The sequence below is a fragment of the Escherichia sp. MR genome, assembly GCF_005280595.1.
In the GTDB taxonomy this organism is placed as follows: domain Bacteria; phylum Pseudomonadota; class Gammaproteobacteria; order Enterobacterales; family Enterobacteriaceae; genus Escherichia; species Escherichia ruysiae.
Genome location: NZ_SZVK01000020.1, coordinates 1 through 57,671, shown reverse-complemented (window position 1 = coordinate 57,671; position 57,671 = coordinate 1). Strand labels below are relative to the sequence as shown.

The following is a 57,671-nucleotide window of genomic DNA, read 5'->3' as shown; positions in this document are numbered from 1 at the left end:
TGAATCAGATTGGTGGTTGGGGAATGGGGCTGATTGTGCCGCTGATAAGCGCGGCAATTGCCTATTCCATTGCCGATCGTCCCGGTTTTGCCCCTGGCCTGATTGTTGGTTTTCTCTGTGGGCAAATTCATACTGGATTTATTGGCGGCATGTTGGGTGGTTTCCTGGTGGGTTACACTATTTTGCTGCTTAAACGCTATATCCGCCTGCCGCAGTCGATGCAGGGACTCATGCCCATCATGGTGTTGCCAGTGTTGAGCACCATTATTGGCGGGCTGCTGATGATGACGTTGATTGGCAAGCCCATTGCCTGGCTGCAAGATGCGCTGATTCATTTGCTTGAGTCAATGCAAGGAGGTTCTCGTTTCCTGATGGGAGCCATACTCGGCGCGATGGCTACCTTCGATTTTGGTGGCCCGGTAAATAAAACCATGTCGCTGTTTTCTGACGGTTTGCTGGTGAGCGGCGTCTACGGGCCAGAAGCCGTGAAATTTGTCGGCTCTATCATCCCACCGTTTGGCATCACGCTTTCGTTCTTACTGACACGCCATAAATATACCCGTGCGGAACGTGAGGCACTGAAAGCCGCGTTTCCGATGGGGATCTGCATGATCACTGAAGGGGTTATTCCGATTGCCGCGCGTGACCTGCTGCGGGTAGTGGGATCTTGTGTGGTGGCATCGGCGGTAGTGGGAGGGCTGATCATGGTATGGGGTGTGGAAAGTCCAGTTCCGCATGGCGGCATGTTTGTTGTGCCTCTGTTCACCCATCCTCTGCTGTTTTGCCTGGCGCTGGGTATAGGCACGGTGATTTGTGGCGTGATGCTCTCGCTCTGGAAGAAACCGGTAACGGAACGCGACGAAGAGTTTGACGAACTGAGCGATCAAAAGCTGAAAGATGAAGAGATCACTTTCACCCTCGAATAACCGGAGGCCCTATGTTTGCCGATATGAAAAGTATGGTGATGAAAGCCTGGCATGAACACTACGCACTGCTGGCGATCAACTGTATGAATCTGGAAAGCGCCCGTGCGGCAATCCGCGTGGCGGAGAAGCATCGCGCTCCGATCATTCTCAATCTTTATCAGGGGCATCTGGCGCATTTTCCTGCTCCTGTCGCGGCGGCAGTGGTTAAAACGCTGGCGGAAACGGCTTCGGTGCCCGTAGCACTGGCGCTTGATCATGGCAAAGATCCGGACTGTATTCGTCAGGCGTTTCGCGCCGGTTTCAGCGGGTTAATGATTGATGCTTCCGCATTTCCCCTGGAGGAAAACGTGCGCCAGACCCGGGCGGTGGTGGAACTCGCCGCCAGCGCGCAGCTCTGCGTGGAAGGCGAACTGGGCCATCTGGCAGATGCACCGCGTTACGACCATACAACCAACGCCGACTTAATGACACAACCTGCTGATGTGGAAACATTTATTGCACAAACCGGCATTGATCTGCTGGCTGTCTCGGTGGGTACGGCGCATGGCATGTACGCGCCTGGCGTTATTCCCGCTATTGATTTTCAACGCCTGGCGGAGATTTCCCGCTGTTCAAGCGTACCTTTGGCATTACACGGCGGCAGCGGGACGCCGTTCGATCAGCTCCAGCACTGCACGACGCTGGGCGTCGCGAAAATCAACGTTGGGGCAGCCGTTTTTGAACGGGGAAAATCCGCGCTCCTGCATACCCTCTGTCACGATATTTCCATTGAACTGGTGGATGCGCTGAAAGCCATGGAACTGGCTTTCGAAGAGGTGATTACCCCGTATTTACAGGCGAGCGGCGCTATCGGCAAAGCCTGATTCATTTTCTGTCATGCCTTTGATGCCGTGCAATAACGCACCGGCAGGGCGAACTACACGCTGAAACTGGAGATTTAACATGTTAGTTTCGATGAAAGAATTATTGCAACCTACCCGCCAGCACGGCTTTGCCATTGGCGCATTTAATGTGGCGGATAACTGTTTCCTTCGCGCAGTTGTCGATGAAGCAGAAGCCACTAATACCCCGGCGATTATTGCTATCCATCCCAGCGAACATGATTTTGTGGGCGATGCCTTTTTCGCTCACGTTCGTGAAATCACGCGGCGTAGTCCGGTGCCGTTTGTGCTGCACCTCGATCATGGCGCCTCTGTGGAGCATGTTTTGCGAGCGATTCGCTGCGGATTTACCTCAGTAATGATTGACGGTTCGCTGTTGCCGTATGAAGAAAACGTGGCGCTGACCGCAGAAGTGGTTCGCCTCGCTCATGCGGTTGGCGTATCGGTTGAGGGTGAGTTGGGCACTATTGGGCAAACAGGAACGTCGGTGGAGGGAGGTGTCTCACAAGTCACTTACACCGATCCGGCGCAGGCCGCCGATTTTATTGCTCGCACGGGGGCTGACACATTGGCGGTGGCGATTGGTACTGCGCATGGCATCTATCCAAAAGGGATGCAGCCGAAACTGCAAATGGACATTTTGCGCGACATTGCCGGGCGCGTTGATATTCCATTAGTGTTGCACGGTGGTTCGGCAAACCCGGATGCGGAGATTGCCGAAGCAGTCACGCTTGGCGTTGGCAAAATCAATATCTCCAGCGATATGAAATATGCCTACTTCCAGAAAGTGCGTGAAATTCTCGCTAAAGAGAGCTGGTGGGATCCGAACGTCATCTATCCGGATGCGATGAACGCGGCGCGGGAAGTTATTCGCCATAAAATGAAATTGTTCGGTTCGATCGGTAAAGCGTCACTGTACTAAGCCAGAAGGGCGGGGCGACCCGCCTTTTACGCAACAAGGAACGGTATATGCATTTTCTGGGGTTGGATATTGGTGGAACTAAAATCGCCGCCGTCGTTATGGATGCATATGGCTGGGAGATCCGTCGTTACCGTTGCCCGACGCAAAAGTCGACATATCAACAATTTGTCTCATGCGTGGTGGCGTTTATAGAGCAGATTCGGCGGGATGTTCAACGACCGATGCTGACAGGGATCGCTTTACCCGGCAGCGTCTCGCCGCTCACCGGATTGATTAAAAACGCAAATATTCAGGTCATTAACGGCCATGCGTTACAGGCTGATTTGCAGCAATTGCTTGGTCAGCCGGTGGTGATGGCCAATGATGGTAACTGTTTCGCGCTGTCGGAAGCCTGTGACGGTGCCGGGCAGGAGCATGACGTGGTATTTGGCATTACGCTCGGCACGGGCTGCGGCGGTGGCATTGCCATCAACTAACAACCGTTTATTGGTGCCTGGGGAAATGCTGCCGAATGCGGGCATATAACGTTGCCAGGCTATACGGAGCAGGGCGATGGTCCGCCGGTGAGTTGCTATTGTGGCAAACACAACTGCGTGGAGTCGTTTGTTTCTGGCACTGGATTCAGCGAACGCTATCAACAGATGACCGGCAACGCGCTCACTCCTGCGGCGATTGTCACTCTGGCGCAACGTGGCGATGCCTGTGCCATGCGACAGGTAGCGCGTTTTCGCCAGCAGCTTGCTCGCACACTGGCGACCATTGTTAACGTGCTCGATCCTGGCGTGATTGTGATTGGTGGCGGCCTGTCGAATGCGGAGCCACTCATCACCGATCTTAGCGCAGAGGTTGCCTCGCTGGTATTCACCGATCAATTCACTACCCCCATTGTAAAAGCACAGCACGGCGACAGTAGCGGAATGCGTGGTGCCGCCTGGCTTGCTATGCGCAACGGAGAAGCCAATGAAACGTTCACAAATTAATTATATTATTGATAAAGCACATGCCATCGCGCAGACCTTCCGCGTTTGTTTGCCTGAATTTGCCTATTTTACAGCAGATGACTGGCGGCAGCGGGAGCGGGATAACTGGCAAGAAGTTGTCGACTTACAGCTTGGGTGGGATATCACCGATTTTGGGCGCGGTGATTTCAACCAAACGGGATTAACCCTGCTGACGATGCGCAATGGCGCTCTGAAGTCGGCGGCATATCCCAAACCGTATGCCGAGAAAATGTTGCAGATCCAAGAAGATCAGCAGACACCCTGGCATTTTCATACCCACAAAATGGAAGATATCCTCAATCGGGGCGGCGGTGATTTATGTATGCAGCTTGCCTGGGCTAACGAGGCCGATCTCTGCGATGAGCAACGGGTAATGACGGTGAGTATTGATGGTCAGCGGCGTAACGTGAAGCCAGGTGAAACTCTGGTTCTGAAGCCGGGGCAGGGCATTTGCCTGCCGCCGCGTCTGTATCATCGCTTCTGGGCGGAAAAGGCGTTCGTGCTCGGCTGGGAAATTTCGACGGTTAACGACGACCAGCATGATAACCATTTCCTTGAGCCGGGAGGGCGTTTTCCGGCGATAGAAGAAGATGAACCGGTGAAATGGTTATTGTGCAGTGAGTATGGAATTTTTCGCTAATAACGGGGGACGCTAACGCTGATATACGTTAGCGTCCTTATTTTTACTGCACTGGCTCCGTTGACGTGACTTCGCCACTGGAAACTACGCCAGCATTCATGGTTTGGGTTACCTGTTGCTTTTCAGCGTTCACAGCATGGAGTTGTCCGTTAACCGTGGGTTTTAGCGGTACATCGGTCTGGATATCGCCGCTGGCGGTGAGCTGAATATTGCCATCGCCCGTAATCGGTAACTCTGGCCATCCCCACTGTTGCAAAATGTTCATCGGCACACCGCGTCCGTTCAGGCTGATATGGGTCTGGCGCTGCGGCGTTTGTGAGACACTGGCAGTGGCTTCAAGAATGCCTTTCTCGGTAAACGCGCTAAGTTCGCTGATATTCACCGTGCTGCTATTGGCGGTTAGCGCCAGCGACGGACGACGAACGTCGACACGATTGAACGTTGCGGCGGCGGCATTCAGGTTCGCCGTGCCACTCCACACCCCCCACTTATGCTCGGCAACCAGCGTCAGATTCGCGCCATAACCATCCAGCGCGGTGAGCTGCCACGGAAAGTCAGGGTCGATATCAATGATCAGGTTGCGGCTGGCGCTAAATCTCTTCAGTTGCAGAGTGTTTAACCAGGCGGGAGTTTGCTGCATCCACAACTGTTGCCAGTTTTTCGGCAAGGTAAATTCCAGCCCGACAATCGCTGCGTCGTCGAGGAGCAGCGTTTTTCCATCGCGTTGCCAGTTCCCTGACGTTCGTACCATTCCGCCTTCCCAACGGCTGGTAAACTGGCGCAGCGCGACGCCCTGAGGGGAAAACTCCGCGTTCATAATCGGGTCAAATAAATGCAGCGAACCATAAATAAACTCGCTGGCGTTCATTGACAGCTTGCCTTCCTGCGTCTGCCAGTCATCTTTAATGAAGGTCATGTTGCGCAAGCTGAGATCGAGGTCGGTCACCGCCCAGTCCGGACCTTGCAGGCGAGCGTCGATCACTTCAAGGCGGCCAATCTGCAACGACGGGACAGAGCGCAAAGGTGCAAAGAAATCGGTCAGAGATTTTTCGCTTTGCAGACGGATATCGGCCATGCGCAGATTTTCTACCTGCCAGCTACCATCGGCATTACGCTGCGCATTACCAGTTAATGAACCACGAGCGATATCGGCGCCCAGATTCGTAAGCGTGACGCGATCGTTATCAATAGTGCCTTCAATCAGTACATTGGTAGCAGCAACATCGTTGAGCGACAGAGAGCCGGCACTGAACTGAATTTGAGCCTTCGTGCCCAGGACTTTACCGGCTTCCGGCGACCACGGAACGACGCCGCCATTTACTCGCTGTGCGCTGAGATTCCACTCGCTATTGGGACTGTTAAACGCCATATCACGCAGTTGCAGCCGATCCGCTTTGAACGGTAACGGCGCGGTCTGGTCGGTGAGATTCAACGTCCCGTTTTCCAGCAGGATAGTATCGACATGGCGTGGTTCGCTCAGTTGCCGACTACTTAGCGCAATATCGACACTTTTCGCCACCAGAGTGGCGGGTTGACCATCGCGACCGAATGTGACGTTCTCCAGCACGATATGAGATGGTGCGGAAAACCGGTGATCCATCGCTCCGAAGGTCAAATGATAGTCGCTATTCCTGGAAATCCATGCGCTGATATGCTCTGCTCCCCAGCGGGTTTGCAGCAGGAAATAGAGGCCAGCGATCGCCACGAATAGCGCGATGAAAATGTAGAGAAGCAGCTTCCCAATAAATTTCATGGTCTTCCATCCCGTGAAATGCACATAAGGGAGTTATGCACGATTTACGCGCATTCCTCAAGGCGGGAATGGAGAAAGCGAGTGGCTACGGCGGTAAAGAATTTTACCGCCGTGAGTGGATTACTGTTTTTCTGGCGGGAAAATCAGGTTCAGCACAATGGCAGTGATACCGCCAGCGGCGATCCCGGAGGAGAGCAGGTTTTTCAGCCAGTCAGGGGCAAACTGCAAAATCAGCGGCTGCTGAGAAACGCCCAGACCGACCGCCAGCGACAGCGCGATAATCAGAATGGCCCGACGATTCAGCGGTTCACGAGAAACGATACGCACACCTGATGCGGCGATAGTACCAAACATCACCAGCGTAGCGCCGCCAAGTACCGGTTCTGGAATATGCTGCACAAAACCGCTCACAGCCGGGAACAGGCCGAGCACAATCAGCATCAGTGCGACGACAAAACCGACATAACGGCTGGCAACACCGGTCAACTGGATCACACCGTTGTTCTGCCCGAAGCAGGAGTTCGGGAAGGTGTTAAACACCGCCGATACAAACGAGTTCAGGCCGTTTGCCAGTACGCCGCCTTTCAGGCGTTTCATGTACAGCGGACCGGAAACCGGTTGTTCGGAAACGTCGGAGGTGGCGGTGATATCGCCAATAGTTTCCAGCGAGGTGATCATAAAGACCAGCATCAGCGGCAACAGCAAACTCCATTCAATACCAAGCCCGTAATAGAGCGGTGTTGGCACCATAATCAGTTCTTGCGTCATCGGCTCGTTGCTTTCTGGCAACATGCCCATAAACCACGCCAGCGCATATCCGGCTGCCATCGCAATCACCAGCGAGGCCACGCGTAAGTAAGGGTTACGTTGACGGTTAAGCAGAATGATTAAAGCTAAGACCACGCCCGCCAGCAGCAAATTTTTCGGCGCGCCAAAGGTGTTATCGTTCATGGCCGCATAACCGCCGCCAATGGACGTTAACCCAACCTGTATTAGCGACAGGCCGATAATCATTACAACGACGCCAGAAACCAGAGGCGTAATAATGCGGCGCGCCAGATGCAAAACGCGGGAGATTACCATTTCGGTGCAACTTGCCAGCATCAGTGTGCCGAAGAGCGCCGCCATCATGGTAGGAACATCGGCGCCACCGGTCTTCAGTGCCGTTCCGCCCATAATTAGCGGAGCAACGAAGTTAAAGCTGGTGCCCTGAATAGACAATAACCCGGAACCAACCGGCCCCCAGGCTTTAATCTGAATAATCGACGCCACACCGGAAGCAAACAGCGACATACTAATAATGTGTTGCGTGTCCTGTGCTGGTAAACCCAGCGCCTGGCAAATTAACAGTGCTGGCGTGATTACCGCGACAAACATCGCCAGCAGATGCTGACAGGCGGCAAACAGAGTTTGAGCAAGCGGCGGACGATCTTCAAGACGATAAATCAGTTCGCTGTTTTGAGTCTGCGCAACCGGTTGCGCATTTTCTGACTCTAGGGTGGAAACAGACATCGAAAACAATCCCGTGGTGGCAAAGCGGGCATTTTAGCTGACCGAAAGGTAAAAGCAAACGTTTGCCATGCATTCTTCTAAATATTTAAATGCGATAAATGCACTTTTTTATATAACTTTTGGTTGTTTTCTGCTTAAAATCCATGCCATTTTTTTATTTTCAGCTGAGAATTCGAACCGGGATAGCATGACTCGATACTCGTCATATTTCGCCCTAATGCACATGCGCGATGAAGTATGACGAGTGTGAAAGAGTGGTGCGGACACAAAGGAGTAACTATGTTTCATCTCGATACTTTAGCAACGCTTGTTGCAGCAACCCTGACGTTGCTGCTCGGGCGCAAGTTGGTCCATTCCGTCTCCTTTCTGAAGAAATACACCATACCTGAACCGGTTGCCGGAGGGTTGCTGGTGGCACTGGCGCTGCTGGTGCTGAAAAAAAGTATGGGCTGGGAAGTCAATTTTGATATGTCCCTGCGCGATCCGTTGATGCTGGCATTCTTCGCAACCATTGGTCTGAATGCCAATATTGCCAGCCTGCGTGCCGGTGGGCGTGTGGTGGGGATTTTCCTCATCGTGGTTGTTGGCTTACTGGTGATGCAAAATGCCATCGGCATTGGGATGGCTAGCCTGTTAGGGCTTGATCCGCTGATGGGGCTGCTGGCCGGTTCTATTACGCTTTCCGGCGGCCACGGTACAGGTGCTGCGTGGAGTAAATTGTTCATTGAACGTTATGGCTTCACCAACGCGACGGAAGTGGCGATGGCTTGTGCAACGTTTGGTCTGGTGTTGGGCGGCTTGATTGGGGGGCCGGTGGCGCGGTATCTGGTGAAGCACTCCACCACGCCAAACGGTATTCCGGATGACCAGGAAGTCCCCACCGCATTTGAAAAGCCGGACGTTGGGCGCATGATCACCTCGCTGGTGCTGATTGAAACCATCGCTCTTATCGCGATTTGTCTGACGGTGGGGAAAATTGTTGCGCAACTTTTGGCTGGCACAGCTTTTGAATTGCCGACCTTCGTTTGCGTGCTGTTTGTGGGTGTGATTCTGAGTAACGGTCTGTCAATGATGGGCTTTTACCGCGTCTTTGAGCGTGCGGTATCGGTGTTGGGTAACGTAAGTCTGTCGTTGTTCCTGGCGATGGCGTTGATGGGGCTGAAACTTTGGGAGCTGGCTTCGCTGGCGCTGCCGATGCTGGCGATTCTGGTCGCACAGACCATCTTCATGGCGTTGTACGCCATCTTTGTCACCTGGCGCATGATGGGCAAAAACTACGATGCGGCGGTGCTGGCTGCGGGTCACTGTGGTTTTGGCCTTGGTGCAACGCCCACGGCAATTGCCAACATGCAGGCGATTACCGAACGCTTTGGCCCGTCGCACATGGCCTTCCTGGTGGTGCCGATGGTCGGTGCGTTCTTTATCGATATCGTTAACGCGCTGGTGATTAAGCTGTATTTGATGTTGCCGATTTTTGCGGGGTAACCGATGAAGCGGCGGTATGCGTGCCGCCGCAACAAAGACAAATGCCTGATGTGTTTCGCTTATCTGGCCTGCGTAATGATTCTCAATTTATTGATTTTGTGAGTTTTTTGTAGGCCGGATAAGGCGTTCACGCCGCATCCGGCAGGAAGGTAGATCAATCTGAAACGGCGGTCTTCTCACCGCCGCCTTTTACGCATTCGAGTAACGTTCTGTTTCTGGCATCCAGCGTTCTATCAGGGCTTTTGCCTGTTGTGGGTAACGTTCGTGAATATGCCGTGCCAGGCGCTGAACTTCCGGGATCATGGCCTGATCACGCAGTAAATCTGCCACTTTAAATTCGGCATTACCCGTCTGACGCGTACCTAACAGTTCGCCAGGACCGCGAATCTCTAAATCTTTCTGTGCAATCACAAATCCGTCGCTGCTGTCACGCAGCACTTGCAGGCGAATTTGCGCCGTTTTGGAGAGTGGCGTTTTGTAGAGCAGCACGCAGTGGGAAGCCACCGCGCCACGTCCCACGCGCCCGCGAAGCTGGTGTAACTGCGCCAGACCCAGACGCTCCGGGTTTTCGATAATCATCAGACTGGCGTTAGGCACATCAACACCGACTTCAATAACGGTAGTGGCAACCAGCAGGTGTAGCTCACCTTGTTTAAACGACGCCATCACCGCCTGTTTCTCGGCAGGTTTCATCCGCCCGTGTACCAGGCCAACGTTCAGTTCCGGCAACGCCAGTTTCAACTCTTCCCAGGTAGCTTCCGCCGCCTGCGCTTCCAGTAATTCCGACTCTTCAATCAACGTACAAACCCAGTACGCCTGACGACCTTCAGTCATGCAGGCGTGACGCACGCGGTCAATGATGTCGTTACGACGCGTATCCGGGATTGCCACTGTCGTCACCGGGGTACGCCCTGGCGGCAGTTCATCAATGACCGAGGTATCGAGATCGGCATAGGCGGTCATTGCCAGCGTGCGGGGGATCGGCGTGGCGGTCATGATTAACTGATGCGGATGGAACCCTTGCTGCTGGCCTTTCTCCCATAACGCCAGGCGTTGATGCACACCAAAACGATGCTGTTCGTCGATAATCACCAGCGCCAGACCGTTAAATTGTACCTGTTCCTGGAAGATGGCGTGCGTACCAACAATCATCTGCACCTGACCGCTGGCGATGGCTTCTTGCTGAGCCAGTCGTGCTTTACCTTTCTGTTTACCGGCGAGCCAGCCCACTTCGATACCGAGCGGCTCAAACCAGTTGCGAAAGTTATTGGCGTGCTGTTCGGCGAGCAACTCGGTTGGTGCCATCAGCGCCACCTGTTTCCCGTGAGCAATTGCACGCAGCGCGGCAAGGGCAGCAACCAGCGTTTTACCGGAACCTACATCGCCTTGCACCAGACGCATCATCGGAACATCGAGCGCCATATCGCGCTCGATTTCCGCCACCACACGTGCCTGAGCACCCGTTGGTTTGAACGGTAAGGCGGCAAGGAGTTTATTTTTCAGCGAGTCATTGGCACTAAGCGGTTGGGCATGAAAACGTTGTGCTCCAGCGCGTAACGCCAACATACTGAGGTTGTGCGCCAGTAGTTCTTCCAGAATCAGACGACGTTGTGCCGGATGCTGCCCGCTTTCCAGATCGCTAAGTTGCAGCGTCGGTGGCGGGCGATGCAGAGTTCTCAAGGCTTCCGGCAGCGTCATCATCCCCTGTGACAGTTCCGGCGGCAACAGTTCTTCAATAGCGCAGGTATCCAGCAGATCCAGCGCCTGGTCGGTTAATTTACGTAGCGTTGCCTGTTTAACGCCTTCAGTCGTTGGGTAAACCGGCGTGAGCGTTTCCTGTAGCTCCGGAGTACTGAGATCACCCTGTACGCGATATTCCGGATGGATCATCTCCGCGCCATATTTGCCGCGCTTTGCTTCGCCGTAGGCCAGCACACGTCGTCCCGTCGCCAGGCTATTTTTCATCGCCGCGCTGAAGTTGAAAAAGCGCATGGTGAGAATGCCGGAACCGTCGCTAATCTGGCAGGTCATCATCCGTCGACCGCCGAAGGAGATATTACAGTTCAGCACTTCGCCTTCAACCGTGGCATAAACGCCGGGTAACAGCTCGCCAATGGGATAAAGATGGGTGCGATCTTCGTAGCGCAGGGGAAGGTGTAAGAGTAAATCCTGCACGGTATGCAGGTTGATTTTCGCCAGCTTGTTACTTTGTGCCGCGCCAACGCCCGTTAGGGAACTGAGCGGGACAGCATCTAACAGGCGACCTTTCATCGCACTTACCCTGCAGCCTGCATGGTGGCCCACCAGTCGGCATCAGCTTCGATCTCGCCTTGCTGATTGACGTGGGGGTAAGGCAGGCCTTTGCGTTTTGCGACTTTCGCCAGCACCGGATAGCCGCCTTCAAACAGCAGGCGTTGTTGTTCTGATTCCGGTAACATGCTGTTTTCACGAAGGTACATGCCTGCGTTTTGCCGCTGACGCTGGGCTTCGTAAAGAATGAGTGCCGATGCGACGGAGACGTTCAGCGACTGTACCATGCCGATCATCGGGATAATGATGTCCTGATCCGCCAGTGCTAACGCTTCCTGCGTGATGCCCGTTTTCTCCTGACCCATCAAAATACAGGTCGGGCGGGTGTAATCAATTTCGCGAAAATCGACGGCGTTATCAGAAAGATGTGTAGCCAGAATCTGCATTCCCTGGCCTTTCAGATGGGCGACGGCATCGCCAATGGTGCGGTGCGTTTTCACCTGTACCCAACTGTTGCTGCCAGCCGCAGCCGAAGCCATAGTGCGCATCCGGCTGCCAGGCCAGACGGCATGAACTTCATGTACGCCAACGGCATCTGCGGTACGAATAATCGCAGAAACGTTATGGGGTTTGTGAACCTGTTCCATGCAGACGGTCAGGTCAGGCTGCCGCCTGGCGAGCATTTCACAGATGCGTGCATAACGTGTTGGGTTCATAAAACATTAATTTCTGTTTCGGGTGACTTTAATCACGTCTGGCATCACACGGATTTTGCGCATGATATTTGCCAGATGTACGCGATCCCGGGCGGTCAGGCGAATAAAGGCACTATAGACGCGACCATCTTTCTCTTCCGTATTCAAACTTTGAATATTGGAATTGGTTGTGTTGATCGCCGCAGTCAGGTTTGCCAGCGCACCCTGATGGTTGAACATTTCCACCTTGATTTCAGTAATGAACTCCTGCGCCGTTTCTTTATCCCATTCTACAGCCATAAACTTCTCTGGCTCTTTCTGGTAGCCACGGATGTTACGGCAGGACTCATGGTGGATCACCAGACCTTTACCGGGGCTAACGTGGGCGATGATCGGGTCGCCGGGAATAGGGCGGCAGCATTTCGCAAAAGTGATCAACACGCCATCAGCGCCTTTAATCGGCAGATGCCCGTGGCTTTGGGTTGCTGGTGGAATGGAACCGTCTCCCTGCTGGAGATTCTTCGCTACCACTACGCTCATTGCATTGCCAAGACCGATTTCTGCCAGCAAATCGTCAAGTGTCGCCAGTTTCATGCGATCCAGTTCGCGCTGAATATTTTCCTGCGGGATTTCATTCAGCTTACGGCTGCCACCCAACGCGTGGTTGAGCAGGCGACGCCCCAGGCTAACGGAATCATCACGCTTGAGGTTTTTCAGCAACTGGCGGATTTTGGCGCGTGCTTTCGAGCTGACGACAAAGTTCAGCCAGGCGGCATTCGGGCGAGCGCCCGGCGCGGTAATGATTTCAACGGTTTGTCCGCTGGAGAGTGGCTGCGACAGCGGGTAAGGCTGGCGATCAACTCGCGCACCCACGCAGGCATGACCGATATCGGTATGCACCGCGTACGCGAAATCGACAGGCGTGGCACCGGCAGGCAGTTCGACAATTCGCCCTTCCGGTGTGAAAACGTAAATCTCATCCGGGAAGAGATCGGATTTAACGCTCTCGATAAATTCAAATGAGCTACCGGCGCTCTGTTGAAGCTCCAGCAGGCTCTGCATCCAACGCTGGGCGCGGATTTGCGCAGTGGTGCTGGTCTCGCCGTGCTCTTTATAAGCCCAGTGTGCGGCAACACCCATCTCCGCCATTTGATCCATATCTTCGGTACGGATCTGGACTTCAACCGGCACGCCGTGGGGGCCAATCATCGAGGTGTGCAAAGACTGATAGCCGTTCGCTTTTGGAATGGCGATATAGTCTTTCACGCGACCTGGACGCGGCTTATACAGGCTGTGCATCTGGCCGAGCACGCGATAACAGGTATCGGAATCATTGACGATCACGCGGAAGGCGTAGATATCCATGATTGAGTGAAAACGCTGCTCTTTGAGCACCATTTTGCAGTAAATCGAATAAAGATGTTTCTCGCGACCACTGACGCGGCACGGTATTCCCGCTTCCTGCAAGCGCCCTTCGATTTCTGAGAGGATTTTTTGGATCATCTCTTTACGGTTACCGCGCGCGGCTTTCACCACTTCTTTAATCACGCGGTAACGGTTGGGATACAGCGCCTCAAAACCCAACTCTTCGAGTTCGGTTTTAATGTGGTGGATACCTAAACGGTGTGCCAGCGGGCTGTATATTTCGAGAGTTTCACGGGCGATGCGGCGACGTTTGTCCGGGCGAAGTGAGCCCAGCGTGCGCATGTTGTGGGTACGGTCTGCGAGTTTGATGAGGATGACGCGGATATCCTGCACCATCGCCATAATCATCTTGCGAAAGTTTTCGGCTTGCGCCTCTTTCTTATCGCGGAACTTGAGTTTATCAAGTTTCGACACCCCCTCTACCAGCTCGGCGACGCTTTTGCCAAAAAGCTGTTCCATGTCCTGGTAGGTGGCGGGAGTATCTTCAATCACGTCATGAAGTAGCGCCGCCATTAGCGTTTCATAGTCGAGTTTCATCTCGGCCAGAATGCAGGCAACCGCTACCGGGTGCGTGATATAGGGTTCACCGCTTGAACGTGTTTGCCCCTCGTGAGCATCACGTGCAACGAGATACGCCTGCCGCAGACGCTTAATTTGGTCTTCTGGCAGGTAGTTTTGAATCAGTTGATTCAGGCTTTCAAACAGATACAAGGGCGACCCGCTTTGTGATTAACGACGACCTTCAGCAATAGCGGTAACGGCTTGAATTTCAGCGGCTTCCTGCTCTTGCTGTTCCTGGCGTTCGCGAACGTCGAGGATCTGGTTGTTGATCAGACCTTCTTCGATTTCGCGCAGCGCGATTACTGTGGTTTTATCGTTTTCTTCCGGTACTAGCGGATCCTTTCCGCCTACCTGCATCTGACGAGCGCGACGCGCGGCGACCAGTACCAGGTCAAAACGGTTACCAATTTTCTCTACAGCGTCCTGAACAGTTACGCGTGCCATACTTAAAAAGCTCCACAGGTGAAGAAATGACTGGGCATGATACTGAAAGAAGGTTCAGTCTGCCAACAATTTGCTGATTAAAGCGTCATGACGTTGCTTTTGGCGACTCATGCGCAAGCGTTCGGCGCGAATAATGGTCTTCAGATCACCCAGTGCGGTGTCAAAATCATCATTCACAATCAAATAATCATATTCGGCGTAATGGCTCATTTCTGCAACTGCTTGCGCCATACGCTTTGCAATGACCTCTTCGCTGTCCTGACCGCGACCGCGTAGACGGCGATCCAGCTCGATTTTGGACGGCGGTAAAATAAAGATACTACGCGCATGTGGCATCTTCTGGCGAATTTGTTGCGCGCCCTGCCAGTCGATATCCAGAAAAACATCTACGCCACTTGCCAGTACTTGCTCAATGGCTTCGCGCGAAGTGCCATAGTAATTACCGAACACTTCCGCGTGCTCAAGGAATGCATCTCTGCTAATCATCTCTTTAAATTCATCATGATTAACAAAGAAGTAATGCTCACCGTGTACTTCACCTGGACGCGGTGCGCGCGTGGTGTGTGAAACAGAAACCTGGGTGTCATACAACGGTTGGGTTTTTAATAAAGCCTGAATCAGGCTGGATTTACCCGCGCCACTGGGGGCAGAAACAATATAAAGCGTGCCTTGAGCCATGAGTATCTTTCGTATGTGATTAGCGAAATAAAGCCTACATACGAGCTTATTATACACGGCGCGGTCACGTGACGTAGCCCTCGCTCATACTTTTTGCGCAAAGTTGTTGCGTTTTGCGTAGCTGTTTCCGCAATTCCCTGTCATTTACTGCAATCAGAACGATTCTCTGGAAGCGTTCTCGCACACTTCGTTTTTGCCACTCGGATTTACATTCACCACGTTGTATACCTGCCCGCCTGACTACAGCGGAGGTGATGATGAAAGTATGGATAGCGGTATTAATGGGGATTTTGTGCTGGCAATCATCGGCGCAGGCGGTCTGCCCAGCCTGGTCGCCCGCCAGAGCGCATGAAGAAATTTCCCGCCTGCAACAACAAATAAAACAGTGGGACGATGATTACTGGAGAGTAGGAAAAAGTGATGTGGAAGACAGTGTTTACGATCAGATAAGTGCCCGTCTTACGCAGTGGCAACGTTGTTTTGGTGAAGAGACGCATCGTGACGCCATGATGCCGCTTTTAAACGGCACGGTTATCCATCCGGTTGCGCATACGGGAGTACGTAAAATGGCGGATAAAAATGCGTTAAGCCTGTGGATGCGTGAACGCAGCGATCTTTGGGTGCAACCAAAAGTTGATGGCGTTGCGGTAACTCTGGTCTACCGTGAGGGAAAACTGATTAAAGCGATCAGTCGTGGTAATGGCCTGAAGGGCGAAGACTGGACGCAGAAAGTTCGCTCGATTCCTTCTGTACCACAATCCGTCAGCGGACCTTTAGCCAACAGTACGCTGCAGGGCGAAATATTTCTCCAGCGTGAGGGGCATATCCAACAACAAATGGGGAGAATGAATGCGCGCTCGAAAGTCGCGGGCATGATGATGCGGCAGAACAATACTGACGCGCTAAATTCACTTGGCGTGTTTATCTGGGCGTGGCCGGATGGACCGCAGTTAATGACCGAGCGATTGCAACAGCTTGCAACCGCAGGGTTTAGTCTGACGCAGATGTACACTCGCGCAGTCAAAAATGCTGATGAGGTTGAGCGGATACGTAATGAGTGGTGGAAAACAGCGTTACCCTTTGTTACCGATGGTGTCGTTGTGCGAGCGGCGAAAGAATCCGAATCCATCCATTGGCTACCGGGTCAGGCGAACTGGTTAGTGGCGTGGAAATATCAACCCGTAGCACGGGTTGCCGAAGTGAATGCGATTCAGTTTGCGGTGGGTAAGAGCGGCAAAATATCGGTGGTGGCGTCACTCGCGCCTGTCATGCTGGATGATAAAAAAGTTCAGCGGGTGAATATTGGTTCCGTCAGGCGCTGGCAGGAGTGGGACATTGCGCCTGGCGATCAAATTCTCGTTAGTCTTGCCGGTCAGGGTATTCCACGCATTGACGATGTGGTCTGGCGCGGAACGGAACGTACTAAACCAATGCCGCCAGAAAACCGCTTTAATTCGTTGACCTGCTACTTTGCTTCTGATGTTTGTCAGGAGCAATTCATTTCACGGCTAGTCTGGCTGGGGTCAAAACAGGTTTTGGGGCTGGACGGCATTGGTGAAGCTGGCTGGCGTGCGCTGCATCAGACTCATCACCTTGAGCATATCTTTTCCTGGCTTCAGTTAACGCCAGAGCAATTGCAGAACACGCCGGGGATAGCGAAAAGCAAAAGCGAGCAGTTATGGCATCAGTTTAATCTGGCACGTAAGCAGCCTTTTACCCGCTGGGTGATGGCAATGGGAATACCCTTAACCTAGGCGGCGCTTAACGCCAGCGATTCCAGCACCTGGGAGCAAGTTTTGCAGAGAAGCGAACAGCATTGGCGGCAACTGCCAGAGACAGGACCTCGTCGTGCCAGCCAGGTTATTGAATGGAAAGATAATGGGCAAATCAAGATGCTGGGCAACTGGCTGGCTGCCCAGCAGGTCACAGGTTTTGTGCCTTAGTGACCTTCGTGGCTGTAGTAAAAGACGGGTAAACCCAGCTTAAGACGCAGCGCCAGCAAGCGAGCGAAAAAGCCAAACACCAGAGTGGAAATAATCACCACATCATGGTTAGAGACGTAGTGTTGCAACGCGATATAGAGTACGGCGGAGGCAAATGAAACCCCAGCATACAGCTCTTTCTGAAAGACCAGCGGGATGCGTTTACAGAACATGTCTCGCAAAACGCCGCCAAACACGCCGGTCGTCACCGCTGCGACAACGGCAATGATCGGACCGTGCCCCATATCCAGCGCGACTTGTGCACCAATAATAGAAAAAACTACCAGCCCGAGCGCATCAAGCACCAGAAAGACTTTGCGCAGATAAGGCATCACCGGGGCAACAATAGTGGTCAGTACGGCGGCTGTGGCAACAATAATCACATATTCCGGATGCTTGACCCAACCGAGCGGATAGTGGCCTAAAAGAATATCCCGCACTGAGCCACCACCGATTGCGGTGGCGGTCGCAATGATAATTACGCCAAATGTATCCATTCGGCGTCGCCCAGCCGCCAGCGCCCCCGTCATGGCTTCGGCGGTAATACCAACCAAATACAAAATGTGTAACAGCATGGTTCTCTCCCTAAAAATCTGTCTGGCAGGGTAGCGATTTGTGTGCATCGTCACGATTGAGATTTTTTAAGGTGAGTTTGGATTGATAATTTATAGTTATGTGAAATTGGTGCTTTCTGCAAAGCTAATGCATTTTTCTGATGTTGTGTTAAGAAAAATGCATTAGAAAAAGTATGGGATTTTTGACGTTTTTTAGGTAGATGTATGTAGAGCCGCTGAAATTAACAACGGCCTACAATGCGATGTCGCTTACTCGATATTCTGAATCTGTTCGCGCATCTGCTCAATCAACACCTTCAACTCAATCGCGGAGTTTGTCACTTCGGCATTGATAGATTTCGAAGCAAGAGTGTTCGACTCGCGGTTGAACTCTTGCATCATAAAGTCCAGACGACGACCAACGGCTTCTTTTTTCTTGAGAATGTTGTAGGTCTCTTTGACATGCGCTTCGAGGCGATCCAGTTCTTCGGCAACATCAATTCGTTGCGCCAGCAGCACCAGCTCTTGCTCCAGACGATTGTTCTCCAGCTGAACCTGAGCATCTTCCAGCTTCGCGACCAGACGTTCACGCTGCCATTGCAGGATTTCCGGCATATGGGCGCGCACTTTAGCCACTTCGGCGGTGACACCTTCCAGACGCTGCTCGATCAACGCTTTCAGCGCCTGACCTTCGGTTTTGCGCGCGACGATAAAGTCGTCCAGCGTACCATCAAGAGCAGCAAGAATTTCAGCGGCAATAGCGTCGAGATCCTGTTCCTGGGCTGCCATTACGCCCGGCCAGCGCAGAATATCAACCGGGTTTATTTCCCCTTCGTCGCTCTGCATTTTTACCCAGTTCGCAGCAGTTACCAGCTGTTTAGCCAGTTTTTCGTTGAGAATCAGTTCTCCTTGTGCGCTGACATCTGGCTCATAGCGCAGGGTACATTCCACTTTACCGCGCGTCAGGCGAGAACGAATACGCTCACGAACGACAGGTTCCAGGCTACGGAACTGCTCCGGCAGACGAAAGTAAGTTTCCAGATAACGCTGGTTTACCGAGCGCATTTCCCAGGTTGCGCTCCCCCATTCACCCTTGATTTCACGCCGGGCGTAGGCGGTCATACTGCGGATCATAGACGTTCCTGTTTATAAAAGGAGAGGTGGAAGGATTATAGCCATCGATGCCTTGTCAGGATAGGAATAACCGCCGGAAGTCCGTATAATGCGCAGCCACATTTGTTTCAAGCCGGAGATTTCAATATGCGTCCAGCAGGCCGTAGCAATAATCAGGTGCGTCCCGTTACCCTGACTCGTAACTATACAAAACATGCAGAAGGCTCGGTGCTGGTCGAATTTGGCGATACCAAAGTGTTGTGTACCGCCTCTATTGAAGAAGGTGTGCCTCGTTTCCTGAAAGGTCAGGGGCAAGGCTGGATCACCGCAGAATACGGTATGCTGCCGCGCTCTACCCACACTCGTAACGCTCGTGAAGCGGCGAAAGGTAAGCAGGGCGGACGCACGATGGAAATCCAGCGTCTGATTGCCCGTGCATTGCGTGCGGCGGTTGATTTGAAAGCGTTGGGTGAGTTCACCATTACGCTGGATTGCGACGTACTTCAGGCCGATGGCGGCACGCGCACTGCTTCAATCACTGGTGCCTGCGTGGCGCTGGCAGATGCACTGAATAAGCTGGTTGAGAATGGCAAACTGAAAACCAACCCGATGAAAGGCATGGTGGCAGCGGTTTCGGTGGGTATCGTTAACGGCGAAGCGATTTGCGATCTGGAATACGTCGAAGACTCTGCCGCAGAAACGGATATGAACGTAGTGATGACCGAAGATGGGCGCATCATTGAGGTTCAGGGGACGGCGGAAGGCGAGCCGTTCACTCACGAAGAACTCCTCACCTTGTTGGCGTTGGCCCGAGGGGGAATCGAATCCATTGTAGCGACGCAGAAAGCGGCGCTGGCAAACTGATTTTTAAGGCGACTGATGAGTCGCCTTTTTTTTGTCTGTAGAAAAGTAAGATGAGGAGCGAAGGCATGAAACCATATCAGCGCCAGTTTATTGAATTTGCGCTTAGCAAACAGGTATTAAAGTTTGGCGAGTTTACGCTGAAATCCGGGCGCAAAAGCCCCTATTTCTTCAACGCCGGGCTGTTTAATACCGGGCGCGATCTGGCACTGTTAGGCCGTTTTTACGCTGAAGCATTGGTGGATTCCGGCATTGAGTTCGATCTGCTGTTTGGCCCTGCTTACAAAGGGATCCCGATTGCCACCACAACCGCTGTGGCACTGGCGGAGCATCATGACCTGGACCTGCCGTACTGCTTTAACCGCAAAGAAGCAAAAGACCACGGTGAAGGCGGCAATCTGGTTGGTAGCGCGTTACAAGGACGCGTAATGCTGGTGGATGATGTGATCACCGCCGGAACGGCGATTCGCGAATCGATGGAAATTATTCAGGCCAATGGCGCTACGCTTGCTGGCGTGTTGATTTCGCTCGATCGTCAGGAACGTGGTCGCGGTGAAATTTCCGCGATTCAGGAAGTTGAGCGTGATTACAACTGCAAAGTGATTTCTATCATCACTCTGAAAGACCTGATTGCTTACCTCGAAGAGAAGCCGGAAATGGCGGAGCATCTGGCGGCGGTTAAGGCTTATCGCGAAGAGTACGGGGTTTGATAAGAAACGCCGGATGGTAAGTCATCCGGCGTTATATTACTGCAACTGCGCGGCAATCAGCGGCCAGCGGGCGTCAAAGTCATCCGTCGGGCGATATTTAAACTCGCTACGAACAAAACGAGACAGCATACCTTCGCAAAACGCCAGAAGTTGGCTTGCCAGCAACGTTTCATCGGTGGTGTAACCTTCACCCTCACGCATTCTCTTTTCACGCAATACCTGACGCAGCTGCGCTTCGATACGCTCGAACAGTTGGTTGATGCGCCCTTGCAGGCGATCCTGTTCGAACATTAGCGCATGACCAGTGAGGATGCGGGTCAGGCCTGGATTACGTTCGCCGAAACCGAGAAGCAGCAACACAATCAGGCGCAGGCGCGCAGTAGTGTCCTTTTCATCTTTCAGAATCAGGTTAATACGAGTAATCAGGCTATCTTCGATAAACTCAATCAGGCTATCGAACATGCGGGTTTTACTGGGGAAGTGGCGATACAGAGCCGCTTCGGAAACGCCGACAGAGGCGGCCAGTTTCGCCGTCGTGATACGCTGGCTTCCATCGCTGGATTCTAACATCAACGCCAGAGACTGAAGTATTTCTTCGCGACGGTTCCTTTTCGCAGTTTGTTTTTCTGCCATGTTACAAAATACCCCTGAAAATAAGCACTTGCCAGGCGGCACCCACGCTATGACCGCAAACGAAATGTTTGCGGCGATGTTATGACGTTATTTGGATGCGTATGCGTTACTGACGACCAGAGTGACCAAAGCCGCCTTCACCCCGATCAGTGGCGTCAAAATCTTCCACCAGATTAAATTCGGCCTGTACCACCGGAACAAAAATCATCTGCGCGATACGTTCGCCAGGTTGAATGGTGAAACTGTCCTGACCACGGTTCCACACGGAGATCATCAGCTGACCCTGATAGTCGGAATCGATCAATCCCACCAGGTTACCGAGCACGATACCGTGCTTATGTCCCAACCCGGAGCGCGGCAGCATCATCGCCGCCAGTGAAGGGTCGGCAATATGAATCGCCAGTCCGGTCGGCACTAGTGTAGTGTCGCCCGGTGCCAGTTCTACGGCGTCGTCGAGACAGGCGCGCAGGTCAAGTCCGGCAGAACCAGAAGTGGCATAAGTCGGGAGTGGAAATTCCTTCCCAACGCGCGGGTCCAGAATCTTAACGTCGATTTTCTTCATCATAACGGGTCACAATCTCGTCGAGTAATAATTGGCCAAGGAGCTCTTTTCGCTCAAGCGGTAAGATTTTATCGCCATCCTGCCAGAAAAGGTGTAATGCGTTTTTGTCGCTATTAAATCCCTGATTTTTTCTGGAAACATCGTTAGCGCAGATCAGATCAAGGTTTTTGCGGATACGTTTTTGCCGGGCGTATTCTTCCACATTATTTGTTTCGGCGGCAAATCCAACAACATAAGGCCTATGGTCTTTTAATGCGGCAACACCGGCGACGATATCGGGGTTTTTAACCATTTTTATTGTTAATTCATCACCCGGTGTGGCCTGCTTTTTGATTTTTTCGCTGGCAACGGTGGCTGCACGGTAATCCGCGACGGCGGCACAACCGATAAAGATATTTTGCTGTTGCACGGATGCCTTCACGGCGGCTTCCATCTCCAGTGCGGTTACCACATCAACACGTTTAACAAACGGTGGCGTCGGTAGTGAAACCGGGCCAGAAATCAGCGTGACGTTCGCGCCACGACGTGCAGCGGCTGCGGCAATGGCGAATCCCATCTTGCCGGAGCTGTGATTAGAGATATAACGCACCGGATCGAGCGGTTCACGTGTCGGGCCTGCGGTAATCATAATGTTCAGATGTTTCAGGTCGTTGACGGGCGAAAAATGGGCGACCGCCATATCAACAATGGTTAACGGATCGAGCATTCGCCCAGGGCCGACATCACCACAGGCCTGGCTGCCGCTATCGGGCCCCCAGATCAGCAAACCGCGCGAGGCAAGCACCTCTAAATTATGCTGGGTGGCAGCAGCACGATACATCTGTTGGTTCATCGCTGGCAGCACGGCAACAGGCGCAGGAGTCGCAAGGCAAATCGTCGATACCAAATCATTCGCCATACCGGCAGCAACGCGGGCAATCAAATCCGCCGTGGCTGGGGCAAGAATCACTAAATCAGCCCATTTACCCAGCTCAATGTGGCCCATTGCCGCTTCGGCTGCCGGATCCAGCAGACTGTCGGAAACGGGATAACCAGAAACCGCCTGCAAACTAAGTGGAGTGATAAAGGCTTTTGCCGCTTCGGTCATTACCACACGGACGTCGGCCCCGCGATCGCGCAAACGACGCACCAGTTCAGGGGTTTTATAGGCAGCAATACCGCCGCTGACGCCGAGAACGATTTTTTTACCGGCCAGGCTCATGATGATTTTTCCTGTAGGGTGACACCAGAAGTTGGCGATTTTATCACAATACTTTTGTTGTCGTGCCTTCACCTGAGAATCACTTTGCGAGGCGCTTTCCAGGATTGAAAACTGGCCGTCGATTTAACGGAACGGCTATGACAGGATGCGAGCATCACAAAGGAGGTGAAGGTGAAAAACAATGCACAGCTGTTGATGCCACGCGAAAAAATGTTGAAGTTTGGCATTGGTGCGTTAACGGATGTCGAGCTTCTGGCGTTATTTCTGCGTACAGGAACGCGCGGTAAAGATGTGTTAACCCTGGCAAAAGAGATGCTGGAGAATTTCGGCTCTCTTTACGGCTTGTTAACCTCTGAATATGAACAATTTAGTGGGGTTCATGGAATTGGCGTGGCGAAATTTGCCCAGTTAAAGGGGATTGCCGAACTGGCGCGGCGTTACTACAACGTGCGGATGCGTGAAGAAAGCCCGTTACTCAGCCCGGAGATGACGAGGGAATTTTTACAAAGCCAGCTCACGGGCGAAGAGCGGGAGATCTTTATGGTGATCTTTCTCGACTCACAACACCGGGTTATAACGCATAGCCGTCTTTTTTCCGGCACGCTAAACCATGTTGAAGTCCATCCTCGGGAAATTATCCGCGAAGCGATAAAAATAAACGCCTCGGCGCTGATCCTTGCGCATAATCACCCTTCGGGTTGTGCTGAACCCAGTAAAGCGGATAAACTCATCACCGAACGGATAATAAAAAGTTGTCAGTTCATGGAATTACGCGTGCTCGACCATATCGTGATTGGGCGTGGAGAATATGTTTCTTTTGCCGAACGCGGCTGGATTTAACCCGCTATGCGCGATCCTTCGGGATCTTTGTCTGTTCGGGACTTGAGCACATCGCCGAGTCAGCGTATACTACGCCACCTTTGAGAATCTCGGGTTTGGCATTTGGGCCTGGCAATCGAGAGTTCACATAGAACTGCGATGACCGGGCTGTAAAGCCTGACGAGGCGCCAATACCCCATACGAAGCTCGAGCTAATTTGATTTTTGGAGAATAGACATGTCCCGAGTCTGCCAAGTTACTGGCAAGCGTCCGGTGACCGGTAACAACCGTTCCCACGCACTGAACGCGACTAAACGCCGTTTCCTGCCGAACCTGCACTCTCACCGTTTCTGGGTTGAGAGCGAGAAGCGTTTTGTCACCCTGCGCGTATCTGCTAAAGGTATGCGTGTAATCGATAAAAAAGGCATCGATACAGTTCTGGCTGAACTGCGTGCCCGTGGCGAAAAGTACTAAGTACTTAGAGGAAATAAATCATGGCTAAAGGTATTCGTGAGAAAATCAAGCTGGTTTCTTCTGCTGGTACTGGTCACTTCTATACCACTACGAAGAACAAACGTACTAAGCCGGAAAAACTGGAACTGAAAAAATTCGATCCAGTTGTTCGCCAGCACGTGATCTACAAAGAAGCGAAAATTAAATAATTCTCGCTTTAATGTAACGAAAAACCTCGCTCCGGCGGGGTTTTTTGTTATCTGTTTGCCCCCATATTGACTGCATCTGTTCATTCCTGGAGATGCTATGCCTGAATTACCCGAAGTTGAAACCAGCCGTCGCGGGATAGAACCGCATCTCGTTGGTGCAACTATTCTTCATGCGGTGGTGCGCAATGGACGCTTGCGCTGGCCGGTTTCGGAAGAAATCTACCGTTTAAGCGACCAACCAGTGCTTAGCGTGCAGCGCCGGGCTAAATATCTGCTGCTGGAGTTGCCAGAGGGCTGGATTATCATTCATCTGGGTATGTCTGGCAGCCTGCGCATCCTTCCAGAAGAACTTTCCCCTGAAAAGCATGACCATGTTGATTTGGTGATGAGCAACGGCAAAGTGCTGCGCTATACCGATCCGCGCCGCTTTGGCGCCTGGCTGTGGGCCAAAGAACTGGAAGGGCACAATGTGCTGGCCCATCTTGGGCCGGAGCCGCTTAGCGACGATTTCAATGGCGAATACCTACATCAGAAGTGCGCGAAGAAAAAAACGGCGATTAAACCCTGGCTGATGGATAACAAGCTGGTGGTGGGTGTGGGAAATATCTACGCCAGCGAATCACTGTTTGCTGCGGGGATCCATCCTGATCGGCTGGCATCGTCTCTGTCGCTGGCTGAGTGTGAATTGTTGGCGCGAGTGATTAAGGCAGTGCTACTCCGTTCTATTGAACAGGGCGGCACGACGCTGAAAGATTTTCTACAAAGTGACGGTAAACCGGGTTATTTCGCTCAGGAATTGCAGGTTTACGGGCGTAAAGGCGAGCCGTGTCGGGTGTGCGGTACGCCGATTGTGGCGACTAAACATGCGCAGCGGGCGACGTTTTATTGCAGGCGGTGCCAGAAGTAATTCATGCGCGCCGGATGGCATACCATCCGGCATAAACGCTACGCTAACTTCGCCATCAGCGCCTGATGGACATTCTCCGGCAGGAAATGGGTGACATCTCCCTGATGGCGGGCCACCTCTTTGACCAGCGATGAAGAGATAAACGACCACTCTTTTGAAGGCATCAAAAAGACACTTTCCAGTTCCGGCATTAAGTGGCGATTCATATGCGCCAGCTGCATTTCATATTCAAAATCCGCCACCGCACGCAGACCACGAATCAGCACCGTAGCGTGTTGATTACGCGCGAAGTTTGCCATCAAATCACTAAACCCGACCACTTCCACGTTTCCCAGATGCGCGGTTGCCTGCTGTGCCAGTACCACGCGCTCTTCCAGGGTAAACATCGGTTTTTTACTGGGGCTGGCGGCAATCGCCAGAATAACGTGATCGAACATCTGCGTGGCGCGCGTCACGATATCGATATGACCATTGGTAATGGGATCGAAAGTACCCGGATAAATCGCCCGTTTTTGCATAACAACCTCAATGCGTTTTCGGTGGCAGGTAAGGTTCCAGCAGTTGAAGCAGACGCTGTAGCGCGCCCTGGTTTTGATACAGCACTTCAACGGCATGACGGCCATAAAAACTACGGTAATCGGCGTCGGTGAGTAAAGAGGATATCTCTTTTGCCAGCGACGCGGCATCAGTGACGGTAATCAGCCCGCTTGCCTGCTCCAGCCGTGCGCAAATGTCTTTAAAGTTAAAGGTATGCGGCCCCATCAGTACCGGAATAGCGTGTGCAGCAGCCTCCAGTGGGTTATGCCCACCTCGTTCAACCAGTGAACCGCCAACAAACGCGAGATCGGCAATGCCGTATAGCAACATCAGCTCGCCCATCGTATCGCCAACTACCACTTGTGTACTGGCGGAAGGGATTTCTCCGGAAGAGCGTGTGATATAGCTTAGTCCAGCCTGGCGGACCAGGTTAATCGCATCCGGGAAGCGTTCCGGATGACGTGGAACAAGAATGAGCAATAAATTAGGGAACTGCTTTAACAGCGCCTGATGCGCGGCAATTACCACGCTCTCTTCACCATCATGAGTACTGGTGGCAATCCATACCGGGCGATGTGGCGCCCACTGGCGGCGCAGCGTCACTGCTTTAGCAGCCAGTTGTGGTGTTACAGAAATATCGAATTTCAGGCTACCGGTAACGGTCACCTGATTATTTTTTGCGCCCAGCGCCACAAAACGTGCACCATCTTCTTCATTTTGGGCGGCAATCAGCGTAATACGACGCAGTAAGCGACGAACGAATTTGCCCAGTTTGGCGTAACCTGCCGCAGAGCGCGCAGAAAGTCGCGCGTTGGCGATAACCAGCGGAATTTTACGTTTATGTAGCGCCGCAATCAGGTTTGGCCACAACTCGGTTTCCATAATCAACACCAGTTTAGGGTCTACTTTATTAAGGAAACGGTTGAGCGCATCGGGCAGATCGTAAGGCAGATAAACGTGTTGAACATCCTTCCCAAACGCTGATTGTACGCGCTCCGAACCGGTTGGCGTCATGGTTGTAACGGTAATCGGCAAATCAGGGTAGCGATGACGCAGCGCGCGCACCAACGGGATCGCCGCCAGAGTTTCACCGACGGAGACGGAGTGCAGCATAATGCCGCCTGGTTTCAGCGGATGGCGGTAAAAACCGTAACGTTCACCCCAGCGTTTTCGATAGGCCGGAGCCTTACGTCCGCGCACCCAGAGCCGTATCCAGATCAACGGCTGAATAAGGTAGAGAAGGGCGGTGTAAAGCAATTCGAGCATAATAAATAGCTGACTTATGGATGTGCTGGGGATTCTATGTATTTAGTTGGGGCTTTACCATTACTTTTCCTGTTTTTGACTTAAATAGCTTCTGTTTGGTCTGAACTACCGCGACATCTCCAGTTTTTTTGTATTTTTATGCGATTCATTGAAGCCCGAACCAATTTGCAACTCTATATAGGCATCGTCCGTACCAGAATTATCTGCATGTGGTTTTTTATCTGCATGATTTTTATGATTAAAAACCATTTTGTGTATAAAAAACATTCGGGTCGGATTGCTGCGAAAGAAATGATACACTAGCACGCCAAAGTAAGTGCGTTATCAGTATTCAGGTAGCTGTTGAGCCTGGGGCGGTAGCGTGCTTTTTTCTGCTTAACTTAACCAGACAATCATACAAAAGAGTCGCTAGTGGAAAAGCCATTTCGAAATATCCTGGTCATAAAGATGCGATATCACGGAGATATGTTATTAACTACTCCTGTCATCAGTACGCTCAAGCAGAATTATCCCGATGCAAAAATCGATATGCTGCTTTATCAGGATACAATTCCTATTTTGTCTGAAAACCCGGAAATTAATACGCTCTATGGCATAAGCAATAAAGGTGCGGGAACATTCGATAAAATTAAAAATGTGCTTTCGTTGATAAAAACTCTGCGTGCGAATAATTATGACCTGGTCATTAATCTTACGGATCAATGGATGGTAGCACTGCTGGTGCGTTGTTTACCGGCACGTATGAAAATATCGCAACTTTATGGTCATCGGCAGCATAGTATTTGGAAAAAAAGCTTTACACACTTAGCGCCAATACACGGTACACATATTGTTGAGCGTAATTTATCGGTCCTTGAGCCATTAGGTATTACCGATTTCTACACCGACACAACAATGAGTTACGCCGATGATTGCTGGAAGAAAATGCGGCAGGAATTAGATGCTCTGGGCGTGAAAGATCATTATGTCGTCATCCAACCGACAGCTCGTCAGATATTTAAGTGCTGGGATAATGATAAGTTTTCTATGGTTATCGATGCTTTGCAACGGCGTGGTTATCAGGTTGTGCTGACCTGTGGGCCTTCGGCAGATGATCTCGCCTGTGTAGATGAAATAGCACAAGGCTGCCAAACAAAACCTATCACTGGCCTTGCAGGTAAAACACGGTTTCCTGAACTGGGTGCGTTAATTGATCATGCCGTACTCTTTATTGGTGTGGATTCTGCGCCAGGGCATATTGCGGCGGCGGTGAAGACGCCAGTTATTAGCCTGTTTGGGGCCACTGATCATGTATTCTGGCGTCCATGGACCGATAATATTATTCAGTTCTGGGCGGGTAATTATCAACAAATGCCCACCCGGCATGAACTTGACCGCAACAAAAAATATCTTTCTGTTATTCCAGCGGAAGATGTCATTGCCGCTACGGAAAAGCTGTTGCCAGAAGATGCTCCTTCAGCTAACAGGAATGCATAATTATGATTGTGGCGTTTTGTTTATATAAATATTTTCCATTTGGTGGTCTACAGCGTGACTTTATGCGTATTGCGTCAACAGTTGCCGCACGGGGCCACCATGTTCGGGTATATACACAGTCGTGGGAAGGTGATTGTCCGGAAGCATTTGAGCTTATTCGCGTACCGGTTAAATCCCATACTAACCATGGACGTAATAAAGAATATTATGCCTGGGTACAAAATCATCTCAAAGCGCATCCTGCGGATCGTGTCGTTGGGTTTAATAAGATGCCTGGGCTGGATGTCTATTTTGCCGCCGATGTCTGTTACGCTGAGAAAGTCGCGCAAGAAAAAGGTTTTTTCTATCGTTTAACATCACGCTATCGGCATTATGCCGCATTTGAGCGAGCGACATTTGAGCATGGTAAATCGACGAAACTCATGATGCTGACCGATAAGCAAATCGCCGATTTTCAGAAGCATTACCAGACTGAACCAGAACGTTTTCAAATTCTCCCCCCCGGCATCTATCCGGACAGGAAATACAGCGAGCAAATCCCAAACAGTCGTGAAATATATCGTCAGAAAAATGGCATAACCGAACAACAAAACTTATTGCTACAGGTTGGGTCAGATTTCGGTCGTAAAGGTGTGGATCGCTCAATTAAGGCTTTGGCATCATTACCTGAATCATTACGCCACAATACGCTTTTGTTTGTCGTTGGTCAGGATAAACCACGCAAATTTGAAGTGCTGGCAGAAAAGCTTGGGGTACGTAGCAACGTGCATTTCTTTTCCGGGAGGAATGACGTGTCTGAATTAATGGCAGCGGCAGATATCTTACTGCATCCCGCTTACCAGGAAGCTGCAGGTATTGTTCTCCTTGAGGCGATCACCGCTGGATTACCTGTTTTGACAACCGCAGTATGTGGATACGCGCATTATATTGCGGATGCTAATTGTGGAGCGGTTATCGCGGAACCATTCCGTCAGGAAGAATTAAATGCGATCTTACGCAAAGCATTAACACAGTATTCGCTACGAATGGCCTGGGCGGAGAATGCTCGCCATTATGCAGATACTCAGGATTTATACAGCCTGCCAGAGAAAGCCGCAGATATTATTATAGGTGGTTTAGATGGTTGAATTAAAAGAGCCGCTTGCCACACTTTGGCGTGGTAAAGATGCTTTTACAGAAGTTAAAAAACTGAATGGCGAAGTCTTTCGCGAACTAGAGACACGTCGAACATTACGCTTTGAATTGGCTGGGAAAAGCTATTTCCTTAAATGGCACAAAGGTACGACCTTAAAAGAAATTATAAAAAACCTGCTCTCATTGCGTATGCCCGTTTTAGGCGCAGACAGAGAGTGGCACGCTATTCATCGACTGCATGATGTCGGTGTTGATACGATGCACGGTATAGGGTTTGGTGAAAAAGGGTTAAATCCATTAACCCGTACATCATTTATTATTACCGAAGATCTTACTCCTACGATTAGCCTTGAAGATTATTGTGCAGATTGGACAGTTAATCCGCCTGATATATGTGTTAAGCGTATGCTGATTACACGAGTGGCAACTATGGTGCGTAAAATGCACGCAGCAGGAATAAATCATCGTGATTGTTATATCTGCCACTTTTTGCTTCATTTACCGTTCACTGGCCGGGAAGATGAATTAAAAATTTCGGTAATAGACCTGCATCGCGCGCAGATACGGGAAAAAGTCCCACGTCGTTGGCGGGATAAAGATTTGATTGGTCTATATTTTTCATCGATGAATATTGGCCTGACGCAGAGAGATATATGGCGATTTATGAAGGTTTATTTTGGGATGCCTTTACGAAAAATATTATCTCTTGAACGGAATTTATTGAACATGGCAAGCATTAAGGCCGAGCGTATTAAAGAGCGAACACAACGCAAAGGATTATAAAAATATTTATCAGTATGTACTGGAACTAACTTCATTATGACTATTTATTTTATAAACTGGGTTGCAGATTATGAATTAAAAATGATCCAGTACTTGAAAAAAAAGTATAAGATAAAAAATATAACAACTCCAAAAAAATACAACTGGATTAATAAGAAACTTTCGAAGTTAGGGATGGATAATGCATGGTTGGGACGATTATTCATCAAACATAATCTCAATGCTGTTAAAAAGGATGATATAATTATCTTTAATGACAGTGTGATTAATAAAGGAATTAATAAACAAATATTAAAAAATATTAATTGCCATAAGGTTTTGCTGCTAAGAAATACTGTTAGCGAAGATTTTATTTTTGATAGTGCAAATTATTTCGATATTATCTATGATTTTGAAAATAGATTTATAGGGAATGAGAAGACCAAAGCAATAGAACAATTTTTTCCTATCGGAATGGAAGAAATTACAAGTTATAGTTTGTTTGACAAAAATAACAGCCAGCCAATATGCTTTTTCCTTGGTCGTGATAAAGGGCGTCTTCAAATAATTGATGAATTAGCTGATAGATTAACAACACTAGGATGTAAGCTAGATTTTAATGTTGTTAAAGATAAGACATCCTCTCCTACTTCAAAGTATTTGATTGAAAAACAAATACCTTATGAAGAGAATATTAGAAGAACATTAAATTCTAATATAATTGTTGATATAACTAAAGAAAATCAATCTGGCTGGACTCTTCGGATACTTGAGGCACTATTTTTTAATAAAAAATTAATTACTAACAATATAAATATACTTGATTCAGAAATCTATAGTGAGTCTCGCTTTTTTATAATAGGTCATGATGATTGGGATAAGTTAGAGTATTTTATTAACTCATCTGTTAAACCAATGGATTATGATAGTTTATATAAATTCAGTCCTGATAAAATGATGTCAACAATTATTTCTGATTTTATAGACAAATAAAACCGTTAAAACAGTGAGTTTTACTCAATTAATGAGAGTTCCTATGAAAATAGCGTTTATCGGCGAAGCTGTTTCAGGGTTTGGTGGTATGGAAACAGTCATTCGAGATGTTATTACCACCTTCAGACAACAACATATCCAAAGTGAAATGTTTTTCTTTTGCCGGAATGACAAAATGGATAAGGGATGGCTGGAAGGTATTAAGTACTCGTGTTCATTTTCCAACATTCGCTTAGGTTTTTTACGTCGCGCGAAGCATATTCATGCTTTAAGCAAATGGCTTCAGAATTATCAGCCAGATGTTGTTATTTGTATTGATGTGATCTCATGTTTGTATGCGGAAAAAGCGCGTAAAAAATCTGGAGTTGATGTACCTGTATTTTCATGGCCGCATTTTTCTTTAGATCATAAAAAACATGCTGAATATATCACCTGTGCCGACTATCATTTAGCAATCAGCTCCGGTATTAAACAACAAATGATTAACCGGGGTGTACCAGAACCGACGATAAACGTTATTTTTAACCCTGTCGAAGCGAAAGATTCAGTCATTCCAGCACCCGAAGAAGGCGAAACGGCAACCTTCATTTATGTCGGACGCATGAAATTCGAAGGTCAGAAACGAGTAAAAGATCTGCTTGATGGCTTATCACAAGTGCAAGGTGACTGGAAACTTCATGTATTGGGTGATGGTTCCGATTTCGAAAAATGCCAGGCTTATGGTAGAGAGTTAAATATTGATGATCGAATTGTCTGGTATGGTTGGCAACAACATCCCTGGGAATTAGTTCAGCAGGATATTAAAAAAGTGAGTGCGTTATTACTCACGTCATCTTTTGAAGGTTTCCCGATGACTCTGCTTGAAGCCTTATCGTGGGGGATTCCTTGTATCAGTGCAGATTGTGTCTCCGGGCCTGCTGACATCATCCAGCCTGATGTTAATGGTCATTTATATCAACCGGGTGATATGACCAGTTTTGTTTCTCTTCTCAATAAATACATAGCCGGTGAAATTCTCATCGAACATGAAAAAATTCCTGCGTCGATCGATAAATTTTACCAGCAGAAATATTATGACAGATTACACAAGATAATTATTTCTGTTATTTCCCGGAGGAAATGATGCAGCAGGTTTTTTTCCAGGAGACTGAGTTTCTCAATTCAGTTATTGATTACAATTATAAAGTAGAAACAGAAAGTCTTTGTCTGGATATTGCTTATGGAACTGACAAGAATTTTCTTTTTGGTTGCGGAATTTCGATTGCTTCAATATTAAAATATAATGAAGGAAATCGCTTATGTTTCCATATTTTCACAGACTATTTTTGTGAAGATGATCGAAAATATTTTGATGCTCTGGCTCAGCAATACAAAACCAGGATTAAGGTATATTTAATTAATGGCGATCGGCTCCGTTCATTGCCAAGTACCAAGAACTGGACTCATGCAATCTATTTTCGCTTTATTATTGCAGATTACTTTATTAATAAAACACCTAAAGTTCTATATCTGGATGCAGATATCATTTGTCAGGGAACTATAGAACCACTTATTAATTTTACGTTTCCTGATCATACAGTCGCAATGGTTGTTACCGAAGGACAAAATGACTGGTGGGAAAAACGTGCACATTCGTTAGGTGTTGTGGGGATTGCTAAAGGTTATTTTAACTCTGGTTTTTTATTGATCAATACTCACCAATGGGCAGTTGAGCAGGTTTCTGCACGAGCCATTGCAATGTTAAATGATCCGGAGATAGTAAAAAAAATAACACATCCTGATCAGGATGTATTAAATATGCTACTGGCAGATAAACTTATTTTTTCTGATATAAAATACAATACCCAGTTTAGCTTAAATTACCAACTCAAAGAAAGTTTTAAAAATCCAGTAACCAGCGATACTATTTTTATCCATTATATTGGTCCGACCAAGCCCTGGCATGATTGGGCCTGGGATTATCCTGTATCACAAGCCTTTATGGAGGCAAAAAATGCTTCGCCATGGAAGAATACGGCGTTGCTGAAACCAAACAATAGCAATCAATTAAGGTATAGCGCAAAACATATGCTGAAAAAGCATAGATATATAAAAGGATTTAGCAATTATCTTTTGTATTTTATTGAAAAGATAAAGCATTAAACTGGGAATCTATAAAGTAATGATATAAGGGTAGCCTTGTGGACTCATTTCCTGCCATAGAGATAGATAAAGTTAAAGCCTGGGATTTTAGGCTAACTAATAAAAATACTTCTGAATGTTTAAATGTTGCCTATGGTGTCGATGCTAATTATCTTGATGGTGTAGGTATTTCTATCACATCAATTGTCCTAAATAATCGACATATTAATCTTGATTTTTATATTATTGCTGATGTTTATAATGATGATTTTTTTCAAAAGGTCGAAAAACTTGCAAGGCAATACCAATTAAGAATCACGCTTTATAGAATTAATACTGATAAGCTTCAGTGCTTGCCTTGTACACAGGTCTGGTCAAGAGCAATGTACTTTCGTTTGTTTGCGTTTCAATTATTGGGTCTGACGCTTGATCGTTTACTTTATCTTGATGCGGATGTTGTTTGTAAGGGTGATATTAGCCAATTACTTCATCTGGATTTAAACGGAGCGGTGGCTGCTGTTGTTAAAGATGTTGAGCCAATGCAGGAAAAGGCGGTATCCAGGTTGTCTGATCCTGAACTAAGGGGGCGCTACTTTAATTCAGGAGTGGTTTATTTAGACTTAAAAAAATGGGCCAATGCAAAACTAACAGAAAAAGCGTTATCTATTCTTATGAGTAAAGATAATGTTTATAAATATCCCGATCAAGATGTTATGAATGTTTTATTGAAAGGGATGACAATATTTTTGCCTCGTGAATTCAATACTATTTATACCATTAAAAGCGAATTAAAAGATAAAACACATCAGAACTATAAAAAGTTGATTACAGAAAACACGCTTCTCATCCATTATACAGGGGCAACTAAACCGTGGCATAAATGGGCAATTTATCCATCTGTAAAATACTTTAAAATAGCGTTAGATAACTCGCCATGGAAAAATGATTCCCCCAGAGATGCAAAATCAGTTATCGAATTTAAGAAAAGATATAAGCATTTGTTAGTTCAGCATCATTACGTAACTGGCATTATAGCAGGGGTTCGTTATCTTTACCGAAAATATTACAGTAAATAACTTTTAATTGGCTTATCATGATTCAGAAAAATAAGGTTAAAGATTTTGTTGTTTTTACTGATGACAACAATTCAAAGTACCTCAATGTATTAAATGACTTTTTGTCTTATAATATTAAGATCATCAAAGTGTTTCGTTCTATTGATGATACAAAAGTCATGCTTATTGACACCGATTACGGTAAGTTGGTGCTTAAGGTCTTTTCTCCCAAAATTAAACGCAACGAGCGTTTTTTTAAATCTCTATTAAAAGGAGATTATTACGAACGCCTTTTTGAACAAACCCAAAAAGTGCGAAATGAAGGATTACATACTCTCAATGATTTTTATTTATTAGCAGAGCGAAAAACTTTACGATTTGTCCATACATATATCATGCTGATCGAGTATATTGATGGTGTAGAGTTATGTGATATACCCAATATTGATAACGAGTTAAAAAATAAAATTCAGCAATCAATTCATTCTTTGCATCAACATGGTATGGTCTCTGGTGATCCTCATCGTGGTAACTTCATTATTAAAAATGGTGAAGTTCGAATTATTGATCTCTCTGGGAAACGTGCTTCAGCGCAACGGAAAGCGAAAGACCGTATAGATTTAGAGCGTCATTACGGTATTAAAAATGAGATTAAGGATCTAGGTTATTATCTTTTAGTTTATCGTAAAAAAATGCGCAATATTATGCGGCGTTTGAAAGGAAAACCAGCACGCTAAAGCAGAAATATCCCACCATTACGCGTCTTCGTTAGGCATTTTTATACGGAGTTATTTATTTCACAGGTTTATCATGAAGAATATTCGATACATTGACAAAAAAGATGTTGAAAACCTGATTGAAAATAAAACATCTAATGATGTTATTATTTTTCTATCTGGCCCCACATCGCAAAAGACACCTTTGTCGGTATTACGGACAAGGGATATTATTGCTGTCAATGGTTCAGCACAATATCTGTTAAGTCATAATATTATTCCCTTTATTTATGTACTTACAGATGTTCGCTTTTTACATCAGCGTCGTGATGATTTTTACAATTTTAGCCAAAGAAGCCGTTATACTATCGTAAACGTTGACGTTTATGAACACGCCTCCGAAGAAGATAAACTTTATATCCTCCAGAACTGCCTTATATTACGGTCTTTTTACCGCCGGGAAAAAGGTGGTTTTATAAAGAAGATTAAATTTAATATTTTGAGCCAGATTCACAAAGAACTGCTGATCTCTGTACCGTGGTCTAAAAAAGGTCGTCTGGTTGGATTTTGCAAAGACATTAGTCTTGGTTATTGCTCATGCCATACTATTGCCTTTGCTGCAATTCAAATAGCATATTCACTTAAGTATGCTCGGATTATTTGTTCAGGTCTGGATTTAACGGGTAGCTGTTCGCGTTTCTATGATGAAAATAAGAATCCTATGCCCTCGGAATTGAGTAGGGATTTATTTAAAATCTTGCCATTTTTCCGTTTTATGCATGATAATGTAAAAGATATTAATATTTATAATTTGTCTGATGATACGGCTATTTCTTACGATGTAATTCCATTTATTAAACTTCAAGATATCAGTACAGAAGAATCAAAGGATAGGACAAGAAAAAAAATACAATATAAAGCTCCAACTGATTCTTATGCTAATTAATCACCCTGAAACTAAAATAATATGGTATAAAAATGCGTTTAGGTACTTTTCACAAAAAGAAAAGATTTTATATAAACAAAATCAAGATTAATTTTCTTGCTTTTTTATTTCGTAAGAAAATCAATAATCAAGTTACAGAACCAGCGCAAGTTAAATCATGCCTTATCATTCATGATAATAATAAACTCGGTGATCTAATTGTATTAAGTTCGATTTATCGTGAACTTTACAGTAAAGGAGTTCAAATAACAATCCTCACAAATAGAAAGGGTAGGGAGTTTCTCTCTAATAATAAAAATATATTTGAGTTGTGTGTTAAAGAATCAACTGGTTCCCTTAAAATGCTTAGTTTATGTAAGCATCTGCGGAATTTACAGTTCGATATTGTATTAGACCCCTTTGAGACAATGCCTTCATTTAAGCATAGTTTAATATTATCAAGTTTGAAAGATTCTTACATTCTGGGGTTTGATCAATGGTATAAGCGTTACTATTCATTTTACCATCCCCACGATGAATGTTTAAAAGAACATATGAGTACACGAGCAACAGAAATACTGAAGCATATTTATGGTGAGGGTGAATTTTCCACCGACTACGACTTGCATTTACCTGTAGATGTTGAAAATAAAATAAAAGATTTTATTGGCGACTCTAAAATCGTAATTATAAATCCATTGGGGGCAAAGAAAATATGTAGATTAACATCAGAGCAGATATGTTTTATATATCAACTGATCAAAAGTAAATTACCGAACTACAGAGTTATATTTACCGGTTTACATCAAGATCTAAAAACAATATCTATACCTGATATTGATATTTTGCCATATAAAGATTTTATTTATACAGTGGCACTTACTAAGTTTAGTAATTATGTTATATCAGTTGATACTGCTCTTGTACATATAGCATCAGCGTATAAACGTCCTACACTTGCTCTTTATCCAAATGCGCGTCGTCAAAGTTATCCCTCACACTTAATTTGGGGGCCAAATAATCCTAATGCGATACAAATAATTTCTCCAACTTTTACGGTACAAGATATCGATTCAAAGATATTATTCTTATCCTTGAATAAGTTAATCACCGATAAATAAAAAGTGGGGATTCCCACTTTTTACTTATTCTATTATCTAATGCTGTTGGCTTTTACTTTTCTAATCATAACTAATAGCGTCAATGCTGAAATTATTATAATTGGGATACTTCTAGCCCAAATGATTACATCACTAACACCGACGCCAATAATACCTAATGTTAATGCAAAAAGACCTATATTTCTCTCAGTATAAGCGGTGAAGCACAATGCAATATAAAAGAATAACACAGAGACTATTCCTAAAATCCCTTTTAACGACGCGGCCTCGATTATTTCATTATGTAAATGTATATTAGTAAATTCTAATGCCCCAGCTAAGCGACTTTGCTCAGAAACAAATAAATGCATCTTTTGCGCACGCGCTTCTGCTGATCTCAATGTAAGTGTAGATTCTTTGAAAATGTCTATACCCATTTCATACATTGCTATTCTGGCACCAAGTGATGAATTACTATTATTAGTATACTGTACTAAATCATTCACACCCTCTGCGTATCTATTTTGTAATGTTTGAGAAAATGAATATATCAGGCCTGTTAGAAGTACAATGAATACTATTGCAGATGTTAATATCTTTTTGGGATATTTAATATAAAACAAAACAAATGTTATTACACAAATGAGTGGATAAACTACTAATGTTACTCTTGTCTGCGTTAGCAATAAGGCATAGAAGATAGCTAAGCTATTTAAAATGAACAAATAAGGATTTTTGTTTCTTGTATAGAATACCGCGACTGAACTTAGTATTCCAATAAACATTATAGAATACGATGCACCAGTAGGCGTTCCGATTTCAAAATATATTCTCTCCCAGTTTGTTTTCATTTTTATATAAACTGCATAAGTAGCTATAATAAATGATAAAGTATAAAAAATATATAATACACTGTCTTTTTTTAGTTTTATTCTAGTATTCAGAGCTAAGAAAACTAAAATCGTACCAAATAGAAATATTTTAGCTGTGTTTAAATAATTATGATAAGTTGCTCGAAAAAGTGAATTATCGAATTTAAATAATGAATACCAAACTAAATCAACTAATCCTATAATAAATATAGATAATGGGAGAATAAGGACGTTTCGGTTGATACTTAGTTGTTTACCTCTAAGAATGAGGGCCAATAAACCTACCATAGCTGTAACGTTAAATAATTTTATACTAAGAGTATTATTGACGAGAGCGATAATTAATAAGAAAAAACATAAAACATAAGTCATAATCTCTAAAATCATAGATGATTTTAAAGCGTAAGGTTTCCATGATTGGAGTTTAATGAAGGTTGGCATGTTTTACCTTTATAATGATGATAATTTTTCCAAAACTGCTTGACCGTTGAGATTAATTAAACTTTTCCCCGGCGCCCTACAAACCACCTGATTCTTCCCATACCCGCCAATTAATCCCGGATCGGTTGGTCCATAGACAGTGATATTAGGTTTATCCAGAGCCGCAGTTAAATGGCTTAATCCCGTATCCACCGAAACCACGAATTTCGCCCCAGCCAGCACGCTGGCAACACCTTCCAGACTCATCTTCGGCAATACGTCGACATAATCAAATCCTTCCGCCAGCCTTTTCGCTCGCGCTTCTTCATGTGGTGCGCCCCAGGGAAGTTTAATGCGAATCCCTGAACCTGCCAGTAAGCCAATTAATTCTCGCCAGTGTTCTTCCGGCCAGTGTTTATCATCACGGGTCGTCGCATGAAGAAATACGGCGTATTCGCCAGCATCCGCCGGCGGGTTAGCCAGGAAATGCTGCGCAATGGCATAGTCGCCCTGAGTCTGTGGTTTGCTGTAACCCAGGCTTTTGGCGAACAGCTCGCGGGTGCGCTCTACGGCGTGCTGCTGTTTGGCAATATGATGTTTGCGATTGTAAAACAGGCTTGCCAGTGGTTCGCGAGCGGTTTGCCAGTCCATTCCATGCTTAATGCCATGCGCCAGACGTGTCACCAGTGCTGCGCTTTTTACCAGCCCTTGCGCATCAATAATCGCATCATAGTTTTCTGCCTGTAGCGTTTCACGAAACGCTTTCCGCTCCGCTTTAATAGGTGCAGAAAACCACGCTTTACGCCAGCGGCGTATCGCTACCGGAATAACCCGTTCAACGGCGGCGTGCCAGGAAGGGATCTGCGCAAAACCTTCTTCCACCACCCAATCAAACGTTATTCCAGGGATTGCCTGCTGCGCATCGGTTAGCGCGGGCAGCGTATGGAGGACATCGCCCATCGACGATGTTTTGACGATAAGAACCCGCATCCGTCAGGCTTCCTCTTGTAACAACAGTGCGTTGAGTTCTTCCAGTACGCGCTGGGGAGTAATGTCGATCAGACTCTGGTGATACCCTTCTGCGGCATCGCCTTTACGCACTTTGTGGTAGCCAGTAATCAGACGAATGACTCGCGCTTTATGAGAAAGCGGCGGCGTAAAGTCCGGGCTGCTTGGCCCATACAGTGCGACCAGCGGACGATTCAGTGCCGCTGCGACGTGCATCAGACCAGAATCGTTGGTGACAATGGCTTTACAGGCCGCAATCAGAATAACGGCTTGATCAAGCTGCGTTTCTCCCGCCAGATTACGACACCATGCCTGCTGCTCAGTATTCAGTGCGGCGAGTATCTCATTGCCCGCCTCATGATCTTTCGCCGAACCAAACAGAACCACCTGATAACCTTCATCAATTAGCTGCTTTGCCAGCTCTGCGTAGTGGTAGTGCGGCCAGCGTTTTGCCGGGCCAAACTCCGCTCCTGGGCAAAAGCCAATCATCGGACGTTCTGATGAGAGGGAAAATTGGTTACAGGTATACGATTTTTCACCTTCGCTCACCTGCAATTGCGGCCATAACAACGGTTTTGGTAGATCTTGTGCGGTACGCATTACGCCTTTGTCATAGGCCAGCGCGACATAGCGTTCCACCATTAGCGGCCAGTCTTCTTTATCAAGCACGCGCACATCGTTGAGCAAACCGTAGCGCATTTCACCACGCCAGCCGGTGCGATGTGGAATACCTGCGAAGAAAGGCACTAATGCGGATTTAAAGGAGTTGGGTAAGACGTAGGCGCGGTCGTAACGTTTATCGCGCAGGCTATGTCCCAGCTTGCGGCGTTCGCCGATTTCCAGCGAACCGTGACCGAGAGGCATAGGGATAGCTTCGTTAACTTCCGGCATCCGCGATAATAACGGACGGCACCATGCCGGTGCCATCACGTCGATTATCGCCTGGGGATAGCGCGCCTGGAGCGTGCGATAGAGACTTTGCGACATCATCATGTCGCCAACCCAAGACGGGCCTATCACCAAAATCTTCATAGTTACGCGTCGCGATTCAGCCAGGCCATATATTCCGTTACACCTTCAGCAACGGTTTTGAACGGTTTGTCGTAACCCGCCGCGCGCAGATTAGTCAGATCCGCCTGAGTAAACGCTTGATAGCGGCCTTTCAGTTTATCCGGGAACGGAATGTATTCGATCTGACCCTTCTTGTGATAAGCCAGTGTTGCATCTGCTACTGCCTGGAAGGATTCAGCACGACCAGTGCCGAGGTTGAAGATGCCGGAAACGCCATTTTCCAGGAACCACAGATTCACATCTGCCACGTCGCCCACGTAGACGAAGTCGCGTTTGAAGTTCTCGCTACCTTCGAACAGCTTCGGTGATTCACCGTTGTTAAGTTGAGTGTTGAGATGGAAAGCGACGCTCGCCATGCTGCCTTTATGACCTTCACGCGGCCCATAAACGTTGAAATAACGGAAACCAACAATCTGCGAGTTCGCTTCTGGCAGAATCTGACGAACATATTCATCAAACAGGAATTTTGAGTAACCGTAGACGTTAAGTGGTTTTTCGTATTCGCGGGATTCAATAAAGTCGGAGGTGCGTCCGCCATAGGTCGCTGCGGAAGATGCATACAGGAACGGAATTTCGCGCTCCAGGCAGTAGTGCAGCAGCTCTTTGGAGTATTGATAGTTGTTATCCATCATATACTTGCCATCCCACTCGGTGGTGGATGAGCACGCACCTTCGTGGAAAATCGCTTCGACATCGCCGAACTCTTCGCCAGCCATAATCTGGATCAGGAAGTCTTCCTTATCCATATAGTCCGCGATATTCAGATCCACCAGGTTCACAAACTTGGTGCCGTCTTTCAGGTTGTCCACCACCAGAATATCGGTGATGCCTTTATCATTCAGGGCCTTAACGATGTTGCTGCCGATAAAGCCCGCGCCGCCGGTAACGATGATCATAACTGTAACCTTCGAATTATGGAGTCAGAGACAATCTCAGACACGAATACTTCTATCATATCACTACACGACGTTGGCTTCAGCCATTCGCCGAAAGTGAGAGTAATGGGCGTTATTTATTCTAAATTTTGCAGAAGTGTTAACGCGTCATCTCGTCGCGACCTATAAGTTTGGGTAATATGTGCTGGAATTTGCCCTGTCTGGAGAATCGCAATGCGTGGAGAATTTTATCAGCAGTTAACCAACGACCTGGAAACCGCACGGGCGGAAGGGTTGTTTAAAGAAGAGCGCATTATCACGTCTGTGCAGCAAGCAGACATCACTGTGGCTGATGGAAGCCACGTCATCAACTTTTGTGCCAACAACTATCTTGGGCTGGCGAACCATCCAGAGCTGATTGCGGCGGCAAAAGCGGGAATGGATTCTCATGGTTTCGGCATGGCTTCAGTACGTTTTATCTGCGGCACTCAGGATAGCCATAAAGAGCTTGAGCAGAAACTGGCGGCATTCCTGGGTATGGAAGATGCGATTCTCTACTCTTCCTGTTTTGATGCCAACGGCGGCCTGTTTGAAACGCTGCTGGGCGCGGAAGACGCCATTATCTCCGACGCACTGAACCACGCGTCTATTATTGATGGTGTGCGTCTGTGCAAAGCCAAACGTTATCGCTATGCCAACAACAATATGCAGGAGCTGGAAGCGCGTTTAAAAGAAGCGCGTGAAGCCGGAGCGCGACATGTGCTGATTGCCACCGACGGCGTGTTCTCGATGGACGGCGTGATTGCCAACCTGAAAGGCGTTTGCGATTTGGCAGATATTTACGATGCGCTGGTGATGGTGGATGACTCCCACGCGGTTGGTTTTGTCGGTGAAAACGGTCGTGGTTCCCATGAATACTGCGATGTGATGGGTCGTGTCGATATTATCACCGGCACGTTGGGTAAAGCCTTAGGCGGTGCTTCTGGTGGTTACACTGCTGCGCGCAAAGAAGTGGTTGAGTGGCTGCGCCAGCGTTCTCGTCCGTACCTGTTCTCCAACTCGCTGGCACCAGCGATTGTCGCCGCTTCCATTAAAGTGCTGGAGATGGTCGAAGCGGGCAGCGAACTGCGTGACCGCCTGTGGGCTAACGCGCGTCAGTTCCGTGAGCAAATGTCGGCGGCGGGCTTTACCCTGGCGGGTGCCGATCACGCCATTATTCCGGTCATGCTTGGTGATGCAGTAGTGGCGCAGAAATTTGCCCGCGAGCTGCAAAAAGAGGGTATTTACGTCACCGGGTTCTTCTATCCGGTCGTTCCGAAAGGTCAGGCGCGTATTCGTACCCAGATGTCTGCGGCGCATACTCCTGAGCAAATTACGCGTGCGGTAGAAGCGTTCACGCGTATTGGTAAACAACTGGGCGTAATTGCCTGAGTGAGGATGTGAGATGAAAGCGTTATCCAAACTGAAAGCGGAAGAGGGCATCTGGATGACTGACGTTCCTGTACCGGAACTCGGGCATAACGATCTGCTGATTAAAATCCGTAAAACAGCCATCTGCGGGACTGACGTTCACATCTATAACTGGGATGAGTGGTCGCAAAAAACCATCCCGGTGCCGATGGTCGTGGGCCATGAGTATGTTGGTGAAGTGGTGGGCATTGGTCAGGAAGTGAAAGGCTTCCAGATTGGCGATCGCGTGTCTGGCGAAGGTCATATCACCTGCGGTCATTGCCGTAACTGCCGTGGTGGTCGTACCCATCTGTGCCGCAACACGATCGGCGTCGGCGTTAACCGTCCGGGCTGCTTCGCCGAATATCTGGTGATTCCGGCGTTCAACGCCTTCAAAATCCCCGACAATATCTCCGACGACTTAGCCGCAATTTTCGATCCGTTCGGAAATGCTGTACACACGGCACTGTCGTTTGATTTAGTGGGCGAAGATGTTCTGGTTTCTGGTGCAGGCCCGATTGGTATTATGGCGGCGGCGGTGGCGAAACATGTCGGCGCGCGTAATGTGGTTATCACCGACGTTAATGAATATCGTCTCGAGCTGGCGCGCAAAATGGGTATTACGCGTGCAGTTAACGTCGCGAAAGAAAATCTCAATGACGTGATGGCGGAGCTAGGCATGACCGAAGGTTTTGATGTCGGTCTGGAAATGTCCGGTGCGCCGCCAGCGTTTCGTACCATGCTCGACACCATGAACCACGGTGGCCGTATTGCGATGCTAGGTATTCCACCTTCTGACATGTCGATCGACTGGACAAAAGTGATCTTTAAAGGCTTGTTCATTAAAGGCATTTACGGTCGTGAGATGTTTGAAACTTGGTACAAGATGGCGGCGCTGATTCAGTCTGGCCTCGATCTCTCGCCAATCATTACCCATCGTTTCTCCATCGATGATTTCCAGAAGGGCTTCGACGCTATGCGTTCAGGCCAGTCCGGGAAAGTTATCCTGAGCTGGGATTAACACGAATAAGGGCTGGTATTCCAGCCCTTTTATCTGAGGATAATCTGTTAAATATGTAAAATCCTGTCAGTGTAATAAAGATATCGTAATTGCGCTGATCTCTTATATAGCTGTTCTCATTATCTCTCTAGCCTGAAGTGACTCTCTCACCTGTAAAAATAATATCTCACAGGCTTAATGGTTTCTTAATACAAAGTCTGTACAACGTTAGGGTAACTTCAGAGGCCGTCGGTAATTTATGATGAACAGCACCAATAAACTTAGTGTTATTATCCCGTTATATAATGCGGGCGATGATTTCCGCACTTGTATGGAATCTTTAATTGCGCAAACCTGGACTGCTCTGGAAATCATTATTATTAACGATGGTTCAACGGATAATTCTGTTGAAATAGCAAAGCATTACGCAGAAAACTTTCCTCACGTTCGTTTGTTGCATCAGGCGAATGCTGGCGCATCGGTGGCGCGTAATCGCGGGATCGAGGCAGCGACGGGCAAATATGTTGCTTTTGTCGATGCAGATGATGAAGTCTATCCCACCATGTACGAAACGCTGATGACAATGGCGTTAGAGGACGATCTCGATGTGGCGCAGTGCAATGCTGACTGGTGTTTTCGTGAAACGGGGGAAACCTGGCAATCCATCCCCACCGATCGCCTTCGCTCAACCGGCGTATTAACCGGCCCGGACTGGCTGCGGATGGGACTTTCTTCTCGCCGCTGGACTCACGTTGTCTGGATGGGTGTTTATCGCCGAGATGTTATTGTAAAAAATAACATTAAATTTATTGCTGGATTGCATCATCAGGATATTGTCTGGACAACAGAATTTATGTTTAACGCGCTGCGTGCGCGATATACCGAACAATCGTTATATAAATATTATCTGCATAATACGTCAGTGAGTCGGTTGAATCGACAAGGAAATAAAAATCTTAATTATCAACGGCACTATATTAAAATTACCCGCCTGCTGGAGAAATTAAATAGAAATTATGCCGACAAAATTATGATTTATCCGGAATTTCATCAACAAATAACTTACGAAGCATTGCGCGTTTGCCATGCGGTGCGCAAAGAACCGGATATTATTACCCGCCAGCGGATGATTGCCGAGATATTTACTTCCGGCATGTATAAGCGTCTGATTACTAATGTCCGCAGCGTAAAGGTGGGTTATCAGGCATTACTGTGGTCTTTCCGCTTATGGCAATGGCGCGACAAAACACGGTCGCACCATCGCATTACGCGCAGCGCCTTTAATTTGCGCTAGCGTTAAACTTCGCCGCTTCGGGCTGTTTGCCCCAGCCCTGCCACTGATGCTGGAAGTAAACGATCAGCGTGCTCTGGCTGATGCTTTCGCTTAATACTTCAAAGAAGCGATTAGCATAAACCGGTTCCAGCGGTTTCTTCGGTTTACACAGCTTCACTCCACGGAACGGATTACGCGGTGCGTCGGGCACAGTGTTCTTCGGCGGTGTAGACGTATCGACCTGCGGTTCATTCAGCAAGCTGCTGGCTTTCACCAGCGTAATGTCTGGCGGCAGGTTATAAACCATCTGTTGCAATACGCGAACTGTTGAAGGGTGAGGATGACCAATGGCGATGGTTGAACCGTTGCGACGCGCCAGGTCAATTGCGCGATTGAACTGCATACGGATGTCCGCTTCGTTCTGGGAATCATCGAGAAACACTTTCCGTTTGATGACTTTTACGCCAGTACCTTGTGCGGCGCGCATCGCCTGGGTATTACCGATAGTCACACTGTCGAGGAAATAAAGATTGTAACGCGCCAGCGCCTGCATCACTTTCTGCATACCAAAAAGGTTAGAGGTCATCTTGCTGCCCATGTGGTTGTTGATCCCCACGGCATAGGGCACGTTATTGACCGCACTGCGAATAATGCGCTCAATCTCGTCGCTGCTCATCTCCGGGCGCAGCGTATTTTTCTCCAGCGGCTGCTTACTCAACGGTGCCATCGGTAGATGAATCAATACTTCGTGACCGCTGTTATGCGCTTTGGTTGCCATCTCTCTGGCGTGTGGCGAGTCAGGTAACACGGCGACAGAGATAGCGGAGGGCATCGCCAGCACCTGGTTTTCGTTGTGCGGGCGATAACCAAAATCATCAATGACGATGGCAAGTTTGCCAGCAAATACAGGGGAGGAGAGAGCCAACAGAGCGGCAAATGCAAGAACGTTACGACGAAATGGAAACAAAACTTATCTTCCCAACCACGGCTGTGGATTGACCGCCTGACCCTGGCGGCGAATTTCGAAATAGAGTGAGGGCCGACCCTGACCGCCACTGCTGCCCACCAGTGCAATTGGCTGGCCCGCGCGAACCTGCGAACCAACGCTCACCAGTGCGCTCTGATTATAGCCATAAAGGCTCATGTCGCCTTTACCGTGCTCAACCACCACCACCAGGCCGTAGCCTTGCAGCCAGTCAGCCAGAATCACCCGACCGTCGGCAATCGCTTTAACTTCAGTACCTTCAGAGGCACCAATAACCATCCCTTTCCAGCGCAGTTCGCCCTGTAGCTGTTCGCCATAGCGGTGCAGCGTCGGCCCGCGAACAGGCCAGAATGCCTGACCACGCGGCGCACCCAGACCACCGGTTCGGGACATCAGTGATTTTTCGCTTTCAGTCGGTTTGTAGGTGGTGCCTTTGCGCGTCGCTTCTTTTTGCCTGTCGCGAACAGCCTGAGCCTCACGCGCTTCTCGTTCAGCACGCGCTTTCGCTGCCGCTTCTGCACGAGCAATGCTATTACGCAGACGAGATTCGTTGGCGCGCAGTTCACTTAGCTGCTGCTGACCTTGTTGAATGGAAGATTCCAGCCCTGCCAGCGTCTTCTTACGCTCGTTCAGCGCCTGGGTCAGCTTCGCCTGCTGGGCGCGTTGTTCGTATAACAGCGTTTGTTGCTCGCTCTGTTTCTCTTCCAGTTCGGCGCGCTGCATGGCGACTTCTGCACGTGTTTGCTTCAGTTCGGCGATGGTTTCTTGTCGCGCCTGGTTGAGATAGCCGAAATAAGCCTGTAAACGCTGACCGCGCTGGCTTTCTTCACCGCTGAGAATGAGCTGTATACCCGTATGCTCACCCTGGCGAAATGCGGCGTCCAGTTGCGCGGCGAGACTGCGTTCCTGAGCCGCTTTTTGCTGTTCCAGTTTGGCAATCGAGGCGTTCATCTCATCAATCTGTTTATTCAGTTGATTGAGCGTATTTTGCGTTTCGCGCAGTTTACGAGTGGCTTCGGAGATCGCCTCTTCCTGCTTTTTCAATTGTGCCAGCAGGCTTGAGCGTTGTTGCTGTTGTTGGCGTACCGCACGCTCTTTGGCAGCGATATCAGCCTGAATAGACTTGAGTTGGTCACGGTCATCCGCGTGGGCAGAAAAAGTGCACAACAATACGCCAGCGCAAAGAACGCTGGCGTAAATGATGGGCCTGACTGCAAACCTGCGCGGTTTCGTGGCCCGTGTCATGGTATTAATCGCCTTTCCCCTCATGGGGAGGGATTATTCCACGATGAACAGCGGCTTACCAGTCATCTCTTGCGGGATTTCCATACCCATTAAAGAGAGCATGGTCGGCGCGATGTCAGAAAGTTTGCCGCCTTCAACCGCTTTCACGTTCTTATCGCCAACATAAATCAGCGGAACTGGCAGGTTGGTATGCGCCGTGTGAGCCTGACCCGTAGCCGGATCGCGCATCTGTTCAGCGTTACCGTGGTCAGCGGTGATCAGCAGTTGTCCACCCACAGACTCAACAGCTTTGGTCACTTCTGCCACGCAGTGATCCAGTGCTTCAACTGCTTTAACTGCTGCTTCCATCACCCCGGTGTGACCTACCATGTCTCCGTTCGGATAGTTACAGATAATGGTGTCGTATTTGCCGCTCTTGATGGCAGCAACCAGTTTTTCGGTCAGCTCTGCGGAGCTCATTTCCGGCTGCAGATCGTAGGTAGCCACTTTCGGCGAGTTGATCAGAATGCGATCTTCGCCTTTGAACGACTCTTCTACGCCACCGTTGAAGAAGAAAGTGACGTGGGCATATTTTTCGGTTTCGGAAATACGCAGCTGAGTTTTATCGTTTTTCGCCATCCACTCGCCGAAGGTGTTAACCAGAGAGGCTGGTGGGTAAGCAACGGCAGTTTTGATGTCAGCGGCGTATTCGGTCAGCATCACGAAATCGATGTTAACCACTTTCTTACGCGCGAAGCCGTCGAAATCAGCGTTCACGAATGCACGAGTGATTTCACGTGCGCGGTCAGCGCGGAAGTTCATGAAAATCAGCGCATCGCCGTCTTCCATCGCTGCATCTGGCTGGCCTTCAGCACGGATAACGGTCGCTTTCACAAACTCGTCGTTTTCGTCGCGAGCATAAGCGGCCTGCAAACCAGCAACGGCGGTATCAGCCTGGAACTCACCTTGCGCCAGAGTCAGCAGGTCATAAGCTTTTTCAACGCGATCCCAACGGTTATCGCGATCCATCGCGTAGTAACGACCAATGATGGACGCTACGCGGCCTTTGCCCAGTGCGGCAAATTTCTCTTCGAATTTTTTCAGCGAGGATTCAGCACTGCGCGGCGGAGTGTCGCGACCGTCAAGGAATGCATGCAGGTAGATTTTTTCTGCGCCGCGTTCAGCTGCCAGTTCTACCATCGCCATGATGTGATCTTCGTGGCTGTGTACGCCGCCTGCGGACAGCAGACCCATAATGTGAACTGCTTTGCCTGCGTTTTTCGCTTTATCTACCGCGCCAGTCAGTACCGGGTTAGCGAAGAAAGCGCGATCTTTGATTTCAACGTCCAGACGAGTCAGGTCCTGATACACGATGCGGCCGGCACCCAGGTTAACGTGGCCTACTTCGGAGTTACCCATCTGACGGTCAGGCAGACCGACTTCCAGACCGGAAGCGTCGATCAGGGTATGCGGACGATTGGCCCACAGTGCATCCATTACCGGGGTTTTAGCACTAAAAATGGCGTTATCCTGTTGTTCTTCACGATAGCCATAGCCATCCAGAATCACCAGTACCATAGGTTTTTTAGAAACCGACATTGCGACAACCTCATACTCAAGAGTCAAAATTTGCGTAATTTTACTACAGCTGAATCGATAAAATAGCCTCTGAAGATCAAAATATACGACCGCTCGCGGCAAGCCGATGCCAGATTTGCGATTTTTTTTCGTAGCGTGCCGCAAAATTGCATTCCGGTGCACGCGCTGGCTGTATTTGCCGCAACGCGCAGGTATACTCCTTCCCTGGTTTTTAATCACTACGTCGGGAGTTATTACCCCCCATGCAAGAAATTATGCAATTTGTTGGCCGTCATCCCATACTGAGTATCGCCTGGATCGCGTTACTGGTGGCGGTTCTTGTTACTACGTTTAAGAGCCTGACCTCAAAAGTGAAGGTAATTACTCGTGGTGAAGCTACGCGTCTGATCAACAAAGAAGACGCAGTGGTTGTGGATTTACGCCAGCGTGATGACTTCCGTAAAGGCCATATCGCAGGTTCTATCAATTTGTTGCCGAGCGAAATCAAAGCCAACAATGTTGGTGAACTTGAGAAGCACAAAGACAAACCGGTTATCGTGGTAGACGGTTCTGGTATGCAGTGCCAGGAGCCTGCAAACGCGCTGACGAAAGCGGGTTTTGCGCAAGTATTCGTGCTGAAAGAAGGCGTCGCTGGCTGGGCTGGCGAAAACTTGCCTCTGGTGCGCGGCAAATAATTTACCTGCCATCTTTCATGCCGCAGGCAGTTAGCTGCAATTAGACCCCCAGCGACTTATTGATATAAGCTTCTGGGGACACTCCATTTTGCAGCCGCCCTGCAATATGAAATTTCAGGGTAAAAAAACAGGAGCTAAGTTATGGCCAATGTTGAAATCTATACCAAAGAAACCTGCCCGTATTGCCATCGTGCAAAAGCACTGCTGAGCAGCAAGGGCGTAAGTTTCCAGGAGCTACCGATTGATGGCAACGCCGCTAAGCGTGAAGAGATGATCAAACGCAGTGGTCGCACCACGGTTCCGCAAATTTTTATTGACGCACAGCACATTGGCGGCTGTGACGACTTGTATGCATTGGATGCACGTGGTGGACTGGATCCCCTGCTGAAATAACGTATTAACGTTGGCATTACACTGCGCAGTATTTAAGGACAACACTTAAGGGTTTTCTACACATGTCAGAACAAAACAACACCGAAATGACCTTCCAGATCCAGCGTATTTATACCAAGGATATTTCTTTCGAAGCGCCGAACGCGCCGCACGTTTTCCAGAAAGATTGGCAGCCAGAAGTTAAACTTGATCTGGATACGGCATCTTCTCAACTGGCAGATGACGTTTACGAAGTGGTACTGCGTGTTACCGTAACGGCATCCCTGGGCGAAGAAACCGCGTTCCTGTGCGAAGTTCAGCAGGGCGGTATTTTCTCCATCGCGGGTATCGAAGGCACCCAGATGGCACATTGCCTGGGCGCATACTGCCCGAACATTCTGTTCCCGTATGCTCGTGAGTGCATCACCAGCATGGTATCTCGCGGTACGTTCCCGCAACTGAACCTTGCGCCGGTTAACTTCGATGCGCTGTTCATGAACTATTTACAGCAGCAGGCTGGCGAAGGTACTGAAGAACATCAGGATGCCTGATGAACCAACGTAATGCTTCAATGACTGTGATCGGTGCCGGCTCGTACGGCACCGCTCTTGCCATTACCCTGGCAAGAAATGGCCACGAGGTTGTCCTCTGGGGCCATGACCCTGAACATATCGCGACGCTTGAACGTGGCCGCTGTAACGCCGCGTTTCTCCCCGATGTGCCTTTTCCCGATACGCTTCACCTTGAAAGCGATCTCGCCACCGCACTGGCAGCCAGCCGTAATATTCTCGTCGTCGTACCCAGCCATGTCTTTGGTGAAGTGCTGCGCCAGATTAAACCGCTGATGCGTCCTGATGCGCGCCTGGTGTGGGCGACAAAAGGACTGGAAGCGGAAACCGGACGTCTGTTACAGGACGTAGCGCGCGAGGCGTTAGGCGATCAAATTCCACTGGCGGTTATCTCTGGCCCAACTTTTGCGAAAGAACTGGCGGCAGGTTTACCGACGGCCATTTCGCTGGCTTCTACCGATCAAACCTTTGCTGATGACCTCCAGCAACTGTTGCACTGTGGCAAAAGTTTCCGTGTTTACAGCAACCCGGATTTCATTGGTGTCCAGCTTGGCGGCGCGGTGAAAAACGTCATTGCGATTGGTGCCGGCATGTCCGACGGTATCGGCTTCGGGGCGAATGCGCGAACGGCGCTGATCACCCGTGGTCTGGCTGAAATGTCGCGTCTGGGCACGGCGCTGGGCGCCGATCCTGCCACCTTTATGGGCATGGCAGGTCTGGGCGATCTGGTGCTTACCTGTACCGACAACCAGTCGCGGAACCGCCGTTTTGGCATGATGCTCGGTCAGGGCATGGATGTACAAAGCGCGCAAGAGAAGATTGGTCAGGTGGTGGAAGGCTACCGCAATACGAAAGAAGTCCGCGAACTGGCGCACCGCTTCGGCGTTGAAATGCCAATAACCGAGGAAATTTATCAAGTATTATATTGCGGAAAAAACGCGCGCGAGGCAGCATTGACTTTATTAGGTCGTGCACGCAAGGACGAGCGAAGCAGCCACTAAACCCAGGGAACCTTTGTTACCGCTATGACCCGGCTCGCGCAGAACGAGCCGGTCATTATCTCATCGTGTGGAGTAAGCAATGTCGTGTGAAGAACTGGAAATTGTCTGGAACAATATTAAAGCGGAAGCCAGAACGCTGGCGGACTGTGAGCCAATGCTGGCCAGTTTTTACCACGCAACGCTACTCAAGCACGAGAATCTTGGCAGTGCACTGAGCTATATGCTGGCGAACAAGCTGTCATCGCCGATTATGCCTGCTATTGCTATTCGTGAAGTCGTTGAAGAAGCCTACGCCGCCGACCCTGAAATGATCGCTTCTGCGGCCTGCGATATTCAGGCGGTGCGCACCCGCGACCCGGCAGTTGATAAATACTCAACCCCCTTGTTATACCTGAAAGGTTTTCATGCCTTGCAGGCGTATCGCATCGGTCACTGGCTGTGGAATCAGGGGCGTCGCGCACTGGCTATTTTCCTGCAAAATCAGGTGTCTGTGACTTTTCAGGTGGATATTCACCCGGCGGCAAAAATTGGTCGCGGTATCATGCTCGACCACGCGACAGGCATCGTCGTTGGTGAAACAGCGGTGATTGAAAACGATGTGTCGATTCTGCAATCCGTCACCCTTGGCGGTACGGGCAAAACCAGCGGCGACCGTCACCCAAAAATTCGTGAAGGCGTGATGATTGGCGCGGGCGCGAAAATTCTCGGCAATATTGAAGTCGGGCGTGGCGCGAAGATTGGCGCGGGTTCTGTCGTGCTGCAACCAGTGCCGCCGCATACTACCGCTGCTGGCGTTCCGGCGCGTATCGTCGGTAAACCAGACAGCGATAAACCGTCAATGGATATGGATCAGCATTTTAACGGCATTCACCATACGTTTGAGTATGGGGATGGGATCTGACGTCCTGTGCTCGTGCCGGATGCGATGCTAACCGCATCTTATCCGGCCTGGCGTAACTAATCTCTCAACACCGCTCCCGGATATCCCAACTGCCGCCAGGCTTCATACACCACGACCGACACCGCATTGGACAGGTTCATGCTGCGGCTGTCCGGCACCATTGGAATACGAATTTTTTGTTCAGCGGGCAGAGCATCAAGAATGCTCGCTGGCAGGCCGCGTGTTTCCGGGCCGAACATCAGATAGTCGCCATCCTGATAGCTTACGGCGCTATGGGCGGGAGTGCCTTTAGTGGTGAGGGCAAACAGACGCTGGGGATTTTCTGCTCTAAGGAACGCGCTATAGTCATGATGACGCGTAACGGCAGTAAACTCGTGATAGTCCAGCCCCGCGCGGCGCAGGCGCTTATCGTCCCAGGCAAATCCCATCGGTTCGATGATATGCAGACGAAAGCCGGTATTAGCGCAAAGACGGATGATGTTGCCAGTGTTTGGCGGAATTTCTGGTTCGTAAAGTACGATGTTTAGCATACTGCCCCCTTAGTGCGGGGGCAGGATAGCAGAAAATCGGGGATTAGTGCGGCCTTTTCCCCTCACCCCGGCCCTCTCTCCGGAGGGGCGAGGGAGAAAAAAGAGTGCGGTGTCGTTTCAGAGTGAGGGAGACAATGTAGTGTCGGGCAGGTAAGGTCTTTTCTCCTCACCTTAAAGAAGCCAGGAGGAAAATAGGGCGAGGAATTGTTTTCAGCCTGAGGGAGTACAGACAGCGCCGATCGGTTCCCTCTCCCTGAGGGAGAGGGTTAGGGTGAGGGGGCGCAAACGACTATGCTGCATTCCCTTTCGCCATCGGAGCCAGCGCCGCAGGCAACTCTTTACCCAGCCCCTGAACCAGCGAATCATCCGTAATCTCACTGATGGATTTCGCGCCAGTCAGCGTCATCGCCACTTTCATCTCTTTCTCGATCAGATTCAGCAAGTTCGCCACGCCCGCCTGACCCGCTGTTGCCAGCGCATACAGGAACGCACGACCCAGCAGTACGGTATCGGCACCGAGCGCGATCATACGCACGACATCAAGTCCGTTACGAATCCCGCTATCTGCCAGAATGGCGATATCACCTTTCACCGCATCCGCGATAGCAGGCAGCGCACGAGCGGAAGAGAGTACACCGTCCAGCTGGCGGCCACCGTGGTTAGAAACCACAATCCCATCAGCACCAAAACGTACTGCATCACGCGCATCTTCCGGGTCGAGGATCCCTTTGATCACCATCGGGCCATCCCAGAAATCGCGGATCCACTCAAGGTCTTTCCATGAGATGGACGGATCGAAGTTATTCCCCAGCCAGCCGATGTAATCTTCCAGTCCGGTCGGTTTGCCGAGGTAAGCCGAAATATTACCTAAATCATGTGGACGACCGTTCAGGCCGACATCCCACGCCCATTGCGGATGCGTCACCGCCTGCAAGTAGCGGCGCATTGCGGCATTCGGGCCGCTCATACCGGAGTGTGCGTCACGATAACGTGCGCCTGGCGTCGGCATATCCACGGTGAAAACCAGTGTCGAACAGCCCGCCGCTTTTGCCCGTTCCAGTGCGTTACGCATAAAGCCGCGATCGCGCAGCACATAAAGCTGGAACCACATCGGACGTTTGATAGCTGGAGCGACTTCTTCAATCGGGCAAACTGAAACCGTTGAGAGAGTAAACGGAATGCCGTGAGCATCAGCCGCTTTGGCAGCCTGAACTTCGCCGCGACGCGCATACATGCCGCACAAACCCACCGGAGCCAGCGCCACTGGCATCGACAATTTCTCATTAAACAGCGTCGTTTCCAGGCTTAAGTCGGACATGTTTTTCAGAATACGCTGGCGCAGCGCCACTTCTGACAAATCCTCCACGTTGCGGCGCAGCGTGTATTCAGAATATGCACCACCATCCATATAGTGGAACAGGAACGGCGGCAAAATGCGTTGCGCTGCGGCGCGATAATCGCTGGCTGCGGAAATAATCATGCGTTTTTCTCCCTCGAATGCTCATTATGCTCACCGGGCAGGCGGGTAATGCGTGCACGGCGAGCCTGATCTTCATCGAATCGTTTCATGGTGGTGTGGACAAAGCTGAGGTGCGACATCATTGCTTTACGCGCACCGTCGGCATCACCGGCAAAAATGGCGTTAATGACCGCCTGATGCTGTTCAGTCAGTTGCGAAAAAACGGGCGGCACCAGATACATCCGCTGACGACTTTGCATCACTGAAGATTGCAGGACATCAAAGAAACCGCGCATGGTTTGCAGCAGCACGATGTTATGTGAGGCTTCGGCAATTGCCAGATGAAAACGAACGTCCGCTTGCGAGGCGAGATCCGGGTCTTCACTCAGCGTCGCTTCAAAGCAGAGCTGTATCTTTTCTTTATCGGCTTGTGTGGCACGCATTGCTGCGTGCCAGGCGGTGCTGGCCTCAATGGCGTAGCGGGCTTCCAGAATATCGAAGCTGTAATCCGGATCATCAGCCATCAGCGTTTTCAGCGGCTGGACGATGTTTTGCTCCGACCACGCGTCATGGCGCCAGCGAATAAACGTCCCGCCACCGCGACGACTAAGCAGCACACCTTCACTGACCAGTTTTGCCAGCGCCTCGCGCAGGGAATTGCGCGACACGCCGAGCTGCATCGCCAGTTGGCGTTCAGCGGGCAACTTCATGCCCGGTTCCAGATTTTGTTCATCAATCAGCGCCCGCACACGGGAAGCTACCTCGTCTGACAGGCGTCTGGGTATAACCATCATTACGGAATCATCCACGTTAAGACGTAGGCCTGAAGCGTGGTCATCACGCCCACCATACAGGTGAATATCAGGCTGTGTTTGACAGTAAAGCGGAACAGATCTGACTCTTTGCCCACGAGTCCTACCGCCGCACAGGCAATGGCGATGGACTGCGGGGAGATCATCTTGCCGGTGACGCCGCCGGTGGTGTTGGCAGCAACCAGCAACAGATCAGAGACGCCAATTTGTTGTGCTGCGGTGGCTTGCAGCGCGGCAAACAGGGCGTTAGATGACGTATCCGACCCGGTCAGGAATACCCCCAGCCAGCCGAGGAACGGCGAGAAGAAGGTGAATGCATGACCGGTATGCGCCAGTGCCAGCGCCAGCGTTGACGACAGCCCGGAATAGTTTGAGATAAAGGCGAACGCCAGCACCATGCCGATGGAGTAGATGGGGAGCGCCAGTTCTTTCAGTGTGCTGCCGAAGGTGCTGATGGCGTCAGAGGGTTTCATCTTCAGCCAGACGATAGAGAGCAGCGCAGCAAACAGAATGGCAGTACCGGTGGCAGAGAACCAGTCAAACTTAAATACGGCGGCGTAGGCAGTGGCTTCGCTGACCACCGGCGGCATACGGGCAACCAGCTTGTCGAGATACGGCACCGGAATGTTAATCACCCACTCATACAGCGCGCCGCCCGAAGCGAACAGGGCTTTAAACGGCGGAATACTCCACAGCGTTACGGTGGCGGTCAGGAACAGGAACGGTGTCCAGGCGCGTAACACCTGACCTGCGGTGTAACCGGTGTGAGCCAGCGTCATATCAACCTGGGATGCACCCAGATCGCCGAAGCGGAAGACGCGCACCGGCTGCCAACGTTTGAGGAACAGCGTCAGGCAGAGCAGCGATACCAGCGAAGAGATAATGTCCGGCAGTTCCGGCCCAATAAAGTTAGAGCTAAGGTACTGAGCGATGGCAAACGAGCCGCCCGCGACTACAACCGCAGGCCAGGTTTCTTTGATACCGCGCCAGCCATCCATAATCGCCATGATCCAGAACAGGACGATAATGGTCATAAACGGTAGCTGACGTCCCACCATCTGGCCAATCTCAAAGCTGTCGATGCCTGTTACCTGTCCGGCAACCAGAATCGGAATACCCATCGCGCCAAATGCCACCGGCGCGGTGTTAACAATCAGGCACAGCCCGGCGGCGTACAGCGGTTTAAAGCCCAGCCCGACCAGCAATGCGGCGGTAATTGCTACCGGTGCGCCAAAGCCTGCGGCACCTTCGAGAAATGCGCCGAAACAGAAACCGACGATCAGCATTTGCAGGCGCTGGTCAGGGGTTATTGAAAGAATAGATGAGCGGATGATGTCAAACTGTCCGGTTTTCACCGAGATCTTATAGACGAACACCGCCGCAATAATGATCCACGCGATGGGCCACAAACCGTAGAAGAAGCCATAAACCACTGAGGCCAGCGCATTGGCGACCGGCATTTTGTAGAACAATAGCGCGACGGTCAGAGCGATAACGACTGTCCATGTGGCGGCGACATAGCCTTTTAGTTTGAGCTTAATAAGCGCAAAGAAAAAAAACAGGATGGGAAGCGATGCTATCAGGCTGGAAAGCCAGATATTCCCGGCGGGATCATAGTTTTGTTGCCAGAGATTCATTGCAGGTCTCCTGGAGGCCACGCACATCGTGTAATGAGTCTGTTGCTCATCTCCTTGTTACACGTTGTGTAAAAGTGGCACTGCCAATTTTGTTGTGTAGGGATAATGACAATGAATGGTTAACTAAATGTTATGCATTGGCAACGTTAATGTGAGTTTTAATTGGGGAACTGTGAACCAGAGGTCAGATAAGCGAAGAATTGGTAGGGCCAATTATTGTGGGGGAGAAAAATTTGCTGCGGAGCTGGCTTGTGCCCCTCACCCTAACCCTCTCCCCGGAGGGGCGAGGGGACTGATTGTGCTCGGTGTTAGATGGAGCGCGTCCTTCAGCAATGCAAGAAAACCATTATGCACGGTATCAGATGCAGCACGTTTTTCCCCCTCGCCCCTTTGGGGAGTGGGTCGGGGTGAGGGGGCAGCGGGCACGAGACCCCACACCAGCCCGGAGATGCAAGAAAACCATTATGCACGGTATCAGATGCAACACGTTTTTCCCCCTCGCCCCTTTGGGGAGAGGGTCGGGGTGAGAGGGGCAGCGCGCACGAGACCCCACATCAGCCCGGCAATGCAAGAAAACCATTATGCACGGTATCAGATGCAGCACGTTTTTCCCCCTCGCCCCTTTGGGGAGAGGGTCGGGGTGAGAGGGGCAGCGCGCACGATGCCCCACATCAGCCC

General features: G+C 49.4%; 54 protein-coding genes and 2 pseudogenes (1 of these 56 running past the window's edge). 31 read left to right on the top strand and 25 right to left on the bottom strand.

Features of this window, described 5'->3' with window-relative positions:
* The 5 genes and pseudogenes from FC814_RS11240 to FC814_RS11220 all read left to right on the top strand — a co-directional run.
* A protein-coding gene (locus FC814_RS11240) for a PTS fructose transporter subunit IIC (protein ID WP_137325945.1) crosses the window boundary here: on the top strand, positions 1–926 show its 3' portion. 166 nt of this gene lie to the left of the window's left edge; only the last 926 of its 1,092 coding nucleotides appear in the window; its start codon lies off the left edge, out of view; it ends in the stop codon at positions 924–926.
* Positions 927–937: 11 nt separating this feature from the next.
* Positions 938–1,789 carry a class II fructose-bisphosphate aldolase gene (locus tag FC814_RS11235; protein ID WP_137325944.1) on the top strand — a complete coding sequence of 284 codons (852 nt, stop codon included), beginning with the start codon at positions 938–940 and terminating at the stop codon, positions 1,787–1,789.
* Positions 1,790–1,868: 79 nt separating this feature from the next.
* Positions 1,869–2,729 (top strand): ketose-bisphosphate aldolase, encoded by an 861-nt coding sequence (locus FC814_RS11230; protein WP_137325943.1) that lies wholly within the window; start codon positions 1,869–1,871, stop codon positions 2,727–2,729.
* A 47-nt stretch (positions 2,730–2,776) separates the two neighbouring features.
* Positions 2,777–3,709, top strand: a pseudogene (locus tag FC814_RS11225) (ROK family protein).
* Positions 3,690–4,370: a D-lyxose/D-mannose family sugar isomerase gene (locus tag FC814_RS11220; protein WP_137325942.1), complete on the top strand. Its 681-nt coding sequence runs from the start codon at positions 3,690–3,692 to the stop codon at positions 4,368–4,370. The pseudogene FC814_RS11225 and the gene FC814_RS11220 overlap by 20 nt, the downstream one beginning before the upstream one ends.
* Before the next feature lie 43 nt (positions 4,371–4,413).
* Here the strand turns inward: FC814_RS11220 and FC814_RS11215 are convergent, their stop codons facing one another.
* Together FC814_RS11215 and xanP are read right to left on the bottom strand one after the other, a co-directional pair.
* Positions 4,414–6,123 carry an AsmA family protein gene (locus FC814_RS11215; protein WP_105290424.1) on the bottom strand — a complete coding sequence of 570 codons (1,710 nt, stop codon included), beginning with the start codon at positions 6,121–6,123 and terminating at the stop codon, positions 4,414–4,416.
* A 120-nt stretch (positions 6,124–6,243) separates the two neighbouring features.
* Positions 6,244–7,635, bottom strand: a complete 1,392-nt coding sequence (gene xanP / locus FC814_RS11210; RefSeq protein ID WP_010352595.1) for a xanthine/proton symporter XanP — start codon at positions 7,633–7,635, stop codon at positions 6,244–6,246.
* A gap of 279 nt (positions 7,636–7,914) precedes the next feature.
* Here xanP and gltS point away from each other — a divergent pair, with 279 nt between their 5' ends.
* Complete coding sequence (gltS, locus tag FC814_RS11205; RefSeq protein WP_000468835.1) at positions 7,915–9,120, top strand: sodium/glutamate symporter; 1,206 nt, start codon at positions 7,915–7,917, stop codon at positions 9,118–9,120.
* A 189-nt stretch (positions 9,121–9,309) separates the two neighbouring features.
* Here the strand turns inward: gltS and recG are convergent, their stop codons facing one another.
* From recG to gmk, 5 genes are read right to left on the bottom strand one after another with little or no spacing between them, the layout of a single operon-like run.
* Positions 9,310–11,391: an ATP-dependent DNA helicase RecG gene (recG, locus tag FC814_RS11200; protein ID WP_032226836.1), complete on the bottom strand. Its 2,082-nt coding sequence runs from the start codon at positions 11,389–11,391 to the stop codon at positions 9,310–9,312.
* A gap of 5 nt (positions 11,392–11,396) precedes the next feature.
* Positions 11,397–12,086: a tRNA (guanosine(18)-2'-O)-methyltransferase TrmH gene (gene trmH, locus FC814_RS11195; RefSeq protein ID WP_001070182.1), complete on the bottom strand. Its 690-nt coding sequence runs from the start codon at positions 12,084–12,086 to the stop codon at positions 11,397–11,399.
* A gap of 6 nt (positions 12,087–12,092) precedes the next feature.
* Positions 12,093–14,201: a bifunctional GTP diphosphokinase/guanosine-3',5'-bis pyrophosphate 3'-pyrophosphohydrolase gene (spoT, locus tag FC814_RS11190; protein ID WP_000280472.1), complete on the bottom strand. Its 2,109-nt coding sequence runs from the start codon at positions 14,199–14,201 to the stop codon at positions 12,093–12,095.
* 18 nt (positions 14,202–14,219) lie between these two features.
* On the bottom strand, positions 14,220–14,495 hold the full coding sequence (gene rpoZ, locus FC814_RS11185) for a DNA-directed RNA polymerase subunit omega (RefSeq protein ID WP_000135057.1): 276 nt from the start codon (positions 14,493–14,495) through the stop codon (positions 14,220–14,222).
* Positions 14,496–14,549: 54 nt separating this feature from the next.
* Positions 14,550–15,173 carry a guanylate kinase gene (gene gmk, locus FC814_RS11180; RefSeq protein WP_010344504.1) on the bottom strand — a complete coding sequence of 208 codons (624 nt, stop codon included), beginning with the start codon at positions 15,171–15,173 and terminating at the stop codon, positions 14,550–14,552.
* Positions 15,174–15,430: 257 nt separating this feature from the next.
* On the opposite strand from gmk, the pseudogene ligB reads away from it, so the two are divergent.
* Positions 15,431–17,116 (top strand): annotated as a pseudogene (gene ligB / locus FC814_RS11175) (NAD-dependent DNA ligase LigB).
* Here the strand turns inward: ligB and FC814_RS11170 are convergent.
* A complete protein-coding gene (locus FC814_RS11170) occupies positions 17,113–17,730 on the bottom strand; it encodes a trimeric intracellular cation channel family protein (RefSeq protein WP_000924289.1) in 618 nt (205 codons plus the stop codon). The pseudogene ligB and the gene FC814_RS11170 sit on opposite strands and share 4 nt — an antisense overlap.
* A 249-nt stretch (positions 17,731–17,979) precedes the next feature.
* A complete protein-coding gene (locus FC814_RS11165; protein WP_137325941.1) occupies positions 17,980–18,843 on the bottom strand; it encodes a YicC/YloC family endoribonuclease in 864 nt (287 codons plus the stop codon).
* A gap of 126 nt (positions 18,844–18,969) precedes the next feature.
* Here FC814_RS11165 and rph point away from each other — a divergent pair, with 126 nt between their 5' ends.
* Positions 18,970–19,686, top strand: a complete 717-nt coding sequence (gene rph / locus FC814_RS11160) for a ribonuclease PH (protein ID WP_001247086.1) — start codon at positions 18,970–18,972, stop codon at positions 19,684–19,686.
* 65 nt (positions 19,687–19,751) lie between these two features.
* Positions 19,752–20,393, top strand: a complete 642-nt coding sequence (pyrE, locus tag FC814_RS11155) for an orotate phosphoribosyltransferase (protein ID WP_000806178.1) — start codon at positions 19,752–19,754, stop codon at positions 20,391–20,393.
* A gap of 36 nt (positions 20,394–20,429) precedes the next feature.
* On the opposite strand, the gene slmA is transcribed toward pyrE, so the two are convergent.
* From slmA to coaBC, 3 genes are all read right to left on the bottom strand, one after another.
* Entirely contained in the window at positions 20,430–21,026 is a 597-nt protein-coding gene (gene slmA / locus FC814_RS11150) for a nucleoid occlusion factor SlmA (protein WP_000818603.1), read from the bottom strand.
* 106 nt (positions 21,027–21,132) lie between these two features.
* Complete coding sequence (dut, locus tag FC814_RS11145; RefSeq protein WP_000976070.1) at positions 21,133–21,591, bottom strand: dUTP diphosphatase; 459 nt, start codon at positions 21,589–21,591, stop codon at positions 21,133–21,135.
* Entirely contained in the window at positions 21,569–22,789 is a 1,221-nt protein-coding gene (gene coaBC, locus FC814_RS11140) for a bifunctional phosphopantothenoylcysteine decarboxylase/phosphopantothenate--cysteine ligase CoaBC (protein ID WP_000050165.1), read from the bottom strand. Before coaBC ends, dut begins: the two co-directional genes overlap by 23 nt.
* Before the next feature lie 171 nt (positions 22,790–22,960).
* Here coaBC and radC point away from each other — a divergent pair, with 171 nt between their 5' ends.
* The 4 genes from radC (at position 22,961) to mutM (ending at position 25,177) form a co-directional block, all read left to right on the top strand.
* Positions 22,961–23,629, top strand: a complete 669-nt coding sequence (radC, locus tag FC814_RS11135; protein ID WP_010344500.1) for a DNA repair protein RadC — start codon at positions 22,961–22,963, stop codon at positions 23,627–23,629.
* A 216-nt stretch (positions 23,630–23,845) separates the two neighbouring features.
* On the top strand, positions 23,846–24,082 hold the full coding sequence (gene rpmB, locus FC814_RS11130) for a 50S ribosomal protein L28 (protein WP_000091955.1): 237 nt from the start codon (positions 23,846–23,848) through the stop codon (positions 24,080–24,082).
* Positions 24,083–24,102: 20 nt separating this feature from the next.
* Entirely contained in the window at positions 24,103–24,270 is a 168-nt protein-coding gene (gene rpmG / locus FC814_RS11125; RefSeq protein WP_001051798.1) for a 50S ribosomal protein L33, read from the top strand.
* A gap of 97 nt (positions 24,271–24,367) precedes the next feature.
* Positions 24,368–25,177, top strand: coding sequence for a bifunctional DNA-formamidopyrimidine glycosylase/DNA-(apurinic or apyrimidinic site) lyase (gene mutM / locus FC814_RS11120; RefSeq protein WP_137325940.1), 810 nt, complete (start codon positions 24,368–24,370; stop codon positions 25,175–25,177).
* A gap of 38 nt (positions 25,178–25,215) precedes the next feature.
* Here the strand turns inward: mutM and coaD are convergent, their stop codons facing one another.
* Positions 25,216–25,695, bottom strand: a complete 480-nt coding sequence (gene coaD, locus FC814_RS11115; protein WP_001171876.1) for a pantetheine-phosphate adenylyltransferase — start codon at positions 25,693–25,695, stop codon at positions 25,216–25,218.
* A gap of 7 nt (positions 25,696–25,702) precedes the next feature.
* On the bottom strand, positions 25,703–26,980 hold the full coding sequence (gene waaA / locus FC814_RS11110; RefSeq protein ID WP_000891554.1) for a lipid IV(A) 3-deoxy-D-manno-octulosonic acid transferase: 1,278 nt from the start codon (positions 26,978–26,980) through the stop codon (positions 25,703–25,705).
* A gap of 411 nt (positions 26,981–27,391) precedes the next feature.
* On the opposite strand from waaA, the gene rfaQ reads away from it, so the two are divergent.
* The 10 genes from rfaQ to FC814_RS11060 all read left to right on the top strand — a co-directional run bounded on the left by rfaQ (position 27,392) and on the right by FC814_RS11060 (position 37,283).
* On the top strand, positions 27,392–28,456 hold the full coding sequence (gene rfaQ / locus FC814_RS11105) for a lipopolysaccharide core heptosyltransferase RfaQ (protein WP_071995211.1): 1,065 nt from the start codon (positions 27,392–27,394) through the stop codon (positions 28,454–28,456).
* Positions 28,457–28,458: 2 nt separating this feature from the next.
* Positions 28,459–29,583, top strand: coding sequence for a lipopolysaccharide glucosyltransferase I (gene rfaG, locus FC814_RS11100; RefSeq protein WP_000634281.1), 1,125 nt, complete (start codon positions 28,459–28,461; stop codon positions 29,581–29,583).
* A complete protein-coding gene (gene rfaP, locus FC814_RS11095) occupies positions 29,576–30,373 on the top strand; it encodes a lipopolysaccharide core heptose(I) kinase RfaP (RefSeq protein WP_000229845.1) in 798 nt (265 codons plus the stop codon). Before rfaG ends, rfaP begins: the two co-directional genes overlap by 8 nt.
* A 36-nt stretch (positions 30,374–30,409) precedes the next feature.
* Positions 30,410–31,345 (top strand): LPS core biosynthesis protein RfaS, encoded by a 936-nt coding sequence (gene rfaS, locus FC814_RS11090; protein WP_137325939.1) that lies wholly within the window; start codon positions 30,410–30,412, stop codon positions 31,343–31,345.
* 43 nt (positions 31,346–31,388) lie between these two features.
* The gene (gene waaB / locus FC814_RS11085) at positions 31,389–32,468 is read left to right on the top strand and encodes a lipopolysaccharide 1,6-galactosyltransferase (protein ID WP_000683965.1); all 1,080 of its coding nucleotides are present in this window, start codon (positions 31,389–31,391) and stop codon (positions 32,466–32,468) included.
* A complete protein-coding gene (waaO, locus tag FC814_RS11080; protein ID WP_001188024.1) occupies positions 32,468–33,487 on the top strand; it encodes a lipopolysaccharide 3-alpha-galactosyltransferase in 1,020 nt (339 codons plus the stop codon). Before waaB ends, waaO begins: the two co-directional genes overlap by 1 nt.
* A gap of 38 nt (positions 33,488–33,525) precedes the next feature.
* Positions 33,526–34,542, top strand: a complete 1,017-nt coding sequence (gene rfaJ / locus FC814_RS11075; RefSeq protein WP_000376847.1) for a lipopolysaccharide 1,2-glucosyltransferase RfaJ — start codon at positions 33,526–33,528, stop codon at positions 34,540–34,542.
* A 17-nt stretch (positions 34,543–34,559) separates the two neighbouring features.
* The gene (gene rfaY, locus FC814_RS11070) at positions 34,560–35,258 is read left to right on the top strand and encodes a lipopolysaccharide core heptose(II) kinase RfaY (RefSeq protein ID WP_000615184.1); all 699 of its coding nucleotides are present in this window, start codon (positions 34,560–34,562) and stop codon (positions 35,256–35,258) included.
* Between the two features lie 73 nt (positions 35,259–35,331).
* A complete protein-coding gene (gene waaZ, locus FC814_RS11065) occupies positions 35,332–36,183 on the top strand; it encodes a 3-deoxy-D-manno-oct-2-ulosonate III transferase WaaZ (protein WP_000790290.1) in 852 nt (283 codons plus the stop codon).
* A 32-nt stretch (positions 36,184–36,215) separates the two neighbouring features.
* Complete coding sequence (locus tag FC814_RS11060; RefSeq protein WP_001236428.1) at positions 36,216–37,283, top strand: glycosyltransferase family 9 protein; 1,068 nt, start codon at positions 36,216–36,218, stop codon at positions 37,281–37,283.
* Between the two features lie 32 nt (positions 37,284–37,315).
* Here the strand turns inward: FC814_RS11060 and FC814_RS11055 are convergent, their stop codons facing one another.
* Genes FC814_RS11055 through rfaD form a run of 4 tightly spaced genes read right to left on the bottom strand, consistent with a single transcriptional unit; the run spans position 37,316 to position 41,529 of the window.
* Entirely contained in the window at positions 37,316–38,575 is a 1,260-nt protein-coding gene (locus tag FC814_RS11055) for an O-antigen ligase (RefSeq protein WP_137325938.1), read from the bottom strand.
* A gap of 9 nt (positions 38,576–38,584) precedes the next feature.
* Positions 38,585–39,544, bottom strand: coding sequence for a lipopolysaccharide heptosyltransferase RfaC (gene rfaC, locus FC814_RS11050; protein WP_001264627.1), 960 nt, complete (start codon positions 39,542–39,544; stop codon positions 38,585–38,587).
* A 3-nt stretch (positions 39,545–39,547) separates the two neighbouring features.
* Positions 39,548–40,594 carry an ADP-heptose--LPS heptosyltransferase RfaF gene (gene rfaF / locus FC814_RS11045; protein WP_000699258.1) on the bottom strand — a complete coding sequence of 349 codons (1,047 nt, stop codon included), beginning with the start codon at positions 40,592–40,594 and terminating at the stop codon, positions 39,548–39,550.
* Between the two features lie 2 nt (positions 40,595–40,596).
* Positions 40,597–41,529, bottom strand: coding sequence for an ADP-glyceromanno-heptose 6-epimerase (rfaD, locus tag FC814_RS11040; RefSeq protein WP_000587764.1), 933 nt, complete (start codon positions 41,527–41,529; stop codon positions 40,597–40,599).
* A 213-nt stretch (positions 41,530–41,742) separates the two neighbouring features.
* Here rfaD and kbl point away from each other — a divergent pair, with 213 nt between their 5' ends.
* From kbl to waaH, 3 genes are all read left to right on the top strand, one after another.
* The gene (kbl, locus tag FC814_RS11035) at positions 41,743–42,939 is read left to right on the top strand and encodes a glycine C-acetyltransferase (protein ID WP_137325937.1); all 1,197 of its coding nucleotides are present in this window, start codon (positions 41,743–41,745) and stop codon (positions 42,937–42,939) included.
* Positions 42,940–42,952: 13 nt separating this feature from the next.
* On the top strand, positions 42,953–43,978 hold the full coding sequence (tdh, locus tag FC814_RS11030; RefSeq protein WP_000646026.1) for an L-threonine 3-dehydrogenase: 1,026 nt from the start codon (positions 42,953–42,955) through the stop codon (positions 43,976–43,978).
* Positions 43,979–44,216: 238 nt separating this feature from the next.
* Positions 44,217–45,251, top strand: coding sequence for a UDP-glucuronate:LPS(HepIII) glycosyltransferase (gene waaH, locus FC814_RS11025; protein WP_000982070.1), 1,035 nt, complete (start codon positions 44,217–44,219; stop codon positions 45,249–45,251).
* Here the strand turns inward: waaH and FC814_RS11020 are convergent.
* Genes FC814_RS11020 through gpmM form a run of 3 tightly spaced genes read right to left on the bottom strand, consistent with a single transcriptional unit; the run spans position 45,238 to position 49,038 of the window.
* On the bottom strand, positions 45,238–46,197 hold the full coding sequence (locus FC814_RS11020) for a divergent polysaccharide deacetylase family protein (RefSeq protein WP_000483819.1): 960 nt from the start codon (positions 46,195–46,197) through the stop codon (positions 45,238–45,240). The two genes, waaH and FC814_RS11020, sit on opposite strands and share 14 nt — an antisense overlap.
* Before the next feature lie 3 nt (positions 46,198–46,200).
* Positions 46,201–47,460: a murein hydrolase activator EnvC gene (gene envC, locus FC814_RS11015; protein WP_016159958.1), complete on the bottom strand. Its 1,260-nt coding sequence runs from the start codon at positions 47,458–47,460 to the stop codon at positions 46,201–46,203.
* A gap of 33 nt (positions 47,461–47,493) precedes the next feature.
* Positions 47,494–49,038, bottom strand: a complete 1,545-nt coding sequence (gene gpmM, locus FC814_RS11010; RefSeq protein ID WP_010344487.1) for a 2,3-bisphosphoglycerate-independent phosphoglycerate mutase — start codon at positions 49,036–49,038, stop codon at positions 47,494–47,496.
* Between the two features lie 242 nt (positions 49,039–49,280).
* Here gpmM and FC814_RS11005 point away from each other — a divergent pair, with 242 nt between their 5' ends.
* From FC814_RS11005 to cysE, 5 genes are all read left to right on the top strand, one after another.
* A complete protein-coding gene (locus tag FC814_RS11005; protein ID WP_001156181.1) occupies positions 49,281–49,712 on the top strand; it encodes a rhodanese-like domain-containing protein in 432 nt (143 codons plus the stop codon).
* Between the two features lie 141 nt (positions 49,713–49,853).
* Positions 49,854–50,105 carry a glutaredoxin 3 gene (grxC, locus tag FC814_RS11000; protein WP_000024392.1) on the top strand — a complete coding sequence of 84 codons (252 nt, stop codon included), beginning with the start codon at positions 49,854–49,856 and terminating at the stop codon, positions 50,103–50,105.
* Positions 50,106–50,167: 62 nt separating this feature from the next.
* Positions 50,168–50,635, top strand: coding sequence for a protein-export chaperone SecB (secB, locus tag FC814_RS10995; RefSeq protein WP_000003377.1), 468 nt, complete (start codon positions 50,168–50,170; stop codon positions 50,633–50,635).
* The gene (gene gpsA, locus FC814_RS10990) at positions 50,635–51,654 is read left to right on the top strand and encodes an NAD(P)H-dependent glycerol-3-phosphate dehydrogenase (protein ID WP_137325936.1); all 1,020 of its coding nucleotides are present in this window, start codon (positions 50,635–50,637) and stop codon (positions 51,652–51,654) included. The genes secB and gpsA overlap by 1 nt, the downstream gene beginning before the upstream one ends.
* Positions 51,655–51,733: 79 nt before the next feature.
* Positions 51,734–52,555, top strand: coding sequence for a serine O-acetyltransferase (cysE, locus tag FC814_RS10985; protein WP_001277564.1), 822 nt, complete (start codon positions 51,734–51,736; stop codon positions 52,553–52,555).
* 56 nt (positions 52,556–52,611) lie between these two features.
* Here cysE and trmL read toward each other — a convergent pair whose 3' ends face one another.
* The 4 genes from trmL to lldP all read right to left on the bottom strand — a co-directional run bounded on the left by trmL (position 52,612) and on the right by lldP (position 56,993).
* On the bottom strand, positions 52,612–53,085 hold the full coding sequence (gene trmL / locus FC814_RS10980; RefSeq protein WP_000932359.1) for a tRNA (uridine(34)/cytosine(34)/5-carboxymethylaminomethyluridine(34)-2'-O)-methyltransferase TrmL: 474 nt from the start codon (positions 53,083–53,085) through the stop codon (positions 52,612–52,614).
* A 289-nt stretch (positions 53,086–53,374) separates the two neighbouring features.
* Positions 53,375–54,565 (bottom strand): quinone-dependent L-lactate dehydrogenase, encoded by a 1,191-nt coding sequence (gene lldD, locus FC814_RS10975; protein WP_137325935.1) that lies wholly within the window; start codon positions 54,563–54,565, stop codon positions 53,375–53,377.
* Complete coding sequence (lldR, locus tag FC814_RS10970; protein ID WP_032226810.1) at positions 54,562–55,338, bottom strand: transcriptional regulator LldR; 777 nt, start codon at positions 55,336–55,338, stop codon at positions 54,562–54,564. The genes lldD and lldR overlap by 4 nt, the downstream gene beginning before the upstream one ends.
* The gene (gene lldP, locus FC814_RS10965) at positions 55,338–56,993 is read right to left on the bottom strand and encodes an L-lactate permease (protein WP_001055314.1); all 1,656 of its coding nucleotides are present in this window, start codon (positions 56,991–56,993) and stop codon (positions 55,338–55,340) included. The genes lldR and lldP overlap by 1 nt, the downstream gene beginning before the upstream one ends.
* Positions 56,994–57,671 lie beyond the last annotated feature (678 nt).

Bases quoted from the DNA above. Each gene is read 5' to 3' on its own strand.
- grxC (WP_000024392.1), top strand. From the start codon at position 49,854: ATGGCCAATGTTGAAATCTATACCAAAGAAACCTGCCCGTATTGCCAT.
- rfaF (WP_000699258.1), bottom strand. From the start codon at position 40,594: ATGAAGATTTTGGTGATAGGCCCGTCTTGGGTTGGCGACATGATGATG.
- rfaS (WP_137325939.1), top strand. From the start codon at position 30,410: ATGACTATTTATTTTATAAACTGGGTTGCAGATTATGAATTAAAAATG.
- FC814_RS11220 (WP_137325942.1), top strand. From the start codon at position 3,690: ATGAAACGTTCACAAATTAATTATATTATTGATAAAGCACATGCCATC.
- FC814_RS11055 (WP_137325938.1), bottom strand. From the start codon at position 38,575: ATGCCAACCTTCATTAAACTCCAATCATGGAAACCTTACGCTTTAAAA.
- dut (WP_000976070.1), bottom strand. From the start codon at position 21,591: ATGATGAAGAAAATCGACGTTAAGATTCTGGACCCGCGCGTTGGGAAG.
- rfaP (WP_000229845.1), top strand. From the start codon at position 29,576: ATGGTTGAATTAAAAGAGCCGCTTGCCACACTTTGGCGTGGTAAAGAT.
- mutM (WP_137325940.1), top strand. From the start codon at position 24,368: ATGCCTGAATTACCCGAAGTTGAAACCAGCCGTCGCGGGATAGAACCG.
- FC814_RS11005 (WP_001156181.1), top strand. From the start codon at position 49,281: ATGCAAGAAATTATGCAATTTGTTGGCCGTCATCCCATACTGAGTATC.
- FC814_RS11215 (WP_105290424.1), bottom strand. From the start codon at position 6,123: ATGAAATTTATTGGGAAGCTGCTTCTCTACATTTTCATCGCGCTATTC.
- slmA (WP_000818603.1), bottom strand. From the start codon at position 21,026: ATGGCAGAAAAACAAACTGCGAAAAGGAACCGTCGCGAAGAAATACTT.
- waaA (WP_000891554.1), bottom strand. From the start codon at position 26,980: ATGCTCGAATTGCTTTACACCGCCCTTCTCTACCTTATTCAGCCGTTG.
- gltS (WP_000468835.1), top strand. From the start codon at position 7,915: ATGTTTCATCTCGATACTTTAGCAACGCTTGTTGCAGCAACCCTGACG.
- gpmM (WP_010344487.1), bottom strand. From the start codon at position 49,038: ATGTCGGTTTCTAAAAAACCTATGGTACTGGTGATTCTGGATGGCTAT.
- FC814_RS11235 (WP_137325944.1), top strand. From the start codon at position 938: ATGTTTGCCGATATGAAAAGTATGGTGATGAAAGCCTGGCATGAACAC.
- trmH (WP_001070182.1), bottom strand. From the start codon at position 12,086: ATGAACCCAACACGTTATGCACGCATCTGTGAAATGCTCGCCAGGCGG.
- lldD (WP_137325935.1), bottom strand. From the start codon at position 54,565: ATGATTATTTCCGCAGCCAGCGATTATCGCGCCGCAGCGCAACGCATT.
- rfaG (WP_000634281.1), top strand. From the start codon at position 28,459: ATGATTGTGGCGTTTTGTTTATATAAATATTTTCCATTTGGTGGTCTA.
- gmk (WP_010344504.1), bottom strand. From the start codon at position 15,173: ATGGCTCAAGGCACGCTTTATATTGTTTCTGCCCCCAGTGGCGCGGGT.
- rfaY (WP_000615184.1), top strand. From the start codon at position 34,560: ATGATTCAGAAAAATAAGGTTAAAGATTTTGTTGTTTTTACTGATGAC.
- coaBC (WP_000050165.1), bottom strand. From the start codon at position 22,789: ATGAGCCTGGCCGGTAAAAAAATCGTTCTCGGCGTCAGCGGCGGTATT.
- waaB (WP_000683965.1), top strand. From the start codon at position 31,389: ATGAAAATAGCGTTTATCGGCGAAGCTGTTTCAGGGTTTGGTGGTATG.
- FC814_RS11170 (WP_000924289.1), bottom strand. From the start codon at position 17,730: ATGCTGTTACACATTTTGTATTTGGTTGGTATTACCGCCGAAGCCATG.
- cysE (WP_001277564.1), top strand. From the start codon at position 51,734: ATGTCGTGTGAAGAACTGGAAATTGTCTGGAACAATATTAAAGCGGAA.
- rpmB (WP_000091955.1), top strand. From the start codon at position 23,846: ATGTCCCGAGTCTGCCAAGTTACTGGCAAGCGTCCGGTGACCGGTAAC.
- FC814_RS11060 (WP_001236428.1), top strand. From the start codon at position 36,216: ATGCGTTTAGGTACTTTTCACAAAAAGAAAAGATTTTATATAAACAAA.
- rph (WP_001247086.1), top strand. From the start codon at position 18,970: ATGCGTCCAGCAGGCCGTAGCAATAATCAGGTGCGTCCCGTTACCCTG.
- waaZ (WP_000790290.1), top strand. From the start codon at position 35,332: ATGAAGAATATTCGATACATTGACAAAAAAGATGTTGAAAACCTGATT.
- kbl (WP_137325937.1), top strand. From the start codon at position 41,743: ATGCGTGGAGAATTTTATCAGCAGTTAACCAACGACCTGGAAACCGCA.
- FC814_RS11230 (WP_137325943.1), top strand. From the start codon at position 1,869: ATGTTAGTTTCGATGAAAGAATTATTGCAACCTACCCGCCAGCACGGC.
- waaO (WP_001188024.1), top strand. From the start codon at position 32,468: ATGCAGCAGGTTTTTTTCCAGGAGACTGAGTTTCTCAATTCAGTTATT.
- gpsA (WP_137325936.1), top strand. From the start codon at position 50,635: ATGAACCAACGTAATGCTTCAATGACTGTGATCGGTGCCGGCTCGTAC.
- recG (WP_032226836.1), bottom strand. From the start codon at position 11,391: ATGAAAGGTCGCCTGTTAGATGCTGTCCCGCTCAGTTCCCTAACGGGC.
- lldR (WP_032226810.1), bottom strand. From the start codon at position 55,338: ATGATGGTTATACCCAGACGCCTGTCAGACGAGGTAGCTTCCCGTGTG.
- lldP (WP_001055314.1), bottom strand. From the start codon at position 56,993: ATGAATCTCTGGCAACAAAACTATGATCCCGCCGGGAATATCTGGCTT.
- rfaC (WP_001264627.1), bottom strand. From the start codon at position 39,544: ATGCGGGTTCTTATCGTCAAAACATCGTCGATGGGCGATGTCCTCCAT.
- pyrE (WP_000806178.1), top strand. From the start codon at position 19,752: ATGAAACCATATCAGCGCCAGTTTATTGAATTTGCGCTTAGCAAACAG.
- trmL (WP_000932359.1), bottom strand. From the start codon at position 53,085: ATGCTAAACATCGTACTTTACGAACCAGAAATTCCGCCAAACACTGGC.
- xanP (WP_010352595.1), bottom strand. From the start codon at position 7,635: ATGTCTGTTTCCACCCTAGAGTCAGAAAATGCGCAACCGGTTGCGCAG.
- FC814_RS11165 (WP_137325941.1), bottom strand. From the start codon at position 18,843: ATGATCCGCAGTATGACCGCCTACGCCCGGCGTGAAATCAAGGGTGAA.
- waaH (WP_000982070.1), top strand. From the start codon at position 44,217: ATGATGAACAGCACCAATAAACTTAGTGTTATTATCCCGTTATATAAT.
- rpmG (WP_001051798.1), top strand. From the start codon at position 24,103: ATGGCTAAAGGTATTCGTGAGAAAATCAAGCTGGTTTCTTCTGCTGGT.
- secB (WP_000003377.1), top strand. From the start codon at position 50,168: ATGTCAGAACAAAACAACACCGAAATGACCTTCCAGATCCAGCGTATT.
- tdh (WP_000646026.1), top strand. From the start codon at position 42,953: ATGAAAGCGTTATCCAAACTGAAAGCGGAAGAGGGCATCTGGATGACT.
- rfaD (WP_000587764.1), bottom strand. From the start codon at position 41,529: ATGATCATCGTTACCGGCGGCGCGGGCTTTATCGGCAGCAACATCGTT.
- envC (WP_016159958.1), bottom strand. From the start codon at position 47,460: ATGACACGGGCCACGAAACCGCGCAGGTTTGCAGTCAGGCCCATCATT.
- coaD (WP_001171876.1), bottom strand. From the start codon at position 25,695: ATGCAAAAACGGGCGATTTATCCGGGTACTTTCGATCCCATTACCAAT.
- rpoZ (WP_000135057.1), bottom strand. From the start codon at position 14,495: ATGGCACGCGTAACTGTTCAGGACGCTGTAGAGAAAATTGGTAACCGT.